This is a genomic window from Chryseobacterium sp. T20, from assembly GCF_047345655.1.
Classification (GTDB): domain Bacteria; phylum Bacteroidota; class Bacteroidia; order Flavobacteriales; family Weeksellaceae; genus Chryseobacterium.
In genome coordinates this window covers 1-57,671 of the sequence record NZ_JBLFDU010000010.1, presented here as the reverse complement: position 1 = coordinate 57,671, position 57,671 = coordinate 1, and the positions used below count along the sequence as shown (strand labels likewise).

Genomic DNA, 57,671 nt, shown 5'->3' with positions numbered 1-57,671 from the left:
TGCCTTCTAAAAACAGCATATACCTTCCGGGCTGAAATTCTCCATATGAAAACAGATAGATCACATCATCCTTTTTCAGATAATGAACTTCTAATCCCTCTTCAGATACAAATTTTTCTATAAAAGTATTTTTTACATTAAATTGACTTTCTCTGATGATGGTTTCAAAGCTTTCATCATCTATTTCTTTTTTTAAATCTCTTAACGGACTGTTGTAAAAATCAATCAATTTGATTTTCTGATTTTCAATTTCAAAAATTTCTTTTAGGCATTCTTGTTCATCGCCATCAAATAATTTTTGCCTGGTTATTTTGTTTTTTCTGATCATATTTTTTTAGTTTAGATTTAATATAATAATTTACTAAAGGATATGTTCTTTAAGCTTCAATTTAAAATTATTGTGCTTCTGAAATCAATTTTTCTATTAACTTCCAATCAACATTTTCATCAAAATGATCCCAATCTGAAATTTGGTTTGGTCTGTTTTCAGGGGTTAAAGGAGATACATAAAATATACATCGGTAAGCTGTTTCCCTAATATTAACTTCAGTATTTTTATTTTCGAGAATTGAATAAAGTGTTTTCATAACTGATGCTTTATTCTGGTTACGATATGTGTTTGCCCAACTTATCAGGGCATCTGATCGTACATCGTCATCTTTATCATAAGAAAACATTTCCCATGCTTTATCTCTAAATTCGTCCATTCCCCAATAAAAGCACAAAACTCTGATGGATGCACTACGTGCCTGTTCGTTGGGATCGTCACATATTTTTACAATAGTATTCTTTAATTGATTTTTTTCCTGAGGTGTCCAAGAATATTTTTTTCCGCAATCTATTAGCAAATCATATAATTCGTTTCCGTCTGATTCATTTTCCAGTAATTGCTGCATTTCTTTTACATTCATGATATTTGTAATTAATTTTTTATTGTTTTATTTATTTCTTCTTTTAATTTACTTAAATCTTTTAGTAAATCTTCAAATTCCTGATAGTTTAATGGATTTTTAGACATTTGGCTTTTTAAAGCTTTCGTAGCATTTATAATACTGTTCATTGCTTGTTCATTTTCAGCCAGATGATCATAAGGAGTTCCATTTGAATCTAAAATTTGCTCTCCTCTTTTCTCCTTAATTACAGCAGCTAAATCATCTGGTGTTAGATTTTTTTTAATACTGTTTCGAGCTTTCTCAAGCTTTCTCTTTAAATCCTGTAAATGATGAGAAAAATCCAAATCCCTCCATTTCTTTAAGAAATTATTTCTATAGTTCTGCCAATCAATTAATCTTTGTAGTTCTTCGGGAGTAAGCGGAGGCTTATTTTTTCCTGTTGAAGTCAATTGATCTTCTGGATATCCTGTGGTTTTTACTTTTTCAACCTGAACTACCTCTTCCTTGCTATTGATTGGTGTATTTTCTTCTCCTACGTCTTTAATTCCTGATGTATGTTCACCTTCTGTAATAACTTTTGACTCAGCTAAAGTAGTGTTTTTTGGTGCTTTACCAATAGGTTTTATATATCCTTCTTTTATTAAATCATTGATAGATACCGGAAGTTCATATTGAATACCTCCACCTTTTTCTCCAAACCAAGGAATGATTTCTCCTTCACTGACTAGAGGTATGTCTTTTAAAACTTTATACCTTGTATATGGTTTACTATCTGTCCCTTTAGATAAAGCTCTGTCTGTATAAGGAGTACCATCTTTTCCTGCAAAGGTTCCTTTATCCTGGAAAACTCCATTTTCATCGATCCATCCGCCGTATCTGTCAAAAATACTTCCTTCTTTTAAGGTAACTTCTATGGTGCTTGTTGCTCCACGGTTTGGAGGCCAGTTTCCATTGAGATTCTTATCCGTAAACAATTGTTCTAATTGTTTCCAGTTTTTATTTTTAAATAAATCATAAGCCTGTTTTGCGATTTCATCAGATGGGAAACCGGTTTCAACGGATTTTAGGAACTGGTTAAAATTGGGTTGTTTGTAAGTATTCTCCAGAGCGTGTACTGCTGGTTTATTGCTGGCTGTATTTTTAGGTGATTTTCCACCTGTTAAATTTTTAGGTGTATCAATAAATTCACTATGCTGCTCCGGATTATAAGATTTTTTGGAGGTTTGCTTCGATGTTTGTCTTTTTACCTTTGGCAGTTTCTCTAATTCTCCTCCTTTTAAGTTTTTACTGCTTAGCATTACCAATCCTGCAGTTAATGTCAACTGTCCTAAAATTTTAACTATAGCATCTATTTTTTCTGCAGTAGTTAAGTTTTTATTATCATGGATATCTTGTATGCTTTCTAAGCCATCAGCTGTAATCATCACTGCAGCAGTACCATTAAGGGCAAAATCAGTTAAAATGATATACTGCATTCCGGTTGATGAAATTTTTATAATAGAAGAAGCCTTAGCGATGCTGGATAATGAGCCTGCCATCCCTAAAAAGCTGGAAGCTATCATAATGACATCCAAAGCCAGGGTTTCGTTGGTTAATGTTCCTTTTTGTACTTTATCAATAATGCTGGCGGTTCCGGAAGTGGCACCTGTGGCACCTGCAGCTATAAATAAGTAAGGTGCAATAGGTGCTGCCGGCGTAAATGAGGCTACCAATCCTGCTACTGCGAAACCTAAAGAAGCCCAACCCGCTCCGGTGGAAAGCGATTCCATGAATGATGCTCCGTTAGTAGTGAAATTCCCTTTTAGAGTAGGATAACCTAATGTATTGGACGGAATTTCATAAGCCAGAATACCATCCGGATAGGTGTTTCTGCTGTCAAATTCTTCAAATAAATCTTTTAAATTATTTCCTTCATAAGTACGTTGGTGCTGTACGCCTGGAGTAAGATCTGTTAATACATAATTGCCTGGATTCTTTTTGCTTTTTCCTATAAACAAATTGAGTGACAAGGTTTCTGTTGTTTCCTCATTGATGGCTACGGCATTAATAGCTAATGCTGTTTGGGGAGCAATACTATTAAAGCTTCTGTCAATGTTTTTCTTATAGTCTCGGATGTTTTTTAGAGCCTGATAATCATCCTTTGGTAAGATAACCTGTCGGTAAGATGCTTCCTGACCTGTCAGATTATTATTTTTGTCTAATACCAGACAATGAATGGTATAAACTCCTGTTAGTGAGTTTACAAAAGTAGCTGTTGCCTGTGCCGAATTCATATTCCAGCCATCTTTACCGAAATATTCTCCTCTTTTATAACCGTAGACATCTGCATTTTTAGCATATTCTACTCCCATTTCTTTTGGAGTATTGATTTCAGCAAACCAGAAATAATGATGATCTTTAGGAATAGGTTGTCCTTTAATCGAATAATACAAACGTGGAACATGATTAGGAGAAACACTTCCAATTTCTTCAGGGTTTTTAGATTCGGATTTAATAAAGAAATTCGGATTGCTTTTCTGCTCTTCAGTTGCTCCTTTTGAAAGATTGAACTCAATAAAGGCTACCTGTTGTCTGAAATCTGAATAATTTTGAATTTTATTCTTTTTCAAATCACCAGCTGCTGCTGCTTCAAGGGTCTTAACCTGATATTCTTTGATATGAGCTCTGAATTCCTTTGTTAGAGTATTTTCTATGATGAAAACAAATGTAAAGTTCCCTGGTTGATGGGTATTAATGGAAAACTGGCTGATTACTGTTCCATCCTGTCTGAAAGTTTTAGTGTCCTTTCTAAAAGGGTATTCAAACAGATTGTACACTCTGCCATCATTCTGGATCAATACTTTTCGGACAACTTCAGGAACTTTAGGCTTGTTTCCTTCAGCATACATAACAGGGGTGTCATATTGATAGGTACAATCAAACTCTATAGGCTGTCCTTCTATGGCATACTTTGTCTTAGGCTTAATCCATGATCCTTTACCTGTGACAACCACTTCCTGCAACAGCTCACCTTCGGGGTTTGCCGGCTCTGGCTCCAGCTGTGGTTGTGGCTCTTCATAGTTTGCATATAATAACCGGATAGCCTTAAATAAATCTTTGTTGCCTAATTCTTCATATAAATCCTGTACTAACCCTACTTTTCTTTTAGGTTTGTATGTTGCGTCATAATATTGAATAAGCTCGTATCTTTCTTCATAGGAAAGTTTTTCTAAAGCCGTAAAAACTTTATCTTCATCAGTTCCTGCAAAAATCCCCAGTGTTCTGTGCTCAAAGGCTTCGTACAACATTTTTGCACGTTCAGAAACAGGAAGTCCAGCTTCTTTCCGACTGTTTAAGAAATTCAATGCTTCATTCATTTTCAGCAAGGTTTCCCTATTAAGAGTGCCCGAAGTATTGATATTATTCTTACGTTGAAAATTGATGATCCCGGTCTTTGTTTCGTTCCAGAAAAGATTCTTATTTTCAGGGGTTTTATGTCCTAATTTATTAAGGGCGTTATGAAGTGTTGAAACATGCTGCCCTTTGTCAAATAATTGAATGACAGACGCATTTTTTTCTACTTTATTGAATGCTCTGTTTTTTAAAGGTTCGTATGTTATTTGGGTAGATTCTGTCTTGGCGAGAGATATTTTGCTGTCCTGATCGGTGATTGGCTCATGCTTATCTTTATCCTCTTTACTATTGGTGTTTTGCTTCCCGGACCTGCCGGCCCTGGGTGCAAATGTTTTTTTGTGTCTGCTCATGTTATTGGTTATTAGATGAGTTTTTTATTCTTGTTTTTGTACAAATGGGCTGAGGCGGGATTGATTTTTTCCAAAAGCCTTTTCGTTTTCTATCATTAAATAAGTGCTTATTAACGAATAGGTAATGCTGGTTTCATTACGGTCATGCAATGCCATCGCTACATTTTTCATAATGTTTCGGATATTGGCTCCGGTATAGGTATATTCTTTGGTTAAATGTTGTAAAAGGTCATTACTTTCAAAAGTTATGTTTTTAGGCAAATAATGCTCCCAAAGGGCTTTTCTGGTAGTCTCTGTAGGACGTATTACATTGACGGAAACATCTATACGGCGCTTGAAAGCATCATCCATATTGTTTTCAAAATTGGAAGCCAGAATTGTTAGTCCGTCAAACTTTTCTATTCGTTGCAATAAATAGGAGACCTCCTGGTTGGCGTATCGGTCGTGGGCATCTTTTACATCAGAACGTTTCCCAAACAAAGCGTCAGCTTCGTCAAAAAACAACATACAGTTTTTACCCTGCAGCCTGTTGAATAACACTTCAAGATTTTTCTCCGTTTCACCAATGTATTTGCTTACTACCTGCGAGAGATCTACATGGTACATATCAATACCATAGGTGTTGGCAAGAATTCCGGCCAGCATTGTTTTTCCCGTTCCCGGTGCACCGTAGAATAAAGCAATGAAGCCTGGTTTGAAACTATGCTCATTGGTTTTGAAAAAGCCATTTTCCAATGCTTTGATATAATGTCCGATGGGTTTTATCTGATCTCTCACATTATCTTCCAAAATAATATCATCCATGGTGAGATCAGACTTGTAAAGCCTGCCGGGAAAGTAAGAACCATGATCCAGCTGTGGTTTCTGCCCTGATAAGAAATAATTGAGATAAGCGGTATCCAATTCAATTTTTCCATGAATAAATTCTGTTGAAGAACGATTGTAAATAATATCATTTTTCAATAGTACACTGCCATTGACGAGTTGTGCACCATACTGAGACCACAGTGATAAATCTTTACCTGCCAGTAAAAAAAGTGCGGTTTGAAATGTTGGTTTAAAGCTGCGGCTGATTCTATCATATTCACCACCTGCTTCAATAGCAAATGCATTGCTGCTTTCTTCTATCTGTACAAATGTTTTCAGGATAGACGGATAATGAGCCGAAGCAATGCCCAGCGCCAAGATGATTCTGTCCAGAACAGTAAGCTGGTGGGTATTTATTGTAACAGAATAGGGAGATTGATCATCTGATTCCGGAGTTTCAGGTATTTCATAGCCAATATTCAACGCTGTCTCATCTTCCAGAAATAATTCTTTGCATCGTTTTTCTATAAGCGATTGCAACCATTTCATTTCTTCATTTAAAGAGTTATGATTGACAGGATTGGCTTGAAATAAAGGATTGATTACTTCTGTTTTTTCATTAATATTTGTTTTTATTAATGGTGAGTGTTCATGGTTATTAGGAGATTTCATAATCTTATTTTGAATTAATAGGGTTGCAGTGAGGGTATTGCTGATGTAAAATCAGCAACTTCAGAGTATTTGGAAAGTTGTAGAGTATTAGAAAATGTAACCTGTTATCACCAGTTTACGAATATGAATTTTTTCTGCCAGGGGAGTTTTACGAGGCCAATTCCCCAGGAAAGTTTTTCAAGAAGAATATCCTGTGTCTTTCGTTCTACAATAAGGGTATTATCAGAGTCGGTGATGACTAATTTCCCCGGGCGCTGGAAAAACTCATTCTGTAGTAATGCTGCAGATGATTTTTTCATGGGAGCCCAGTTGTACTGTACACTTTCTATGACATTTTTAGCCTGCGATTTATGCTTTCGTGAAAGTTTAATATGCCTGTTAATGGTTTGATGCATCGGGATATTACACAGGAATTTTTCAAAAATCATGTCATATTCAGGAGCATTTGTTTTTCCGGTGGCGATATAATGCAGTAGGTGGGCACACAATTCAGGATCAAGGAGCTGCTGGGTTTTGGGATCCAGGAGTTCACAATGCTCAAACAGAGGTTTGATGAATGGATGGATCAAAATAAGCCCTGCATTTGGAATGTATTGTCCCTCATTCTGGTTTACCTCTTTCTGAATGATTGCATTTTTTTCCTGAATGGTTTCTATTGAATGACTTGTATTTTCAGGCTGATCTGCTGCATTTGTTCTGATGTTTTCAGAAATTTCATGTTCTGTAATAAAGGGGAATATCTTAACTATTGTTTTCCTGTTCTGATGATTGTTTTTTGTTGTTGATAAACCAATCTGTTCTATTGTTGAAATTGCTTGTAAAAGATATTCCCGGGGATGATTATTGGATGTATTCAGATACTCCGATATGACATTGAAGACCAAATGCCATACTGCATTTCTACCCGCATGACTCAGTTTCGATAAATGACGTATTGTACCAGACTCCAGGTTGATGACCAGTTTCTTATTTTTCAAAACTGCCAGGCATAATTGTGCAATTTGTTCATTGGAAAACTGATTGATAAGCCGGTTTCGGACATTTTCTTTTGATAAAGCAGCTATGATACTTTTTTGAAAGCCGGTGGCCAAAATAAGGTGATCAAAAACCGCTGGTTCCAGAATAGATATCGTATTGCTCTCCGAGCTCCACCAGGGCATAGTTCCTTTTTCTAAAAAATAGATCAATGCTTTGAGCATCTTTTCCTGATGATCTATCAGATAGGATTTAGGATCACTTTCTGTTTCCTGATGGGAAGGTTCAACGGGTTTAGTAATTTCTGACAATTCATCTTTAAAGAGTTCAGCTATTTGCCACTTTAACTCCGTATTTAATGTGCTGCTTTTTACTTCCACATTTAATTCTAAACGGGGAATCTGCAGGGTATGACCAGCCAACTTATATTCTAAAGCTTTGATATGCTTTTCTATTTCCGGGAAAACATCAATAGACAAAAAGCTATTAATATCATCTTTTATACGAAGTGCCTTTTCTTTGTTGTTGACGGTAATTTCAAGAAAAACTTTCTGAATGATATGATTTTGTTTCACATTAAATAGGTTTAAATGATACAATATTAAGAATCGTCAAACTGTTCTACTTTTTGTCGAATTCTCCACCCCAGAAACCTGCAGGACAAAGACTGAATCTTGATCTCTGCTTGGCACTCAATCTGCATCCGCAGCCTCTTACAAATCCATCTTTTGGACCATCTATCACTTCCAGAGTCTCTGGATTGAGCCATTTCATTGCGTTGCAATTGTTGCCGTTTTTTAAAGGACATGCATTACAGATTTCTTCCCTTAAAGAGAAAATAGCTTCTTCATTTTGATCTGCTACACCCAATTTTGAACGTAGTTCATTAAAATGACCGCCAATGATTTCATTGCGTTTACTGAAAAGATTTTTAATGTTCATATGATTAATGTTTTTAAAATTATTGGGTCAAAATTAGAAAGAAGAGATCCTATTTTTCGAATTATAAGGCCGCTCTATTCTGTCTTTGCAGTAAAAGACAAAATCATATCCTAAGGATTCAGATTTATATTTTCTCGAAATTACCGCATGCAGAAAAGTTGATCTTTTTCATCAGGAAAGCCTATGTTTTTTTGGAGAACTTGTACTTTAGGCAATCAATCATCCTATTCGATAATGTACCATTCAAAAAATGCAGGACCACTAAAAACAGCCGGGATAATCATAGGTTGAAATACAATGTTTTTTTTAAGCAGAATAAAGTTCAATTGGCAGACTGAAATTTGCCCATCATGGGAGGCGAAAAATCTTCAGGTTAAAATTTGATTTTTAAATATCGTTTTTAACACATTTATCTTCAGTGTATTAATGGTGTTGTTTTTAGTTTTCTTTGATAAGAATTAAAATCCTATTTACTGCAAAGACTGTATTGAGCGCCCAAAATATTTGTCTTTTGAGGGGGTGTGATTGTATGTTTGCACCATAATAATTAAGAACAGAAATTATGATTAATAAAGTATTAACAGTTTTAAAAAATCAGCTAAATGCTCCGGATGGTTTATGGGATCCTAACGTTCCTAGTGAGATTGAAATTGCTATCGTTGATGACATCGCAAAACATGATGAAAACACTGAAGGACTTAGTAACAAAGTGGTAATTAGTCTGCTCAATATTGAGGAAGAATCAACATTGAAAAACAGATCAAGATATCAGCCGGTTGTGGTGGAAAATAATCCGGTCCGATATGATAAGGAAAGTACTCCTGCTTACTTAAATCTATATGTAATGATCGCTGCCAATAGAAGTACGTACAGCAAATCTTTACTGAGTATTTCGAAAGTTATTGAAGTATTTCAGGCCAAGAATGTTCTGGAGTATGTTGATCTTGAGCCTGAAAATAATTTCAGCTTCAGAATTGAACTGCATTCCATTCCCTTTGAACAGCTAAGTTACGTCTGGGGTTTATTAGGCGGAAAAATAATGCCTTCTGCTTTATATAAAATCAGTGTGATAAAAATTGCAGCTAAGGAGGTAGTTCCTGTTAAATTAATTAATGACATTAATATACAGAGTATTAAAGTTGATTAATCATAAAAACAAAAACTAAAAAACTAAAAACTAATAACCCTTTAAACTTTTGAACATGTTAAATCCAGCAACACCAGGTGTTTCTGTTGAAGAAATTACGAAACTTCCATACTCAGTTGCCTACATAGAAACGGCTATGCCAGCATTTATCGGGTATACCGAATTACTCCCTGTTGGGTCTAATGAGCCCTTCATAATCCGTTCTCTTTTAGAATATGAGCAATATTTTGGAAAAGCAAAAGAAGAAAATATCCAGCTGCAGGATGTAGAAGGCAAAGGAGCAACTATTGTAGCACCTCATGCACAATTTTTAATGTATTATTCATTGCAAATGTATTTTGCCAATGGCGGTGGACCGTGTTATATCATTTCTGTAGGGGATTATACATCAGCACAAGTACAATTATCCTCATTGGAAGCGGGATTGGCTAAAATTGATCATAAAAAAATTAAAGAGCCCATTCTTATTATTTTCCCTGATGCTATTTCGCTCACCAATGAATCTGAGTTTTATAGTATTTACAATCAGGCTATTGATAAAGCTAAAGATGAGACTAAAAACAGGTTTGTTATACTGGATACTTATTACGGAAATTCTGTTATCCAATCAGACAATCTTACCACGATTGAATCTTTTAGAAATAAAGTAAACCCGACTAATCATGCGGCAGCTTACTTTCCTCACCTGAAAACCATTTTGAATTATACTTTTGATGAGACTAATACACCTATAGTACATACCGGTTTACAAAAAGCAGGACAAGAAAGTACTCTTTTTTATGCGGGGGAGGCTGCTGCTTTAGATGAATTAAAAAGTTTGGCGAGTGCCGAAATCTCAACCGGGTCTGCGGATGCTTACGTTCTTGCTGATTTATTAGGTCAGGCTATTGCGATAGCAGAAGAAGTAAATGAAAATGCTGATGCGGGTAATAAGAAAAATGCTTTAACCGTAGCAATTTCTGAGGCACAGATTGTATTAGAAGCCATTTATGACGGAACAATAGATGATTTTATGATCCCTGATGGCTCAGATGAAAATGCACCTGGTTTCACTGGAGAGTTTACTGATTTAAAAACGGCAATTCTCGGGGTACAAGACGAAAAAGGAGATGCAGACGGGATTACCCTTAAAAATCTGGAATCATCCAATTCGGCATTATACAATCAGGTGAAAAAAGAAATACAGTCATTAAAAGTTGTTTTACCGCCATCATCAGCAATAGCAGGCGCATACGGCAGAATAGACAGTACAAGAGGAGTGTGGAAAGCTCCGGCAAATATCAATATCAGCCATGTCATTATTCCGACAGAAAAAATTTCAGATCAGGAACAGGCTGCTTTAAATATAGATGATTTAGGGAAATCAATCAATGCGATCAGAACTTTTACAGGAAAAGGTACTTTAATCTGGGGAGCAAGAACTCTTGAAGGAAAAGATAAAAATGATGAAGGGAAAGATAACGAATGGAAGTATGTACATGTACGCCGCTATTATAATATGATCAGACAATCGGTGAACGATGCCCTCAACAAGTTTATGAATGAGCCTAATATCCCTCACACATGGTTACGTGCAAAAACAATGCTGGAAAATTTTCTTAACCAGCAATGGATGGAGGGTGCATTGGCAGGAAGTACTCCGAAAGAAGCTTATGAAGTAACAGTGAAAGGAGTAGAAGGAACTACTATCATGAATGTAGACCTTAAAATAGCATTAGTGCGCCCTGCAGAGTTTATTGTACTCAACTTCTCGCACAAATTGCAACAGTTCTAGAAAGTTAAAATCAATAAATCAATCACGAATAAATACCCGAAGTTCTACTTCGAGGAATAATTAATATTAACGTAAAATTTTTTAAAATGAATTACAAAACCCCTGGAGTTTACGTGGAGGAACAAGGAAAATTTCCCCCTTCCGTAGCGCAAGTTGAAACGGCTATCCCTGCTTTTATTGGGTATACAGCGGATGGACCGAAAAATAAACCAACAAGAATTGCTTCGATGTTGGAGTATGAAGAAATTTTTGGAAAAGCAAACCCGGAAATTTTCGCTGTAGCTTTCAAAGATGGTGCTGCAACAGCAATTCCAACTAAGGTAAGCGACTTTAAAATGTATTATGCCATGCAGATGTATTTTGCCAATGGTGGTGGTCCTTGTTATATTGTTTCTGTAGGAGATTATAAAAGTCCAGAGGCTGTAGGTGCCCCTGCGCCAGCAGAAGCTTTTTTATCCGGTCTTGAATTACTAAAAAAAGAAGATGAGCCTACTCTGATCGTTTTCCCGGATCTTCAAAGTTTAGCTCCTTCTGCTGCTGATATTACTGCTGCTCAGGCTGTTGTTACTAAAACGGTATATGCTAAAAATGTTGCTTCTGCCGCTAAAGGTATTGCTGGCGTTGTTGCAGATGCTGTTGCAGGTGCTAATGTAGACGCTGCAGTTGCTGCTGCAGTTGCTAAGGCAGCTGAGTTTAATGTTGCTAATCCTAACGATTTACAGATTGCTGGTGCTAAGGGTGGTCAGGCTGTTGTAGCCGCAGTTAAGGTGGCTGCAGCTGTTGCTAATGCTACGGTAGCTACGGTTAAGGCTGCTGCTCAGGCTGTTGCTACTGCTCTTGAAACAGATTTTACTACAGCTTCTACTATGGAGACTGATGCTCTTGCTGCGAGCAGTCTTGTAACTTCCAGAGCAGGTAATTCTGTTGCTATCGGCAAAATCTATGCTTTGTACAATAAGGCTTTAGATCAGGCAGAATTATTAAAAGACAGATTCGTCATTATGGATATTCTTCAAGACGCTGCTGCTTTTAGAGACAAAGTAACTTCTACAGGTCTTAAATATGGTGCGGCTTATTATCCAAAACTGAAGACTGTTTTAAGCTATGATTTCAAAGATGCTGATGTTTCAGTTACCGGTGCATCTGGTATCACAACTTTAGCAGAATTGAAGATTGCTAATTCTGAAATGTATAATCAGGCTAAACAAGCAATTCAGTCTGCGTCAGTAGTACTGGCACCGTCATCAGCAATTGCCGGAGTTTATGCCAAAGTAGACAGTACTTCCGGAGTATGGAAATCACCAGCTAATCTAGGGCTTAGCCTGGTAGATGTACCGGCAGTAAAAATCTCCAACAAAGAACAGGATCTGCTTAATGTAGATGCTACCTCAGGAAAATCAATCAACGCGATCAGAACTTTTGCAGGAAAAGGAACATTAGTCTGGGGTGCAAGAACATTAGATGGAAACAGTAACGAATGGAGATATGTCTCTGTACGTAGATTTTTCAACATGGTAGAAGAGTCCGTGAAGAAAGCGACAGAACGTTTCGTCTTTGAACCGAATACAGCCAATACATGGACTCGTGTACAGGCTATGATCGAGAATTTCCTTGATCAGCAGTGGAGAGACGGTGCATTAGCCGGAAGCAAGCCAGAAGAAGCTTATTACGTAAGTATTGGTCTGCACAAAACAATGTCGGCTCAGGATATTTTAGAAGGAAGAATGAACATCGAAATCGGTATGGCTGCAGTTCGTCCTGCTGAATTTATCGTACTCAATTTTTCACACAAATTACAGGAAGCATAAAATCAATTAAATAACAATTAAAATTAAAAATAAATTATGAGTACATATCCATTAGTAAAGTTTGCCTTTGAAGTAGATTGGGGCGGAACAAAAGTAGGTTTTCAGGAAGTCAGCGGTTTAAATGTTGAAGCAGCCTTAATTGAATACAGACATGGCGCAAGTCCTGATTTCAGTAAGATTAAAATGCCTGGAATGAAAACTTTCAGTAACATCACCTTAAAAAGAGGAACTTTCAAAACTGATAACGAATATTTCGATTGGTTCCAAAGCATTCAGCTAAGTACAGTAGAACGCAGATCTATCACGATTTCCCTTTTAGATGAAACAGGAGCTCCTGCAGTAACGTGGAAAGTGAAAAATGCATTCCCGCTTAAATTACAATCAACAGATCTGAAAGCTGAAGGTAACGAGGTGGCTATCGAAACCTTAGAAATTGCCCACGAAGGATTAACTATTGAAAATAACTAATATTAACTTTAAAATTTTTAACAAATGAATTACAAAACACCTGGAGTTTACGTAGAAGAAATTGCGAAATTCCCACCCTCTGTAGCACAAGTAGAAACAGCTATCCCTGCTTTTATCGGACATACGGATAAAGGACCAAGAAATGAACCGACAAGAATCTCTTCTATGTTGGAATACGAAACCATTTTTGGAGGAGCAAAAAATGAAAAAACAGCGATCTCTATTTCAATTGAAGATACTGTGGTAACAGCAAAAGTAGACAACGCCAAACTAAGTCCTTATAAAATGCATTATGCGATGCAAATGTACTTTGCTAATGGTGGAGGTCCATGTTATGTTGTTTCAGTGGCAGATTATGATAAAACTCCTGCCTTAGGAACCGAAACACTTGTCGGCGGTTTATGGTTTGGATTAAAATCCTTAGAAAAAGAAGACGAACCAACACTTATTGTTTTCCCGGATGCTGAAGTTCTAGGAGCAGATGCTTATAAACTATACAATAAAGCTTTGGATCAGGCAGAAGACTTGAAAGACAGATTCGTGATTATGGATGTTTTTGAAGATGCTGCTGCTTTTAGAGCTGGAGTAAACGCTACAGGATTAAAATATGGAGCTGCCTATTATCCGAAATTAGAAACAGTGTTAAGCTATAGCTTTGATGATAAAGATGTTAAAATCGATAGCTATAAAGAAATCAATGCTGCAGGAGCACTTGTAGACGTTACAATGCCTCAGAATGAAAATAATTTAGCATGGTTGAAATCAAAAAGCTCAGCATTATACAATCAGGCTCAGGCAGTCATTGCATCTAAAAGAGTGGTATTGGCTCCATCATCATCAATGGCTGGAATTTATGCTAAAGTAGACAGCACTTCCGGAGTATGGAAAGCACCTGCCAACTTAGCAATCAGCAATGTATTGGCACCTGTAGCGAAAATTTCTCATGAAGAGCAAGAAGGATTGAACGTAGATGCGGTAGCAGGAAAATCAATCAACGCGATCAGAACTTTTACAGGAAAAGGAACATTAGTCTGGGGAGCAAGAACATTAGACGGAAACAGTAACGAATGGAAATATGTACCTGTACGTAGATTCTTCAACATGGTAGAAGAGTCTGTGAAGAAAGCTACAGAACGTTTCGTTTTTGAACCGAATACTGCCAATACATGGGTTCGTGTACAGGCTATGATCGAGAATTTCCTTGATCAGCAATGGAGAGATGGTGCATTAGCAGGAAGCAAGCCTGAAGAAGCTTATTATGTAAGCGTTGGTCTGCACAAAACAATGTCGGCTCAGGATATTTTAGAAGGAAGAATGAACATCGAGATCGGTATGGCTGCAGTTCGTCCTGCTGAATTTATCGTGTTACGTTTCTCACACAAATTACAGGAAGCATAAAATCAATTAAATAACAATTAAATATAAAAATATTATGAGTACATATCCATTAGTAAAGTTTGCCTTTGAAGTAGATTGGGGAGGAACAAAAGTAGGATTTCAGGAAGTAAGCGGTTTAAATGTTGAAGCAGCCTTAATTGAATACAGACATGGCGCAAGCCCTGATTTCAGTAAGATTAAGATGCCTGGAATGAAAACTTTCAGTAACATCACCTTAAAAAGAGGAACTTTCAAAACTGATAACGAATATTTCGATTGGTTCCAAAGCATTCAGCTAAGTACAGTAGAACGCAGATCTATCACGATTTCCCTTTTAGATGAAACAGGAGCTCCTGCAGTAACGTGGAAAGTGAAAAATGCATTCCCGCTTAAATTGCAATCAACAGACCTGAAAGCTGAAGGTAATGAGGTGGCTATCGAAACCTTAGAAATTGCACACGAAGGATTAACTATTGAAAATAACTAATCATGGCAGTTTTATATCCTCCAACCAGTTTCTCTTTTATTGTTAATGGGATTTCAACAACAGAGGGTATTGACTCCAGATTTCAATCTATATCTGGTTTATCAACAGAAATTGGAACTGAAGAATATGCCGAAGGAGGCGAAAACAGGTTTACACACCAACTTCCTTTGAGACCCAAATATCCTAATTTAGTTCTTAAGCGTGGGTTAATCGTAAGTTCCGGATTGATAAGCTGGTGTAGAAATGCGATGGAAAACTTCCAGTTTGAACCCAGAGACCTGATCATAACTCTTTCAGGCGGGATTCAGTCTACAGCGCCCCTAATGGTTTGGAATGTAGTGGGAGCATACCCCGTAAGATGGGAAGTATCCGAATTCAACGCAGAAGAAAGCAAACTTGCTATTGAAACAATAGAACTGAAATATAGATATTTCACAATACCCTCATCGTTAGCAAGCTTAGGCTTGTAATTTCTAAATCAAATCTAAGCACTTGAACGTGTGTTAGTTTAAAGATAAATTTTACCCAAATCTTTTTTCATAAAAAAACAACAGATTGGTCTATAACAGAGACTGAACACACCCTTCATGTGCTTGGATTTTTTTTTAAATAAACATGTTAAATCATTGGTTATTAGTGTTTTGAATATTAATGATCATTAAAAAACAAACGAAATGCCAATAGAAATAAAAGAGCTTCACATTAAAATAAATGTGGACGAAAAAGCAGCAGCAACTACAACTGCCACATCAGTAGATGAAGCACAGCTTATGCGTGCCATCAGCGAAAGTGTAGAACAGGCAGCAAAGATAGAACACCGTAAAAAAGAAAGATAATGAGAGGAGCAATTCAAAAACTGACAATCGGAACCTACGAAAACTCTGATTATGATAAAAGAATTCAGAGCGGTGCTTTTAAAGCTTTTATCAATCCGACAGGTTTTTCCATGACCTATAAAACGAAATATAATAAAGACCAGGCAGATGGTAATTCTAAACCTAATTTAGGCTATACCTCATCAGCTTCACCTGATTTACAATTAGAATTCCTATTTGATGGGACAGGAGTTACGGAAGCAAATTCCGGTATTAAACTGATCAATAAAATTAAAGGAAAATCTTTTGCGAAAACAGCTGTAACAAAACAGATTGAAGATTTTTATAAGGCGACAGGTGAGCTCGAAGGCTCTATCCATAAGCCCTATAATGTTATCCTTAACTGGGGTAGTTTTGAATTTAAAGGAGTGCTTTCTGAATTAACGTTAGAATATAAGCTATTTGACAATGAAGGCCAGCCTTTAAGAGTTATAGGAAAGGCAACGTTCAGTGAATCAACAAGTCCGAAACTTGCCGGTAAAATTGAAAATCTGCAATCTCCGGATCTTACCCACAAAAGAACAGTACAAGCCGGCGATACACTGCCCTTAATGACCGAAAGAATTTACGGAGATTCCAAATACTATCTGGAGGTAGCTAAAGTAAATAACCTTGTCAATTTCAGACAGCTAAAACCAGGGCAGGAATTATTCTTTCCGCCATTAGAAAAAGTTTCATAACATGAATAATAGCGGATACATACAAACAGCAAAAAATCCAGATTTAGTTACCTATAAGGTGATGTCTGGAGGCACAGAACTGCCGGGGAAGTACGGAGTGAAAAACATTATCGTGGAAAAAGAATTCAACAGAATTCCTTATGCCCGCATTGTTATTTTAGACGGAAGTGTACCGGAGCAGGATTTCAAGCTCAGTAATGAAGATCTGTTAATTCCCGGAAAAGAAATTGAGATCACCGCTGGATACCATTCTGAAGAGGAAACCATTTTTAAAGGAGTTGTCGTAAAGCACAATATCCAAATCAGAAACGGTTCTTCTTATCTGATTGTAGAATGCAGAGATAAGGCTGTAAAAATGACCTTAGGAAGAAAAAGCAAATATTTCTACGAAAGCACAGACAGTGATGTTATTGAAGAATTGGTTGGTAATAATGGGCTTACTGCTGATGTTGAAACGACTTCGAATTCGCATAAGGAATTGGTTCAATACCAGGCTTCTGATTGGGATTTTATGCTCACCAGGGCACAGGCCAATGGTAAACTTTGTTCGGTGGAAGATGGAACCATCAAAATCGCTAGACCTGATTTTAGTGGTGAAGCGGTAGAAACAGTGGTTTACGGGTCATCTGTACATGAATTTGATGGAGAAATTGACGCCAGAGACCAGTTCAACAAGATTACAGCCAAAACATGGAGCTATACCGATCAGGAACTGACTGAAGTGGAAGCTCAGGATCCTGCCATCAACCTCAACGGAAACCTTTCATCAGGTGATTTAGCAGATGTTTTCGGAATCGAAGACCTGCAGCTTAAACATGGTGGAAATCTTACCCAAGGGGAACTACAGGAATGGGGCGATGCTAAAGCAACTTTCCAGCAATTAGCCAAAACAAGAGGAAGAGTAAAGTTCCAGGGAATTCCATCTGTAAAACCGGGAGTTACGTTGACCCTGCAAGGAGTTGGAAACCGATTCAACGGGAAAATATACATAACCGGTGTCCGTCATGAAATAGCTGAAGGAAATTGGCTGGTAGACGCTCAGTTCGGACTTTCTCCAACATGGTTCTCAGAAACCTATGATGTAAGTGAAATGCCGGGTTCAGGAATTATTCCTGCCATAAGCGGATTGCATGTAGGAGTAGTGTCACAATTGGAATCAGATCCGGACGGAGAAGATAGAATTTTAGTACAGATTCCTATCATCAATAACGAGGAAGAAGGGATTTGGGCAAGAATAGCCACCCTTGATGCCGGAGAAAACAGAGGATCATTCTTCAGACCGGAAATCGGAGACGAAGTCATTATCGGATTTATTAATGATGATCCCAATGATGCCGTGGTACTTGGAATGCTGAACAGCAGTGCAAAACCGGCTCCCATTGTAGCTTCTGATGATAACCATGAAAAAGGATTTGTGACCCGAAGCGAAATGAAAATGATCTTTAACGATGACAAAATTTCTTATACGCTTGAAACCCCAAAAGGTAAAAAAGTGATCGTAGATGAAGATGCAGATGTTATTAAAATCGAAGACGAACATTCTAATATTCTTACTCTTAACAAAGAGGGTATTAGTATGGAAAGCGGGAAAGACATCAAGATCAAAGCAAAGGGTGATATCAGTATGGAAGGGAAGAACATCAATGTAAAAGCAAGCGCTCAGTTCAAAGCAGAAGGAAGTTCTGGTTCGGAACTTAAATCAGGAGCAGTAACCGTAGTAAAAGGATCTCAAGTTAAAATTAATTAATAATCATGAAACCGGCAGCAAGAATTACAGATATGCATACCTGTCCTATGGTAACGGGAACAGTTCCCCATGTAGGAGGTCCTATCATTCCGGCAGGAGAACCCACGGTACTTATTGGCGGAATGCCTGCAGCAAGACAAGGAGACAAAGCAGTGTGTACAGGGCCACCGGACACCATTGCGTCAGGATCTTCAAGTGTTTTGATAGGCGGGAAACCTGCCGCTAGAATGGGAGATTCTACCGCTCATGGAGGAGTAATAACCGCAGGTGATGCTACTGTTTTAATAGGCGGATAATAGGGAAGGCAGCTTTGAATACCATCATAAGCTCCCATATCCATAGAATCTGACTCAACATAAAAATGTAAAACATCAATAATAAAACGGTTAGAATAACCAAAAACTCTATGCACAGATGCAAGATGTGAACATTCAATATAACAAATAACGTATGAAAATAAATACAGATTTTTTAGGAACAGGCTGGAGTTTTCCGCCTGAGTTTAACGAGACTGAAGGAAAACTGGTCATGACCACAGATGTAGAAGACATCAATAACAGCCTTAAGATTTTATTGTCAACACGCCCTGGTGAACGTGTCATGTTCCCAAACTACGGGTGTGACTTGCAGGAAATGCTCTTTAAACCTCTGGACTTAACACTGATTACCCAAATGAAAGGAATCGTGGAGCGTGCTATTTTATATCATGAGCCCAGAATCAATATTCTAAGTATTGAAATTGATACTCAGGAAGAGCTTCAGGGGGAAGTTTTAATACAAGTTGACTACGAAGTAAGAAATACTAATACAAGAAGCAATATGGTTTTCCCTTTTTACAAAGGAGAAGCTACCGAAATATAATGAATTACGGGATGTCTGTAGCCATTTTGAATACTACCAAACACTACAATAAGTATTGCATCTGACCATAGAAAGATAAATATAAACAAATGAAAAAAACAGATACATTTTCACATTATCGTGAAGGAAAATCACAAATGCAGCGCTTTTTAGCAGAACTAGATCCTGGGAATCTTGAGTTACACGATTTCGATTTGTTTGACTGGCTATTATTCGCAAACAATTTTGCTCAACGTGTAAACTATTTTGACAAAGATGATAATACAAAACCAAAAGGAAAGTGGGGAAACTTCTTCCTGGGTGATGATGCCGACGCTATCCCACGTAGAGAAAGCGTTGAGTATAAAAGTATGAAAAAACAGGTTACAGATCTTATGTCCCAGTTTGAACAGGATAGCAGCCTGACGCCTCACCTGACATTATTTGTTTGCTTTTTAAAATTATTGGATTTCTCAAAAAAAGCCTTCAATAATCTGACGAAAAGGCACTTGGATTTCTATTATAACGAAATTCTTCAAATTGAGAAAAATGATGCCAAATCAGACAAAGTCTATGTGATTTTTGAACTCGCCAAAAAAGCGATTCAGGAAAAAATTCCAGCCGGTACATTGCTGGATGGGAATAAAGATGCTAATGGCAAAAAACGAATCTACAAAACAGGTGATGAACTTGTAGCCAATCAGGCAAAAGTAGTTGAGATTAAAAGTTTCTTAAATGACGTTGAAAACAGAGAACTGAAAATGGCTCCCGTAGCCAACTCTGCTGACGGATTGGGTGATAAATTGCCGGAAAACAACAACTATTGGTGGCCGTTTGGATATAATTCTGATGAAACCGTTTCCAATAAATCGATTTATAAGGAACTTCCGAAAGCCAAACTGGGTTTTTCCATAGCATCCTCATTACTTGATTTAAAAGAAGGAGAACGTACCATTACTCTTAAGATCGATTTTAATAAGAACTCAACCCAGAAATTACAGAGCCTCTCAAAAACAGAGATTAAAAATAATATCAAAGTGCTTTGCAGCGGGGAAGAAGAATGGTTATCAGGTGCTGACTTAACATGTATTAAAAACGAAGAAGAAAGATTAGAACTTTCTATTACATTACAAAAAGAGTTCCCGGCTGTTGTAAAATATAATAAAGAAGTGCTGGCAGAAACATTTCAAACCAGCTTTCCTGTGGTAAGATTGATGATTGAAGGAGAAAAATACTATGATCTGTATGAAGCTCTCTCAGAAAAATCAATAAAGAATATAGAAATAGCGGTTGATGTAAAAGGAGTAAAATCTATTCAGCTAGAAAATGACAACGGGGCATTAAATTCAGAAAAGCCTTATTATCCTTTCACCGCACAACCTGTTAAAGGATCTAATTTCTATATCAAATGTCCTGAACTGTTTTCCAAAAAATGGCAGAATGCAGACATTACGATCAATTGGAAAAATGCTCCGGATTCTATAAAAGATTTATACAGTGGTTATGTTATTCAACCCAATCAAAATATAAGTTTAACCGATTTTGAGGCCTTAAAAAGCTCATCAATCGTAGGCTCTGATGGTTATTTCAAGGCAGATGTTGCTTTGCTGGATAAGGAAATCTGGTATGAAAAGGCTAATGATATTGATGTATTCACGAAAGTAAAAGACGCTTATAAAATCCAGTTTTCCGTAAATAATGCAAGTAATAAAGCAGGAACAAGTGAGACGATCAGAGTAACACTGAACCAGTCGTCATTACAGGATGTATATCCTAAACTGTATACATTGGCATTATCAAGTAATCCGACCTTTAAAAAACTTATTCCCAACGAACCATACATTCCTTTTGCTGAAGATATAGAGCTGAATTACAGCGCGAAAGAAAATGTGTATTCGTACCTGGAAAAAGAATCTGCCGGGGAAGCTTCAAAAAATAAAGAAGTACAGCTGTATCACGAAGACGTGTTCGGTCAATACGAAAAAGAAGTCGAAACCAACAGCATTGTACCGGTACACCAAAATGGAGGTGAATTGTACATCGGTCTGGAAGCAATGCCTCAGACTACCGTGTCGCTATTAATTCAAATGCTGGAAGGAAGTGAAAATCCTTTAGTGGATACTTTCCTGGAAAAAGAATTTATAGAATGGAATATCCTTTCAAACAATACATGGACAAGTTTGTCGGATTATATGCTGCAAAACGAGACCAGAAAGTTCCTGGAATCAGGGATTGTCAAGTTTAAAGTACCTAAAGATATTGATAAAAGCCATACAAGATTTACTGACGGATTAGTCTGGATCAGAGCCAGATCACAAAGAAGTTATGATGCCGTATGCAAAATCCAGGGAATCTATACTCAGGCTGTTTTAGCAACCTTCCAGAATCAGGATAATGACCTTTCTCATCTCAATAACGGACTGGAAGCGAAAACCATTACTAAGCTTATCACCAGAGTTCCTCAGGTAAAATCTGTCAGCCAGCCTTATAACTCGTTTGATGGTAAATACAAAGAAACAGATACGGAGTTTTACAGACGTGTCAGTGAACGATTAAGACATAAGCACAGAGCCATTACCCAATGGGATTACGAACATTTGGTATTACAGGAATTCCCAGAAGTCTTTAAAGTAAAATGTTTAAATCATACTTCCGAAGATTCATATATGGCACCAGGCCATGTAACCCTGATGGTGGTTCCGAATATTAAAAATAAAAATGCTTTTGATGTCTATCAGCCGAGAGTAAGCCGTGCTTCATTGAATAAAATTCAAAATTATGTAAATGAATTAAATACAATGCACGTGAAAGCTCAGGTCATTAATCCCAATTATAAAGAAGCAAAAGTAGAAACAAAGGTCAGGTTCTTTGAGCAGTATGATGAAACATTTTACATCAAACAGCTGGACGAAGATATTAAAAAATATATATCGCCATGGGCTTTTACAGACTCTGAAAATATTGATTTTAATGTAGAACTGAATATTAATCAGTTGGTTAATTATCTGGAGCAGTTGTATTATGTGGATTACATTGATGAGATTAAAATATTTGTGAATAATGTCCTGCAAAGACAATCTTTAATTGAAGTAGATCCAAAATCAATTCTGGTATCTGCCAAGCAGCACAATGTCACTATTACAGAACAGGTATGTATTTAATAATAAACAAGAAGAAACATAATCATGTCAGAAAATAAACATATTAGTATATCAAAAAATATAGAAACCGGGGATCAGACAGATTTTCATTTTCTACGCAAAACAGGAATTGAATACATAGAAAAGTTAGGAGGAAAACTCTGGACCGATTATAACTCTCATGATCCTGGTATCACCACTCTGGAAGTTTTAAGCTATGCCATAACGGATCTTGGGATGAGGATGAACCTGAACATGGAAGATATCCTGGCATCTGATGATGCCAATAAAGACATTCATACCCAGTTTTTAAAGGCTGCAGAAATTTTACCTTCAAGACCTTTAAACGAACTGGACTACAGAAAGTTGTTTATCGATATCAACACAGCTGGAAGTCTTAAAAGACCGATCCGTAACTGTTGGCTGGTTCCTAAAAATGAAAAATTATATGTCGACTGTAAAACCGGGGATTTAGACTTTAAACCCATCGGAGAAAAAACAAAAAGTTTTAACGTAAAAGGATTGTATGACCTTTATGTAGATTATGCCGAAGATATTGATGTGGATGGTATCGGATGCGAAAAATCTAATGTCAATATCAAAATATTAGACAGTTACCATGCTAATAGAGGACTTTGTGAAGACCTGGCAGAAATTAAAGAAGTTGAAATCCAGAAAGTTGCGGTATGTGCCCGTATCGGACTTGTCAGCAAAGCAGATGAAGAGCTGGTGCATGCTAAAGTCATCAGAACAATCAATAATTATCTGTCTCCGGAGGTTCATTTTTATTCACTGAAACAGATGCTGGACAAAGGTCTGACTACAGATCAGATTTTTGAAGGTCCGCTTCTTGAGAATGGCTTTATCGATACGGAAGAGCTTAAAAACAGCCAGTTAAGAACAGAAGTTCGTCTTTCCGATATCATCAGTGAAATCATGAAAATTGATGGGGTTAAAGAAATTCATGATGTGTCTATTGCAGGTTGCGACAGTGTGATCAAACAAAATAATGATTGGCTGATCTGCATTGAAAAAGGCAGAAAACCGGAACTGTGCGAGCTGAGTTCATTCAGTTACAGTAAAGGCTCTCTTCCGTTAAATATCAATGATAAAAAAGTTCAGGATTACTTAGAAACTCTTAAAAAAGAAGAGGAAGTACTGAGAGAAGATGCAAGACAGAATAAAGAATTGGTATTGCCACAAGGAACTTCATATGATATCGCCAACTATGCTACTATTCTGAATGAATTTCCGGATACCTATGGAGTAGGAGAATCTGGAATCATTGGAAATCCATCCCCGGAGAGAGAAGCACTGGCCAAACAAATGAAAGGGTATTTGTTATTTTTTGATCAGATCCTTGCCGGCTATTTCAAACATCTTGAAAAAGTAAAAGAAGTATTAAGCATTAATGGTAAGTTAAAAAGAACCTTTTTTACACAGGCTCTTAAGAATATTAAAGGCTTTGATGAACTGGTTTCTGAATATGATACTGAAAATGATGATCAACTTACAGATTCGTTATATGAAGAGCTGGATAACAGCGTGGAACGCCGAAACGAGGTTTTGGATCATCTGATCTCCCGTTTTGCTGAAACATTCAGCGACTATACCTTCTTAATGAAATCATTGTATGGGAAATCCACCGATGAAATTGTCTTGAACAACAAAGAAAAGTTCTTGAAAGAATATTCATCATTAAGTAAGGACAGAGGGTTGGGATATAATTATACCTTAATTGGAGATTCAGATCTTTGGAATACCAGTAATATTTCCGGTGTTCAGAAAAGAATCGCCCGCCTGCTGGGAATTAAAGATTATACCCAGAGAAACTTATCTCAAACGCCGGTATCCATCATTGAAACAACCGATAATACCGGTAAAAATACATATACCTGGAAAATAAAAGATGCCGGCAGCAATATCATCTTATCGTCTGTAAACAGCTATACGACTGAGCATATTGCTATAAAAAACCTGAATGATGCCATTTATCAAACCATTCAGATTGATGAGGAAGATCTTCAGAATGCATTAGACACCTTAGATGAGAAACACCCTGAAGTTACATTAGAAAAATTAAAAGCATGTGAACATGGGTACTGTTTCATTGGAAATATAAAAATCCGTGTTTCATTGGGCGGTAATTATTATTTGGAAATTGTAGATGATACCGATAAGCAAAATGTAATTGCTGTTCATAAAAAAACCAACCCTTATTCAGATTTGAAAGAATTGAAAGACGGAATTAAGGCAACGGTGAAGTATTTCAAGTATGAATTTACAGAAGAGGGTATTTTCCTTGTTGAGCATTTATTATTAAAGCCAACCACTAAAGATTATAAACTCATGGGAGGGATTGGCTGTATGTCTATCGGAGGTACTTTCAGAATCATGTATGACCTGGAGGATGAAAATCCTACAACAGATCCGATAGAATATTCGGAAGCCTTTATGTCTTCTTGTGAAGGTTGTGAAACAGATGTGGAGGTGTTTGATCCTTATTCTTACAGGGTAAGTGTTGTCCTTCCGGGGTTTGCTTACCGCTTCCAGGATCCGGATTTCAGACGTTATGCGGAAACCGTGATCAGACAGGAAATTCCTGCTCATGTTTTGGCAAAAATCTGCTGGGTGGGAGACCGTTTGAGTGAAAAACAAACCGCTCAGAACGATTTGGCAGAATTTGAAGTAGCATTTAAAAAATACCTCTCAGATAAATCGAGAAATAATATTACGAATCTTGGAAACAGCATTACGGATTTACTGACTGCTCTCAGCCATTTAAATAATATTTATCGACCAGGAAGGCTTTTAGACTGCGATGCTAATGATAACGACACTCTGGACGGAAAAATCATATTAGGACAATCGAACTTATCAAAAAAAATGAAAAATAATGAACACTAAATTAGACAATGTAACAACCCAATATAGAAAGTTCAACGACAATCAGGCGTTAACAGAAGGGCAATTAAACGAATTTATAGACTATTTCGAAGATCAGGACAGATTATCAAGAACCCGTCTGAGTGGCGTAGGAGTGGTGTGCGGTTTTAAATCGGAATACGTAGAGCTTGAAATCTCACCTACTTTAACAGAAAAAATGTCCAGACCCGGAGATATAGATATTGAGATTCCTCTTGATACTATTATGATTACACAGGGAGCCGGGGTTACTACTGATGGAGACTTGATAACACTGCGTCAGGCAGCAAGCAAAAAATCAGAGGCTGTTATAGACTTCGGTGCTAAAAATTACAGATACTATAGAAATTATGTTGATGTTCTGGGATATGAGCATTTTCGTATCGGAGGACAGCAAATTCCTCTTTTAGAATTGTTTACAACACAAGAGTATACACAGTTAGTGAACGAAGGAGCTAATGCTGCAGATTTTAAACAGGTAAGAGAGATCTATAATTCATTAAATGATAAAATTGTAATTCTGTATCTGGAAAGTTATTCTAATGATGAAACCCCATGTCAGGATGCAGATTGTGACAATAACGGAGCAGAGCAGGTTGCTAATCTTAAAGTGCTTCTGGCAGATTCAGCATCTGTTTCAGAGCTTATCACGAAAGGGGATGCAAAAGATGCGATCTATAAACAGCACAATACCTATGAAAAGCTTTTTGACAGTTTACCTCATATAGAGGCGAAAAGAGTTATTCTGGATGCTCTTGTAAAAACAGCGCCGCAACTAAAAACAAAATTTCACGGTGCCATCAGTACTGTTGCAGAATTAAGTGATGGCTTTACCTCTATTGCAGGAGCTTTTAATGTAAATATGAATCTGGGTGGGCAGACGCTTTTTGATAAACTGAATCCTTTGCTGACAAGCACTTCTCCAGGCTTAGAAGATTATCAATACCGATATGATTTATTAAAGGATCTGATTGATACCTACAATGAAATAAAAGGGCTGATCCTTCATCTGAATGCCGAATGCTGTCCGGATATTGCTTCATTCCCTAAACACCTTATGTTAGGACCAGTTGGAGCAAAGCAGGAATTAGGAAAATATATCCCTTTACGTCACAGTTTTTATAATTCACCCATTACTACCAATGATGACGAGAATTATGAAAGAGTTGTAATGCTTGCCAATCGTTTTGTACAGAAAGTAAATGGATTTCAAACCTATATCGGACGAATTAAAATTACACCTTCAAATATGAATGTAAGATTGGGTAATAAGGCCATACCGTATTACTATAATGTAGACAAATCCTTATTAGCCCAATGGAACTTTGAAAAAACAAAAACCGATAGGGAAGCTTACAACTTAAGCTATCATACAGCCAATTTAGCAGGAGAAGATTTTATTCAGAATCCACTGAATTATAACATTGACAATAATGATTTTTATAGAATTGAAGGTCACCTGGGAATGCCTTATAAAACGGCATTGCAAAACATCAATGATCTTAAAACACAATACGGATTAGCTTTTGATGTCATTGCACTGGTTTTGGAAAAAGGAGGAAAACCTGGTAGCGAGCCACCAATCCGGGAAAAAACAGTCTCTATTGATGAGCTCAGAAAGCAGTTGATATCCATTTCCAGTGATGTCAGCAACAGAACACTTAATTCACAGAATACTTTACTGAACATTTCTAAACTGGATGAACAGCTGAGATTGCTGAACCAGGCTGAATTCTCAAAAGAAGGATCTTCAGATGGCGTTACAGTAGTAAAGCAGGATCCTAAAAAAGACGATGTTGTAAGTGAGCTTTTAAGCGAATTCTTAGAAAGGAAATCAGGTCTGGAACATAAGGCGGGAGTAGAACCGGGCGGAACTTTCGCATTGATTTATTATTCAGAAGAGGAAAATCAGGTTCTTGCGGATTTTTCACTGCCTTATCTGTGTTGTTCTAAAAAGGATCCTGCATTCCTGTCGTTACCGGCAAACAAACTATGTCAGAAAGATGCTCCGGTGTTGATGACCATTGTTCCGTTAGACGGACAAGTAAAAGCATTTGTGAATGGTGCTCCGATTCCTGCAGTTACACAATCCGGAGGTCAAAGCTTCTTTGATCCTGGTCTGGTTAACGCAACTTATTTTGGACAAACGATTACGTTTACCGTTAATGATGATCCTGTTGAAGCACAAATGGTAGTGTACGCACAGCCAAACGTATCTGTTACTACAGGTACTGTGAGCTATGATGCTCCTACGATGGACGAAAATGCAAACAATCCGGATGCTACGGTTGAATTTAATGTTACCGGAGACTTTACAGGGGTTACATTTACCTGGAATTTTGATGATGGTACTCCAATTGTACATAATGAGGCACCAACTAATAAAAAAGTTCATGTGTACAAACTTGTTGCAGGACAGGAAAAAACTTTCAATCCAACACTTACAGTAACCAATGCTAACGGCTGTAGTACGGTCTATAAATTAGCTCCGCTAAAATTAAAAGGTCAATCCACTATTGCATGTTTAAGTGGGATGAGAGTGGTTATTCAGTATAGAGATGATGTAGACCAAGGTCACGTTTGTAATGATGCTACCTTCAACTTAAAAGGAAATGATATTGTAATAGGAGGGGTCAATCCATACCCTGGCTTTATTGGAAATATCCATTTAAGTAATACAGGAGGTAATCAGGATAGAGGTAACCATAAACCAGGTACTCCTGCATTGAGCAGATATAATGAAATTATCATTACTCAGGCTGAAGCCAAGCAAATGGCATCACAATCATCAGATGGTTTTGTAGAGTTTTCACTGGAATGTGCTTTACCAGTTAATAACAGACCACCTACTGGTTGCCACCAGGATGTTGCTTATACGGAAATTTACTTAGCAAACGCTACAGTTCCTATTTATAAAGGATATCCAAACGGGAATTTCCTAAAAATAAACCCTTGTACAGGAGTGACAAAATAATAGGCAGATAATAACTTCATAGGCAGTATCAATTGTCTATGAAGTTTATTAAAAGACCTTAATAAATCATTAAAAATGAACAATAATGAAGAATCAATTAAGTAATATAGCAGTCCAATACCGTAAATTCAGTAAAGGGCAGTATATAGAAGATCCTGATCAGTTCAATGAGTTCCTGGATTTTTTCGAAGATCAGGACCGTTTGTCCAGAGTATTGCTGCAGGGAGTGGGTATTGTATGCGGTCTCAAACCAAACCTTATTTATAAAAACAGGCTGCTCAGCAGTATACAGCTTTCTCAGGGAGTAGCACTTACCACCGATGGAGATTTATTAACCCTGAACAATACGAGTAAGAAGAGTGAAGATCTGTACATGAGTGATCTGAAGACGGTTGATCTGGCAAATAAAGACTTCACCCATTTTAAAGCATATGATAATTTTAAAATAAAATACCCGTCATTTTACGAGGGAAGCGAGCAGATTGAATTATGGGAATTGGCAACAGCTCAGGAAGCAATATCAGATTTTCAACCTATTAATAGTCTTACAAATCTAGAAGACAAATACCTGCTGCTGTATTTGGAAGACTATGAAAAAGAAATTAAACCTTGTAGAGGAGTTGATTGTGATAACCATGGAATACAACAAATCAGAAACCTTAAAGTATTAGTTACTACTGCAAGTGGGATCAATCATATTCTTGGAGAAGATGGTTTTACGCTACCTGACCCTATAACAGGTGAGGTTCAACTGAAAAGAAAAGATCGTCTTCAGCCTCATCCTTTGTTTATCGAAGATATCATGGAGCCGGTGAAACAAAACCGGGTTATTTTAGAACAGTTTGTTTCAGAAAAAAAGTTGAGCGCTTCTGATTTAAAAAATATATATATCAAAGCTCTGGATAAAACGAATTTTGGGAAGATGGTTTTTGATAGAATGGATGCAATCGGTAAAATAGTAGGAATTTCAACCGCCAACCATGATACATTTAAAGCATCATTTACCAGAATTTTTAATCAGGACTCAGGTTTTCAGTACGCTTACGATGTTGTAAAAGACTTAATGGATACCTATTCTGAAATTATAGAATTGCTTCCTAAAGCATTCACCAAATGTCTTCCGGATTTTGTTTCTTTTCCTAAACACATCATGCTTGGGAAATTACTATCAGATATCCAATTGGATTTCTCAAGACATAGGTTTTATAATTCGCCTGCTTTGGATGATGATAAAGCAACCCAAAAAGTTAAAACCCTGATTAGTCGCTTTAATCAGCAAGTGGGATATTTTAACCCTGATAATATTGTTAAAAATAAAGAAAAAGTTAAAATTACTCCATCACAAAAATTAAATCCTCTGAGTAATAAAGCAATTCCTTTTTATTACACGGTTACAGAAGATTTCTTAAAAGCGTGGAATTTTGATAAAACAAGCAATAGGTCATCTAACAGCAATCTAACATTTGATACGGATTGGGTGTTAATAGGAAAATCCGAACAGGAAAGTCCTTTACATCTCAACATAGATAACTATCCATTTTATAATATAGAAGGTCATCAGGGAATGGATTATCAGCTTGCTTTTGAACAGATAAAAGAAATCAAGGATAAGCTGCAGCTGGGATTTGATATTATGCTCTTGTCTTTAGAAGAATTAAAAGGAAATAAAGATCTGTCAAAAGCCTATTTCAATGAATATGTAGAAAAGAACTCGGGATTGGAACATAAGCGGGGAGTAAAAAGTGGAGGTACTTTTATCCTGGTTTATGATTCCATAAAAAATCCAAAAGTTATTGCAGACTTTTCACTTCCATACATCTGCTGTACTCCAAAAGCGATTGTCAAATTAAGTTTGCCAACTTCTGTTATCTGTGCTGAATCCAATCCTGTACCTTTTACAATATCCCCTATGAATGGAGTTGTAAAAGCAAATATCAGTAATGGTGTGAAATTTATCAATGGACAATATGTCTTTGATCCGAAGGCTGTGGAAGAACAGTTCTATGGTCAGGAAATTACCTTTACTGTCAATGGAAAACCTACTGATTGCAGCATTAAAGTGATTTCGGAACCGGATATCAAAGTAGAAGTCGTTCAACCTGTCATTTATCCTGGAGGAGATTCAACAGCAACGATAGTAAACTTTAAAGTTTCCGGAGCAAACTTTGCCACCTATGCGTATAGCTGGGATTTCCTGGGGACTGATGTTTGGACTCCTGTCAATCCGGATGAAAATGGATATCTGAGTTATAAGTATTACAATCTGGATCCTTCAAGGATTCCAACTGTAAGAGTGAAGGTGATTGGTAATGGCTGTACCCAGGAGGTAGCTGTAAATTTACCATTGACCAAAGAGTGTCCTGTGGTTTCAAATATTAAATATTCCGTTGTTGATAATGGTGATGGTACCCAGACATTCACATTTGATTGGGATTTACCTAAAGACCTCACTGGAGTAACAGGCCTGAATATTTATGATTCAAATGATCCTGCAAATGGCTGGCATTATGAATCCGGATCATATAGTCCGCGAAGATCAATCAAATTGCCTTTAGGTAAATACGATATCAGATTCGGATTGGTGGGTTCATGTAGAGAAGCAGGAAATACTGTGGATCTTCCGGGGTTTGATGATATTGGAATTGAAAAAGATCAGAATAATCACCCACCTACTGCGTTGATCAGATGGAAGGATAATTCAGGAATTGAGGACAGACTATGCAGGCAGTCGGTTTGTAGTTTTACCATTGACGTTTACGCTACGGATCAGGATGAAGATATTGCAACTATTCAGATTTTTAAAAGTACTGATAATGGAGCTACATGGAGTTTGTTTATTGGTAATCTTACGGGAACTTCATTTACTGATACCATAAACAGAGCTGGTACACAGTTATATAAAGCAATTGTTACAGATAGAAAAAACAATGCAACAACTTCAAATATTCTGTCTTATAAAAAAGAAAATAACCCACCTGTTGTATCAATCAAATGGACTGATACAGGCGGAATTGAAGACAGGGTATGTACACAGTCTGCTTGTAGTTACACAGTTGGTGTCTATGCAAGCGACCCTGACGGTGATATTACCAATGTTCAGATTCATAAAAGTACTAATAACGGGGCTACATGGAATGTGTTTATTAGCAATCTTACGGGGACTACATTTACAGATTCTATAAACGGAGTGGGTATAAATCTATATAAAGCGGTTGTAGTAGATGGAGAAAATAATACCGTGACTTCAAACATTCTTTCCTATAAAAATGAATATCGTCCAACGGTTGTCATCAATAGCATTAGCTTTCCTAATAAAAATTGCTGTACTGTTGAGCTGCGCACTATTTTAGCTGGTGCCGGTGGTAGTCAGAACATTCTTTTATCTAATTTACGTTTTAGGCAATTGGGATTAAAAGGATGGGGAAGTGGAGCAGATGTACTTCTGTATTTCTGGAGCAAATTAGAAGGTCCGGATGTAATCCTTGAGAATGTTAACGAACCGACTCTTATCATCAAAGATTTACAGGTTGGGAAATATAAATTCCAGCTTTTGGTCAGGGATGCTAATAGTGATGCATTTGAAATTGATGTAGCAGAGATAAGAGTGGATTAAGGAACATATTCTTTGTGCTATATCTGATATAAAGGGGTGTTTTTTATTTTTTGGAATAATTACAACATCCCTTACATACTAGAAAAATAAATAACAACAATAAACATACTATAATGGAAAAATGTGATGTTTCATTTAAAATACAATATCAATCTTCCGAGACAATAACAGAGGCTTCTGTGAAATACAATTATCCACCGGGATCCGCAAATGTAGAGACCGTTGATATAAGGAATGCAGTGCTTCAGGATAGTAATTCAATAAAACTGCCTGGTATTCAGGAGGTGGGTACGTACAATCTGGACGTTGAGCTGGGAGTAAATGGAGTTGTGGCTACAAGCAATGCTACATTGAACGTTGGAGGGTGCAGCTCTTCCTGTGAAACTCCGAAGGTCCTTGATGTAAAAGTACTGGAGGATGGGCAGCTGGTAATGAACTATGTGGTTTTTAATACCAGCAATCTTGCGGCATTGGAATACCAGATAGCGAAAGATCCTGCTTTTAAAGATGAAGATATTATTTATTCAAAGGTGGGCTTTAGTGATGTAAATTATACCCAATTTGAAAATATTGACATGAGAAATGGAAATATTCCAGATAAAACTCCTTTATACATAAGAATAAGAAAATATTGCAGACCCAATGGAATTTCGGAATGGTCGGATTTCGCAAAATTTGACTCAGGAATATGGGGAGTAGAAGCTTACTGCTTGTCCGGTGTAGATGATCGTAACAAGGATTCTCTTTGTTTCGGAACATCTCCTGCCTGGAAAATGAAAGTAACTTTAAGCCCCTTTAGACCAGGTATAGGAAGCTTGATCTGCCTGACTAATGGTATGCCTGCAATACCGGATAATATAAGAGAGTTTGAGCAAAATGCACCTGAGAATTTCAAAAAAAGTGGAATAAGATGGATACGATTCCTAAGGTCTGATTCAGAATTTAACCCAGGTTTAATTTATTGGGTAGATCCGCAATCAGCTGAAATACAGAGAATCGATGAAGAACAGTGTTATTAGAATATCTTACACTATAATAATCTGAAATGCCCCAATAAAATCCTCAAGAAATTGAGGATTTTATTTCCCTGGGCAGTTATCTTCTGTTGTTTTTACGTCTTGTACTTATAATATTGAAAAGTTTCGCAACATCTTTCAAATGGATTTCGAAATCTTCATAGTATTCATTCAGAGAATGAAGGGTAATAATCCCTCTCTCCACATCATGGTTGATGATTCGCTTTACCAAAATTCCTTTCTCTTTGTGAACGATGACAAAATCCCACTTATCATAATGGAGTTTACTCATCCAGTAATCCTGTCTGATGTTTCTGCATAAGATAATATCACCTTCCAGATAACTTTCGTATGATCCGTTATCCATACTGTCTCCTTTCACTTCAAAACACATGTATTCACCTCTGTGCTCTACATCGTCCGTAAAAGGAATAGTGGGTAAGCTTTCTATATATTCTTCATCAGCAAAATTACTCAGGTAACCAGCTTGTGCGTATTGATTCGCCAATGGAACGTGCATGATCTTTAAATCTGAAAAAACAACCGGAGACGCACTGTCATCATTGAGTTCCTGTTGTTTTAACAGTAAATTGGTAACAAAGTAAGCCGTCGTTTCCGGTATTTTTCGTTCGCCTTTTTCCCAATATTGTACGGCTCTGGTGCCTACTCCTATAGATTTTGCTATATCAGCCTGCTTCATGTTTAGTTTCTTTCTGATTTCTTTGAATTCTAAATAGTTCATTTTGATATGTTTATAGTTATTTGTAAAAAAAAATGAATAATTTGTTCGTTTTTTATTTTGAAAAACGAACAATGTTCGTATATTTGTTTCGTCGTTAAGATGGAACAGTACAAATGTACAAAATTATATTTAAAATTTAATATTTTTTTAATATTTTGAAATATTGGTTTTGTTCGTAATTATGTGTAATTAAGTAAGTTGAAAAATTATTTTTTACATTTTGTACTTAATGGATAGATATTTTTCTTTTTTACTTTATCCGGAGCAAGTAGGAATAGAGAAAGTTTTAAATAATACATAAAATGTAAAAAGTGCGTTTTTTATATTGTTTTATTTGTGTTTTGTTCGTTTTTAAATTGTTTCGCTAATGATAAAAATGCGTTTATTTTTGATAGATATCTGAATAAAGCAATCATTTTGCTCTTTGTTTTTTTCTGAAAATAAAAAACAAGCCCAACATGTAGAATAATACGACTGCTCAACATATAAAATATCGATTAATTATAGTTGTCAGTAAAGTTGCTAATACATCCTGAGAGGGCAAATGAAATTTAAAATAAAGAAGTCAGGGTAAGATTTTTATTGAGAAATACCTGGTACCGGCTTCTAAAAAAAACAAAATTAATTGAATTAGACATCTTTTTAGAAGGCGGAATATTCGTCTTTAGGGGATTCTTATGACTTAATGAAACGGTCAACAGGCAAGAGAAGGAAGCCTGTCTGATTCAAAAAAAACTTTTTAACCAAAAAAACTTTTAACCATAGAATATGAAACGCAGTAAAGAATTAGTCGAAAAAAGAAAAGATTTTGTCATTGATTATGTAAAACGTAATCAGGATAAACAGATGAAAGTGATTGTCAACGAGCTGATGGAAATGTTGTTCCTGTCTGAAAGAACAATATATAATATCATTCTTCAGCCATAGTATACAGTCACGGAAGAAAGCTCAATCCTTACCATTTAATATAACGTTGTAATGTGAATATCAGTAAGATAATGTTTGTAGATAGTGTGTATTCATAATTCATTTCTTGAAATTATTCATTCTAAAAAGATAAAAAAGGATTCAAAGCTATTGCTAAATCCTCAACAGCCTCATACATCAGATTAAAAGGCTGCTCTGATATCTTTCTCAAATTTAAATTATAGGTAAAATATTAAGGTGAAAAACGGTTTTTGCTTTGTCGTTCTGTTGTTTTTAATGAAACATGAATTGTAAAAGTAAACCGTTTGGCCTTAGTGTATGGGAAGAGAAATCAATTTAAAAAAACTAAAAAAGCAATTATTCATTTAACAAAATTCTAGTAACCATGAAAAAAAAAGAAAAGAAAAAAAAGAAAAAAGATAAAGAAAAACTGAAGAAGCCAGGTAGAGATATCAGTGATATTATTGAAGAGTTAGCGTATGCGGATGAGAGCGAAAATATCATGAAAATCAGAAAGTTTTTAGATGATATGTATATCCTGTCTCAGGAATAATTAAACATCTGAAAATGGTTTGAAAATTAAACATTTTAATAAATAATAGAGAAGAAAAGAATGAATTTGGATAGTATAAAAGCCCTTTTAATCGGCACTGCAATAGCATTTTCAGGAGGATTACTGAGGGTACTGGTCTCCATACAGAATAAAGAGAAAAAACAACCATGGGAACATTTTATCACCTTGGTAATCGTAGTCATCGTAGGCTTTACAATGAGCTATTTAATGAACAGAGCTGAGCTGCATGACAAATGGTATTCAACAGGGATATTATTTGTGCTTGGCTACGGTTATGATAAATTCCTGAAAATGATCACTACAAACCTCCCAAACTGGATTGATAAAGCAGTGAATCTTTTTATTGAAAACCGATATGGAGTGAAGACAGACAGACAGTTTGATGAGGAAGAAGAAAAGAAAGATGATATGAAATAATAAAAAGATTCTGAAACAGCCTTTACCGTAATGACAGAATCACCCACTCTAAAGGAGATATTATCCCGGAAAAGAGTGTATTTAAAACTTAAAAAACCTGAAAATTTAAAAGCAAGAGAACAAACAAGGAAATGGTTCAGTGTTGCCTGTTTCTCAAAGTCAAATACCATTTCTATTTACTTACATTCTTAAAGGATCAACTTTCAAGGTATGATTTTTTCCAACCCGGCAGGCACCCTATAAGGCACAATATCTTAGTTGTGCCTATAGGTCTTTTAAAATAATATGAAATAAAAAAACTAAGTCAATGAAAGCAGCAAAACCTGTAGAAAAAGACAATAAGGCCCATAAAAACCAGAGCAAAAAGCAAAAGCCGAAAAATCCGGTAGTCGTACCTCTGTCTGAGGTAGATGGGGTCAGTATACAGACACAAAAATCCGGAAATAGAGGCGTTACTGCCGGATCAGGAAGTCCTAATGACAGCCTGCTCAACCTCAATGGTACTATTGCGGGGGTTCATGATTCACGAAACATTTATGGGAAGGGATCAGAAAAAAATTATGGAAAACTCCAGGAGAGTCTGGCGAAAACCGGAGATATCAACCATCCTGATACCAGGAAAATTGAAAAAGGCTATATGTCTACTTTGAATGACAATCAAATACAAGATTACCATAAACTCAAATCGGGAACCTATCTGCCTAAAACAGTACAGGAACAAGCTGTAGTTTATCAGGAAAGCAAGAGCAATCAGGAAGCAAAAGCGGATACAAAGACGGTAGCGGCAGGAAAAGCAGTTTCCAGGAAATCAGAAGTTGCTGCTGTAGAAAAAACTCAGTCAGCCCCTGCAGATAAAGCGGTAGAGGCTGATATTGAAACTAAAACTTCTGCAAATGCCGCAGACAATCCCGGATTTATAGAATTGAGCGGACGGATCAGTACCACAGCTAAGCTGCAGAAGCAACACGAACCATCAACCAAAGCGACAAATGATGCACAAGCTGCAGCACCATCACCTGCCAACGAACGTCAGAGTATGGCGCAAGCCAGCCAGGTGAACACCATGGATGAACAAAAACCAGGGCTGTTCAAGAAAGAAGATTTTAAAGCTTTGTTGAGTGAAAAAATACATAACATCAAGCTTCCTAAAAATGAAGAGCAGGCAGATGAGTTTGAGAAACACAACAATATACAGGAAGTCAATCAAAAGGCAGTAGGCGATGTTAAAAAAGAAAAGAATCTGGCATCTAATGATATTGCTTCTGCAACAGCTGCACAACCTGATACCGCTGCACAGCCTGTTCGTGCCGTTGCAAAAATGCCAACACAACATATAGGTGTTGCTCCGGGAACACCCAATGTAGCGAAAGCGATGCCAGTGAAAAGAAATGCAGAAAGCGTAGAACAGCCTATTAAGGAGCAAACAGCAAGCATCGACAGTGAAATGAAAGCCAATGGGGTCACCGATACGATGTTGGCAAAATCTAATGAGCCTACGTTTACAGATGCTTTGGTACAAAAGAATAAAGCCAAAACCCAAAGCGCTGCAGCAACTCAACAGTTCAGAACCAACGAAAATAAAGAGCTGTCTAAAACCCGTAATGAAGCCCAAACACAAGCGGCACATCACATTAGTGGCATGCATGGTGCAAGAAAAGGCGGATTAGGTAATGTACATGGTGAACAAAAGCAAACCTCAGGCAAAGACAGTCAAAAACGAAAAGAAATTGCCGATCACATTAATGCTATTTATCATACTTCTAAAACCGATGTGGATGGTATTTTAAATAATCTGGACAAGTCGGTGGCAGAAAAATTCGATAATGGCAGCAGAGAAGCTAAAAAAGCATTTGAAGCCCATGTCGATAAAGAAATGAAAGCTTATAAAAAGAAGCGTTATGGGGATGCCTATGCAAAATACGGAGCTTTAGTTGCAGCAGGGAAATGGTTATGGGACAAAGCTACAGGGCTGCCTAAAGAGGTCAATAAATTTTTTGACAGTGGTAAGGACTTGTACATTAAAGTCATGGATAAATTTATTGACCAAATTGCAACCCATGTTACCACTCAGCTTAATGCAGCCAAAACCAGAATTGCTAAAGGTAAAAAAGAGGTACAGACTTATGTCAACAGTTTATCGCCAAGTTTAAGAAAAATTGGAAAAGATGCTATTGCAGAGATCCAAAGCAAATTCAATGCGCTGGAAGACAGCGTAAATAGCAAAAAGGATGCATTAATTGATGTATTGGCTAAAAAATACGCAGACAATATAACCAGTATTGATGCCAGAATTTCAGACTTAAAAACACAAAATAGCGGATGGGTTAATCAGGCTCTTGAGGTACTTAAAACCAGTGTGTTTGCTATTATTATTGAAATTAAAAATACGCTTACCAATTTATTATCCGGTGTTATCAGTGCCATTCAGGCGATCATCATGGATCCGATAGGGTTTTTCAAAAATCTTATTGCCGGAGTTTCGCAAGGGTTTACCAATTTCGGGAACAACATCTGGACTCACCTTAAAACCGGTTTCTTCGGATGGCTGACCGGAGCAATGAAAGGTATTTCTATTACGATGCCGGAAGATGTATTCTCATTAAAAGGAATTTTCTCCATTACCACACAGGTGCTTGGTTTAACATGGAGTGGCATTAGAGCCATCGGTTCTAAAGTGATAGGAGAACCTGTAATGAAAGTTCTTGAAACAAGTTTTGAAATGGTACAGATAGTTCGTAAAGAAGGTGTTGCGGGACTTTGGGAGCATTTGAAAGATCAGTTTGCGGACCTTAAAGCTACGGTAATGGATGCTATTATGGACATTATCCAGACACAGGTGATTCAAGCGGGTATTAAATGGGTAATGGGATTATTGACTCCGGTAGGAGCATTTATAAAAGCGGCAATGGCGATTATAGATGTTGTGAAATTCTTTATCCAGCGTGCAGCACAAATCATGGAGCTGGTAAAAGCCTTTACCGATAGTATAAAAGCAATTGCCAGCGGAAATGTAGGAGCAGTGGCCAAATCGATAGAAAATGCATTGGGTAAAGCTGTCCCTGTACTGATAGGTTTCTTAGCTTCATTACTGGGAATTGGCGGTTTAGCAGATAAAGTTGTTGGGGTAATACGTAAAATACGTGAGCGTATTGTAAAAGCAATTACTAAGTTCTGGACTTTTGTGAAAATAAAAGGTGGTAAACTACTAAACAAACTGGGCATTAGTAAGAAAGGAAAAGATGATGGAAAGGATAAAAAAGGAATGACCAAAAATGATAAAAAGCTTGAAGATAATGAAGTTGGAGAAACCATTTATTTTTCTGCTGAGGGAGAGAATCATAGACTCTGGATTAGTACAAAAGGTAATAATGTTGAAGTAATGGTAGCGAGTACGCCTATGAGTGTAGGTGACAGACTAAAAAAATGGGAGGATGAGCTTCATAATTTACCAAAAGAAGAACAAGTAAAAGCTAAAACTCTATTGTCTCAGGCTAAAGGTCAATATCTTGAAACCCATAAAGGTGCAAAAGAAACAGATAAAGCATTGGATAAAGCTAAAATACAAGGCGCATCAAGCGATGAAATTAAAAGAGCAGAAAAATTAGATAATAATGTAGAGAATAAAGAAGAGCAACTTTCTAATACGCTACAGCAATTATTTAATATATTTGGAGAAGGCAATGCACTGAATTATAGCATACAAAAAGTTGCTTTTATCAAAAACGAAGAGTTCGTGAAAAATGAAGAGGCAAACTTAAAAGAAGGCAAATATCCGGAAAGAGTAAGAGAACAAATGCTAGAGTTTATTAAGCATATACCAGGGTTAAGAAAAGGTGGAAATACTAAATTAAGAAGAGAGATGGTATCTAGTGAGTCAACAGCAATTCGTAAATGGGAGATCGCACAAGGAGCAATATATTCTCCATTTGTAGAAGAATACCATGAGGCATTACAAGAGATGCGAAAAGAGCTAGATGGACAAGAATATATTATAACTACAGAAACAGGTGGGTCCTTTTTGGGAGATGCTGTAACTAAAGGTACATCTATCAAAAATGAAAAAATAGAAAAAATGCCAAGAGATAGAGTAACAGGTAAAACTCATAATACTCAGCAACCTGAAGATATAGTAAAGTATGTAAAAGAAGTGATGCAAGGAAGAGAAAATCAATCTGTTATATTTACTATTGTAGAACCAGTATTTTCCGGTAGTGCTTTAGGCTCATTAATAAGAAAAGCTACAGGGGAATTATTATCTACTTATCCTAATGTTTATTTTAAATTTGTAACCATGCAAGAAACTTTAGGATTTGATAAAGATGAGGCACATAAAAAGATAGAAGCAAGTAAAGGAAAAATGAGAAGGGCAGCTAAAATTACAGAAGCACAAGCTAATAGAGTACAAGTACATTATGCGCAAACTACTTACGTATTAGGAGAAGATGTACCTACACACACCGATTATAGAGCTAAAGATCCTGTAATCGTTTTTAATGCTACTGATAAAGTAATGACAGTATATCAAATAAAGCCATCTGATCACACTACTACTAGAGACATTGTAATTGCTATAGGGAATGGTGAATTTAAAGGCAAACTCAAAGATGTTTTATAAGAATATAGTATATTGAACTTAACAATTTTAACAATAAAAATAATAATATGGCAATAGGTATAATACAAGTAGATTTACATAATCCTAGATCAGGATCTTATTATGATGAAATACAAGAATTAGTTAATAAATATTTGTCGGGAGATCATTCTTTAGAAACAGTTAATGCATTGATCGTAGAACTTATAGACGATGAACTTATGTTTTTTGCAGAAGAAGAGTTTCCTTATGCAGAATTATCTAGATGTAAATATAGTGTAATTTCTCAAGATACTTTTATTAAGTTGCAACAAAACAAAATGTTACCTTCTAAGTTAGAATACTCTTCAGATATGTATGGGAATTTTAAATATGAAAATAATGAGTTTATACATCCAGAAGGAGAAAAGAATTATTTATATTTAAATATGCCATGTATGGTTTTTTTTCAAAATAACATAGTTACATTTTTTATTCTTTATGAATATGGAGATAAATTTGTTTCTTATTCTTTAAGTTATGATGATTTAAAATAAGAAAATCTTGATAAAAAAGGTATTTGAAATGGACAATATACCTAGTAAATAAAAGTATTAATATCAAAGACTTCGCATATATATCCTAGTTTTGCGGAGTCTTTTTAATTTAGCAAAGTTTATACTGTGATAAAAATCAATGCTTTATGATGGGGATTGTAATTATATGTGGAATGTAAAAGCTTATTTTTATTGTAGCTTTTTATAATTTTTCAGGGAAATTCAATTTCATTATATTTTTATCTAAGTGAATTGGAAAACTTGGTATCTTGTAAAAAAATATAAAAGCTTGGATTATATGTAATCCCCCGCTACCGCACGAATATTTCGTGCGGTTTTATTTTCAATCATTTATCTACAAGTTTTTATCTTTATAAAAGAATAATCAATACTTTTGAATACATCAAATAATCAAAGTTAACAACTCATTAAAATATTGAATATGAAAAAAACACTATTCTTTTGTTCCCTTCTCTTCGGTCTTTCTGTAGGCGCCCAAACTATAGAATCCGGAAGCCACAGCACCACTGGTTATATAAAAAGTGATGGGACCATAGAAAACAGCAGTCATTCCACGGTGGGATACATTAAAAATGATGGGACTATCGAAAATAAAAGTCGAAGCACTATTGGGTACATCAAAAGTGACGGAACTATTGAAAATAAGAGCCGTTCTACGGTAGGTTATGTAAAAAAAGATGGGACTGTAGAAAACAGCAGTCATTCCACCATTGGCTACATCAAAGATGATGGAACGGTTGAAAACAGTAGCCGTAGCACTATCGGGTATGCAAAAGGAATCAAAAAAGAGTGGGCGGCGGTAGTATATTTCTTCTTTAAGCTGAATTAATCATCACTCTTCGAAAAAAATTAACGTTAAGCATAGAAGCAAAAAGGCTCGGATTATAAGATCCGGGCCTTTTTTATTCCTGAAAAGTAGAGGGTACTGCAACTACAGAATAGCGGGGCCAAAAAACTTTCACAGGAACAAAAAAAGTATGAATTTTGGGCAATGAAACGTAAGAAGTCATCATCCTGCTTCTTATAACTAAACGGTGCTGCAACTACAGCATAACGAGACTAAAACCCTTTTCCAGGGATAAAAAAAGGATGAGTTCAGAACTTTAAAACATAACATAAATTATCATTGAAACCAAAGTGTAATGATGCCCAGAAGCATAAATTATAAAGAAGTATTATGGAGGAAAATAAACTAACAACCAGAGACCAGTTAAAAAACTATTTTGAAACAGGAAAATATCCCACACAAAGCCAGTTTGAAGATCTGATAGATTCTTTAAGGCTTAGAGAAGATGTTCTTACCAAAAGAGAACTGGCCATTTTTGCCAATAGTTTGGCAGCTATTGACAACTCATTCGTTAATTTTTCAACAAATAATGTCGGAAATCTAAAATTTTCAATCGTAGTAAGCACAAATGATGAACCGGATCAGGTGATCTCATCTGCTGATTTCAAAAGCTTTTTAGATAAACGTTATTTTGTAGGGAGTGCACCTTATACGATAAAAGTAAAAGAAATATTTGAAGGTGATTTGAAAGAAACGGAATATTATAGTTTGGCGTATCAATTAGATCAAACCTATACTGTTTATAGATTGTTCGGGAATAATCTGAAGACAATTCCCGTTGGATTTGACTTTGGAGAGCTGGAAGGTATTGGGTTACCTATACAACTTTCGAAAGGAGAATTTGGAAGAAAAATAAACATTTTAAACACCAATGTTAAGTTCGTTAATAAAACTGAAGTGCCCATCAAGTATAGAATAGAAAGCGCGGGATGGAATGATCGATATAGAGCTGAAGATACAGTTACGGATCATTATGACCTGGAAGATTCTTTGAGCTTCTATTATAGAGCAGACCTTACGAAAGCCAGTCAATCCATTAAATGTGAAGTCTATAATGCTGAAAATGATAACCTTTTGACGACCGGTTATTTACCAGCAGGACAAAACCAGGTTTCTTTGAATGGCGGCCAGGTTAATGGAATCAGAAATATAAGAATCGAATGCAGCTATTCTGAAAATGTAAAATAGTGAAATCTAAAAAGGTGAGTTTTTGAACTCCAGACTGAGAATATGTAGAAAAGAAAACCAAAGAACAATAAAATATAATGGAAGAAAATAAATTGACCTCAAGAGAAGAATTAAAAACCTATTTTAAAACCGGTGAATATCCCACACAAAATCAATTTTCTGATTTGATAGATTCATACTGGCATAAAGATGAAGTGATGGATTTGGAAGCTATAAAAGGCTTACAAGCTTCTTTAGATAATAAATTGGATAAAGAAGTAGAACAAATTCTTTTAAAAGCTGTAAATGATGCAGTAGCCAGTACAAAATCAATTGTTAAAGGAGAAGCATTTCCAAACAGTTCACCAACGGTTTGGATGCCGGGTGATCCGAATCTTTACGAAAAATGGGAAGCCAGGACAGTAGGTACTTATATTAATTTTAAAAATATTTCCGGTGTACCTATTGAAGTTACAACTGCAGATCTCGATGAACAGTTAGTATTTCTGAATGTTAGTAATGGAGTGACGAAAAAAGACTTTGTGGCTGTTCCGGGAGTAAATGTAGCATTAGAGTTTGATTCTGATAATAATACTGACGCTCAGGGAGGCAAACAAATCAATAGTTGGCTGGTCAATAAAGTAAAAGGTGGAGAATCTGATGAGGTAAGAAAATCAGTAGAAGAAGTAGGTAGTTTTTATAAAAAAATAGGAGTTGAATTGGCAGGGACTTCTCCTGATGGGATACAAGCTGGTTTATACAATATTAAATCAAATACAACAGCAGTTTCAGATTCAAATAAATTTTTAACAAAAGCAAATATAAGACTTGCAGTAGCAGGTAATTTAAAGTTTTGTATCGGACGCTATGATGGTACAAAATTTATTATGCGTTGGGAAAGTGAAGAGCAATCAGGGGTTGCCGGTTGGAACAATTTTGATTTTACAAGCCAGAAAATTAAAATTAATACCGGAGAAATGGCTGCTGTTGTCTGTTTACCAACTACATCAGCTCAAATATTTTATGGAGATCCGGGTGCTGCAGGAAATAGATTTGTTCAATATAGCACCACTTCAGGAGGAGTACAGGCAGGTGTAGGAAGTTATTATGCTCTCTGGTTTGAGCTTTCGGATATTAATGAAACTACTCTGCAAAGTGAATCCGTTTTCAATCTTTCCAAATCAGTTAGTAAAATTGTAGAAAATTATTCTCAGAATGGCTATACAGGTGTTGAGGTTGGAAAAGGAGAATCTGGTGTTTCTGCAGATTCTGATGGTATAGAAGGATACGCAATTAATAAATTAGAGCTTGAAAATTCTCATATATTAGAAAAAATTGAAATCAGAACAGTTACTGCAGGGGCTTATCAAATAGTAACAGGATTTTTGGACCAGGCCGGGAAGTTTATTGAAACAAATGTAATAAGGAAAACTTTAAATGCCGGGTTAAATGTTATTACAATTGATCCGATAATACTTGCGAAAGGAGAGTATGTGGGGCTAAAATTCCCTTCAAAATTTCCTGTCAATAATACACCTGCAATAGCAAATCTGTGGGCTGCTGACAATTACACCGGAGTGCTGACGCAAGTGTCAGGGAAATCACTTCCAATGAAGTTATACCTTAAAGAATATATTGAAAGCCATATATCTACAAAATCAGATCTATCTTCTATCAATTCATCAATTGCAGGATTACAACAGAATTTTACTTTTAACGGGAAAAAAGTATCCTTATTATTTAATCCGGATGGCTCTGTGACATGGGATTATATAGTAGGCTATTCAAATATACTTCATTTAGGAAATTCAATCGCCAGGCATCCTGTTCTTTCTTATTGGTGGGGAAGCTGGGGAATGGCTGCATCTGAGAAAAGTAAGGATTATGTACATCGTTTTTTAGAAAAAATGAAGGTTTTTAAACCTGCTGCAACCACTGATGTATTAAATATTGCCGGATGGGAAACTTCTCCATCTACCTGGGATAAATCTCAATTAGATACTTATTTGTCCGGAAAAGATTTGATTTGTATAAGACTGGGTGAGAACGCCATTTTTTCTGGAACATTTAAATCAGAATATGCAGCATTGATTAATTATATAAAAATAAAAAATCCAACAGCTAAAATCATTATTGGAGGTGTATTCTGGGCAGATGTTAATAAAGATTCAGCAATGTCTCAGGTAGCCACAGAGAATAACTTAACCTTTGTTAAAATATCTCATCTTGATATTCCTGCAAACAGATCTTATATGGGAGCGCAGGTTAAAGGTGATGATGGTCAGTGGCATACTGTCAATAATTCAGGGGTAGCAATTCATCCCGGTGATTTGGGAATGGAGGCTATTGCATCCGAAATGTTCAACGCTCTGGGTTTTTAAAAAATAACACTTACTGCAACTACAGAACAGAGAGCTCAAAAAACTTTCCCGGAAACAGAAAAAAGATGAACTTCGGCTTTGAAATCAAGTAAGCCATCATCTGATTATTAAAACCAAGCGGTACTGCAGAATAGAGAAACTTAAAAATTTTTGAAGGAATTAAAAAGACTGAATCCCGAATTTTAAAAACATAACAAAAATAATCATTGAGCCCAAAGGCAATTCAATTGTAAAGAATAATAAAATATAATGGAAGAAAATAAATTAACCCCAAGAGAAGAATTAAAAACCTATTTCGAAACAGGTAAACATCCAACGCAAGGTCAGTTTTCAGAATTGATAGATTCTTTAAGGCATAAGAAAGATGTCCTGACCAATAAAGAAATGGCAATCCTTGCCAACAGTCTGGCACTTATTGATAATGCATTCATTTACTATTCTACAAACGATGTTGGAAATTTAAAATTCCGGATTGGTATTAGCTCACAGGATGAAGAAGATCAGGTGGTCACTGTAAGACAAACTGACAATGCTGTGGAAAAACAATTCTTATTAGGCAGCGCACCTTATACCTTTAAAGTAAAAGAAATATCGGAAGAAACATTAAAAGAAACTGAATATTATCTTTTGAGATATGAAATAAGCCAGAGCTATACGATTTTTAAACTGTTTGGAAATGGCCTGAATACAATTCCTGAAGGTTTTGATTTAGGATCACTGGAGGGTAAAAGGTTACCCGTATTTATTTATAAACAAAATTTTGGAAGAAAGATAAACGTTCTGAATACAAATATTAAGTTTGTTAATAAAACAGAAGTGCCTATACAGTACAGAGTAAGTGCAAGTAGCTGGAGTGACAGATTCAGAGCTGAAAATAGTGTTACTGATCATTATGATATAGGTGATCATTTAAGCTTTAATTATAAAGCAGACCTTACGGGATTGAGTCAATCTGTACGATGCGAGATCTTTGATGAGGATACGAATAATCTTTTAGCGACAGGCTTTTTATATGCCGGACAAAGTCAGGATGCCTGGTATGGCGGTGATATATATGAAATCAGAAATGTAAGAATCGAATGTAGTTATTCCATCAATGAAAAATAGTCTGACTGGAATTTCTTAGCAACAATCAGTAGTGCAAAATATTCATATTTCTGAAGTAACAGTACGGGTATAAACCATCATTTGATTCTGAAAAATTAAGAGTTACTGCAACTACAGTACAGATTGGATAAAAAACTTTTATAAGAACAAAAAAGAGATTAATTTTGAACTGTACACAACAACATAGTAATTGTTATTATGTAACACAACAAGCCGCATCCTATCCCTATAAAAGATCTTGAGATCACAAAGCGGCAGAGAAGTAATCCATTACATTCTCATTACTAAAAATACTACCTCAATCGGAGAGACTCTCATTGGCAGGACACCTTTTAGCACCTGAAGTCCCGGAATTTTCTGATGTATAAGCATTAGAATCTCCTCCTGGAAGCAGAATGGCTGGTCTTCAGATCTACTATTCTCTTTCAAACGCAGATTGATTCTTTAAAAATAAGGACTCCAATGAAGGAGCTACTTTCCAAAAACAGCTGCTCTGTCGGCTGTGGAGAGATACTCGAATGCGAGCAACTTTCCGGTTGAGGTTTCTTGAAATCAACGACAAGATAAGTGTGAATGTATCCTAAAAATGAAAAGGATGCAGTACACCACATCTTAAAAAAGATAAAAACCAATGGAGTCAGAACAATTACAAAAATTATTTACTCATTTAGAAAAGGTTATTACATGGCGTATCAACAATCCTTCAGAGGATTTTAATGTAGGAGCCCCTGAATTTAATACCAGTAACCATGAGAATTTTCAATTAGGAGATTATATTTCAGAGAAAGAGCTTGCCCATCAGGAAGTTGTGATTCTTTTAATGGCTTTATTGCCACGATTAGATCCATCATTACTGAAACGCATTTATCTGGAGCATCCGGGGAGTGCGCTGTTTGACTTCTGTTCAACCAACGATAGTGGCAGGCTCTTTTACCCTACAATTCAGGCTGTTCAATACGTTTTGGGAGGAGATAGTATTTCAGAAAGATTAAAATCACTGGATTATTTCGGACCGAATTCGGTTCTGAGTCAGGAAGAACTCATTGTTTTTTCAGGTTCAGCCCATGAACATGCATCAATGAACAGTCAGATCAATATTCATGAAGAAGCTTTTAACAAGATCATGTTTGGTCTGGAATTATTACCGAAAATGAGCAATGATTTTCCGGCAGAACAAATACTTACCCATCGATCATGGACGGATTTGATTCTTCCTCAAACGACGTTACAGGAGCTTAAAAGTATTGAAGCCTGGTACAATAGCAGTCAGATTTTGATGGAAGATTGGAATATGCAGACCAAACTTAAACCAGGATTCAGAGTGTTGTTCCATGGAGAGCCGGGAACAGGAAAAACTCTTGCGGCCAGCCTTTTAGGGAAATACACCCAGCGTCCTGTTTTCAGAGTGGATGTTTCTATGCTGGTCTCAAAGTACATCGGAGAAACAGAAAAGCAATTAGCTAAACTGTTCAACAAAGCAGAAAATAAAAACTGGATTTTATTCTTTGATGAAGCAGATGCTATTTTCGGAAAACGAACCTCTGTAAAAGATGCCCATGACAAATATGCCAATCAGGAAGTTTCTTATTTGCTGCAACGCATAGAGACATTTTCAGGGCTTATTATTCTGGCCTCCAACTTTAAAAATAATATGGATAAAGCCTTTACGCGACGCTTTCATAGCTGCATACAATTCAATAATCCAAAGCATGAAGAGCGTCTGCGTATCTGGCAGCAAAATTTACCCGAACAATTACAACTTGAAGATATTGATCTGGAACAAATTGCTCAACGATATGAATTAACAGGTTCTAATATTATGAATATCATACAGGATGTAAGTTTAAAAACAATTGCATTAAAAGAATCTGGTTTCAAAGTAAGCTTAGACATGTTGCTGGATAGCATCAAAAAAGAATACGTAAAAGAAGATAAAATCTTTATGTAAGAATTTGAATACCATTTGGATTTCCTGGAATTGAAGAATTCAAGATAAGCCTTTTCAATTTTTAAAACTAAAACTCATGAAAACAAAAATTCTGTTATTGCTCATCTTGAGCAGTCTCATGTTGGGCTGCCGGAGTAAACACAAAATTACAACCACTTATAAAGAAAATACAACAAAGACAGAAGAAATAAAAGCTGATTCTTTAACCCTTCAAACCTCACAATCAACTCAAAGTCTATCAGATGAGGTGTCAGTGAAGGAAGAGAGAAATGAAATATCCGGTGAGCTCTTGATTAAAGGAAAATCGGATGCATCTAATCCCTTTGTTTTCCATAATGTGGTGGGACGTGATACCCTTCAGCGTATTTCCATCGTGGGAAATGCAGAATATTCTATCAGCAGCTATTATGCAAAGGGCAACCATGAAAAATCAGAGGTTAAAAAAGAAGAAGCTACCCATATTATTCAGGATTTAACCCAGAAAACAAGTTCAAAAGAAACGGTCAAAGAAGTGGCTTCAAAAGTCTCTGAAGAAACCAGGAAAATTCAAACAGATGGATTTGAAATTCTGGCCTGGATTTTCATTACGATTATTGGAATCACTTTAATACTCATCTTTTTCACCTACAAATATTTTAAGACATGAAAACATCACAAAAGGGAATCAATCTGATTGTATCATTTGAAGGTTTCAGTTCAAAGCCTTATCTGGATTCTGCGGGAATTCCGACAATAGGATATGGCAACACGTACTATCCCGGAGGAAAAAAAGTAACCATGAAAGATCCTGCCATCATTAAAGAAAAAGGAATAGAGCTATTTTCATCTGTTTTACCAACTTATGAAAAAATCGTCAACAGTAAAATTAAACTGAATCTTACTCAGAATCAATTTGATGCTCTTGTCTCCCACACTTACAATACCGGAGGATCAGATGGACTATTTTCTTTGATTAATAAAAAAGCAGAAGAGCAGGCCATCAGAAATTGGTTTACCACGAAATACATTACGGCTGCCGGAAAAACATTAAACGGACTCATCCGAAGAAGAAAGGCAGAAGCTGATCTGTTCTTTTCTAAATAAACAATTTCCACCTAATACTGGGAACTTTAAACCATCTGTTATCCTTGGAAATAAATCTCCAAAGTCAGGTGTAGACTACTTTGTTCCGGCTTCAAACTGCTCATACAGTTCAAATTTCAGGCAAAGATGTTATAGCATCATTGTAATATTTTGAGATCGCAAAAGTGGAATCAGCTTCATTGATTCTTTCTAAGTGAATGCATAGTTGTATAGCTTCATCTGCAAGTATATGGACTTCTTCGCTCCTTTAAACTGTCACGCGATAGAAATAATCTTCAAGCCTTTCCCAATTATCAATTTTATCAAAACTAATTATCAATTATCAAATGAGTACACCATTACATACAATATTTAGTTGGTTTGAAACTGGAGATTTTCCAACAGAAACCCAGTTTAAAGACACGTTTTTATCTTTTTATCACAAAGATGACTTAATCCCTATGAAAGGGATTGAAGGATTTGAAGAGATCTTTCAATTATTTGCCAGTGCGGAAGCATTTCAGGAACACTTACAAGACCCAAAGGCTCATTCGGAATATCTGGCTTTATTAAATGCCGGTAATCTGACCTCGGCTCATGTTGACAGCTGGAAAAGCAAACTTGGAATAAGCAATGTTGCTACAGTGGACAGTTCTGATCAATTGGGGAATGTGTATACTAAAATACAGGTAAATAGCTTTGTGGATGCATTGAAAGATGCTGATAAAGACTTAGCCCTGAAGATAGAAAATATCAGAAAGATACTATTGTCTAATGATCTGTCTTTAGATGAACTTCAGGAAATAGTAAACTTCATTAAAAAAAACCGTGATGATATTGAAGCTTTAAAAGCTCTTCCCATAGGAGAATCAAGCGAAGATAAAGTAAAGCTGTTATTGAACTACGATTGGCTAAGCAGCCCAAAAAATCAACAGGAATTTAATAAGCAGATCTATGATAAGGTTTTGTTGATCTCACAGACCGCTGGAAGTGCAGTAGTGCAGATTACCGGAAGTGCAGTATTTCCCAATACCCTTGAAACGGAAAATGTGATCATTCAGGCCCGGGATAGTGTTACCGGAAAAAAAATAAATATTGACGATTATGCAACCAACCAAACCATCGAGATTAAGATGTTGGGCGACCTTGCTAATCCGATTAACATTCTCATTTTAAAAGTTAAACCATAAAAAAATAAAAAACTATGAATAACAACGCAGTAATCAGTAATAATGCAAATCAGGATAATTTTTTTGGGGAACTACAACGTACCCGTTTTCAACAATTTACTTCATTTCCCAGTACGGATAATGTTCCTGCAGGTTGGGTAATTGATTATAATGGTCAGTTGCATCAATGGAACGGAACTGAATGGATTAATTTGGCCGAAAATTATGTACATCCAGAGTATCCGCTGACTAATAATCCATTTCAGACCAATCAGACAAGCGGGCTTCTATTGCTAAGTCAGATACTGACCAATAGTTCAGGGCATGTTATTAAAGTAGCAGGCCGAAATCTTACCAATGCAGATATTGTTTCTATTGTTGTGAATGACGCGATTCAGTCAGGTACCTTTACATGGTCATCCTATAAGATTAAAACTTATGTTGAAAACTTCATAGGACAAAGCCTTACAGGAGCACTGATCTATCAGCCGGGAGGTTATATTCCTTCTACTGTTGAAGGTTCAATGACGATGCCGTCACCTGCTACAGCAGCTGTCATTAAAACAGGAATGGTATGGGTGATTACAGCCAATGGATGGGTGGGTAATGAACCTGTCTCTGTTGGTGACCATCTTATTGCCAATACCGATGATGCTTATAATATCCCTAAAAATTATCAGATTATAGAAAAAGGTATTCCTGATATTGTAGACGCTACAGATTCGGTAAAAGGTCTGATCCAGATCGCGACAGATGTTGAAGCTATTGAAGGAGTCAATATTACTAAAGCAATGACTCCAAAATCTACGAAAGCTGTTTTGGATGCAAAAATTAAATCCCAAACATGGCACATCGGAGATGGATCGTCCGTTGCTTTCGCCATCACCCATGGCTGGAATACCCTGAATGTTGATTATATCTGTTATCGTAATACTGATAATAGAAAAATAAATGTAAGCTGTACGGTTATATCAGAAAATGACGTACAAATAGATGTTTTGGCACCGCTTACTCCGAATGAATATAGAATTACTTTAACTGCTAGATTAGACTAATGATTGCTCCTGAATATTTTAACAATCATATCGCTGTAGAAGGCGAAATAATTGTGAAAAGTGTTCCAAACGATGCAGGTTCTGTAATGGTTTGGAATTCTGTAACGAAAAAAATTAGTACAAGAACCCATGCGGAAATCGTTGCTGATTTAGATATAATGACTTTAAGTACAAATCAATTTGTAAATGGTCAGAAATATTTCATAAGCTCTGGAATATCTGATGAATATTCCAATAGATTGTGGGTAAGAAGTGATGATGGCTCAGAACCAGGGATCACATTTTCGAAAATTGGAAATATTTCATCTACACTTACTTTGAGAAATGATGGATTTCATTTTGGAGTAGCTTCTAAGAACCATTATGATTATGTAAAAGCAGAAGGATATAGGAAAAATGGTTCTTCTGATAACTACTTTTTAACAGGGGGAGGAAATGACTATGATAATAGAAGAAAAGAAGACTCCTGGTATCATTCCGGAAGAAACTTCCCACAGGGTACATTAATTGAAACGGATGTAGATTATTCAGTAGATTATGGAGATCAGTTTCTTTTAGAGATTAAAGGTAATATGTACGGAACTGATCAGCCTTTAGATTGTAAGATCCAGGGGTATATCTATAACGGTACTATTATTTCTCATAGCGGCTATTCTACATTATATTACTGGAATGGAATTACTGCCTTAAACTTAAATGGTAAACTTTGTTTTTGGTTTACTCAATTATCTTACTGGCAGGGATTTGATGTAAAAGTAACGGTTGGATATGGAGGTTTAGACCAGGGAAATAACAGGGTTACTTCAGTGTCGGATCATCCGGATCCGGGAGGCACAAAAAGGGTTCAGATAAATCTTAAACATTTACTTACTAAAGAAGAGTTAGTTGCTGGTAATACATTTTGGGAGAAGAAAGATACAGGTGGCTATTGGGTATTAGATTCAGATAGACCTATAGCGGGTTTAAACGGTAATAATTCTCAAGTTATTTTATCTGGTGGTTTGTTGGCTTCTTCTGCTTATTCTGATTCCCAGTTTATTCCTCCTCATGGAATCCATTCAAGAGGTTTTGTGCAAACGGATGAAGGTTTTCAAAACAGGTTTTACAAAGTAGATGAAAGAAATAGAATCTGGTCATTTGCTAATGCAGATTCTTATGGACTTTCTTATTATCAGGGAAGTGCCAATAGCTTGAATGAAGGTATTGGTTTCCATTTTGGAGATCCAGATCATCCTACCCATTTTCTGGGAAGATCAGGTCAGATTTATTCTAGCGTAGGTATTTATTCCAATTCATTTACTACAGGTAATAAACAGGTTTTAAATTATAGTGGTCCCTCAACATTATATGTAGGAAACCCTACGATTAATACTATTATAGAATCTAATGGCAATGACATAATACATTATAAAAATGGAGTCAATGGAGTGGTCTGGGATGCTCATAATTTGGATCCGTCAGCTTTTGTTAATACCTCAGTTTTAAATAACTATGTTCCTTATACTGGTGCATCACAGGATATTAATCTTGGGACAAAGGATTTAGAATTTGAAGATGGAGGATCTATTAATAAAAGCCAGAATAAAGTAAGAATATTTAATAAAGTTTATCAGGGCTATTATGATGTTGGAGGACACACAGGTATTTTAGCGATTAAAATGCCACAAGCTTCATCAGAGCATGCAATGTTTAGTATTGATATCAATATTTATGGATATGAAAGTCAGTACTTAGGTAAAGTGAATGTTGCTTTCTATAAATATGTATCAGGAACTCTGGTTACTAATGGTTCAAAAGCGATATGGGAAGTAACAGATAATTTTCCTACAACCACCGCAAGAATTGGGATTGGAACTGATGGATATGTCAGTATTTTATTAGGAGAATCAGAGACTTTTTGGAATGGGTATTTCTCATTTGAAGTAGCTAGAGTGGAAGTTAAATACGGAAACTATTATCAGGATTGGAATCTGGGATGGTCTCATGCATTAGAACCTAACCTTGATTTATATCCTACCCATATCATTACTTTACCTTCTGATGTAGTTGCTACAAGAAGTTGGTTAACTAATTTTGCAGACAGCAGCTATATCCCCAAAGCAGTTCAGCTTAATGATAACTTCAATAGTCTTGGAGGGTATTCAAGTTCCGGAGTTTACAGAGCAAACAATAACGCAGGAGGAGTTCAGCATTTATATAGTCCTATGCTGCACATGGGTGCTCAGGATACTACAGCACAGTTACAGGTAAAATATAATGATACTAATGCAGACGCAGGAGAATTAGTCTATAGAAGTGGGTATAATGGTAATTGGACACCATGGAGAAGAGCCTGGGATAATGTGAATTTCAAACCGAGCGATTACCAGACGAGAAATACGGATGAAATTATATCGGCAGCAAAATCCTATTATAACAGAATACCTTTCAAACTAAAAAACAGTTCATATAAATCCTGGTCAATTCAGAAACCTACCAATAACAATTTAATATTGGCCCCTTCTGTTACCAATAATGCGGAAGATTGGGATTTAAATAATGGTATAACATTCACTGATGCCGGTCAGGTTTCATCAAAAGGTTTCAATAAAGTTGGGTATAATGATAACTATATCTTAACAGCAGGTGGTGGTCAGAGATTAGCCTCAGATTTTGTGTCATCTTCAGACTTAGGGAACTATCTCAGAAAAGATGGCGGTACTATGACAGGTGCTTTCAATATAGAGACTCCGGCTATGTTAGGGAGATGGAAAAGTACTGCACAAACAGGAAATTATCTGACCTGGCAAAAATATGACGGATCTAAAGATATAGCTTATATTGGAGCTGATGGAGATTCTGCTATAGGAGGTGGCGCAGGTGATAGTTTTGCCATGAGAGCTGTAAATGGAGGTGACTTATTATTAAGTTCAGATAGCGGTGTTGTTAAAATTCAAGGAGGTATTCCGTGGACTACGAACAACTTTAATCCTGGAGAATACCTGGCGAAAAGAGGAAACCATCAGGATGCAACTGCAGTAAAAACCGATTATCCTTTAAGCGTTACAGATTGGGCGACAGGTAATGGATTCCCATCTACTTATGGTAACTCTTTACACATAGCAGGAAATAATACATGGTACCATAGAATAGATTTTCCTTTATTCAGCAATCATCTAGAGTATTGGCAGGCGATAAATACAACAACCATGACGAAAAAAGGGAATATTCCTTTATTGTCAGATGGAGAATCGCTTTGGACGAATAATAATTTCAACCCTGATGCTAAAGTTAATTCTGCAGAAAATGCTCAGACACTAGGATTCTCAAGTGGTTTGTCAGCAGGTGCACCTTACATCTATCATAGAACAGATGGTTATGTATTTCTGGCTACTCAATCTTGGGTGTCATCTAATTTTACGAGCCAGACTCTGTCAATTCAACCTGAAGAGGAAGGTGGTCAATGGATAAATCTTACTAATTCAAACGGAGTCTTTGCTACAAATTACTTTGTTACTTCAAGAGATGGTTCAAGAAACCCGGATACAGTTGTTGCACCTAATGGTAATAGTCGTAGAGTTAGATTTGATTTTATTCAGGCCGGACATGTTGGAGGAACTGGAAATTATGCAGGTGTAATGACTTATGCTCCTTGGGATGGTACCTCTGCATCCACCGGGGATTCATCTTACCAATTAGCTTTTGCCAATCAAACTGAGATTAATGGAGCCGGAATACCTATGCTTAAAATAAGAAAGGGTATTGATGATAAATGGTCCAGTAAGTGGTTTAAATTGTGGAGTGACGCAGATTTCTCCCAAGGTAATATCAATAGCTGGAATTATATGTCTAGTAACGGTGTTATTGTAAACCAGCAATTTACCAATCAAACAGGTAATGGATTGATGGTTGTTGATAATTATAATGGTGGAGAATCCGGTATATATAATGAAAAAGATAACTTCTATTTAGCTGTATTAAAAGATGAATATTATAAATATTCAAGCAGTTATAAGGGCTGGGAAGGTATCAATTTCAATAGAGGAAACAAAAATATTGGTATAGGTACACCGGCTAATGATTCACATAAAGTAAATATTGCTGGTTCAGTATATGTTGAGGGCTCGGTAAAAGCTACTGAAAACTTTAAATCAAAAGATGAACAGCCTAATACTTTATTTATTCCGGATGGAAGTCTTTCCTATCTTGATGATGAGATTATCAATGAAGACTCTAGAATGAGATTGTCTCATGGAATGATTGAGCAGCAGCCAGGAGTTCAATATTATGATTCTGATAATAGAATGCTGGTCATCAGATGTATGTATGGTGAGCAATTTACATTAGGAAAAGTTTTCAAAGGTCAGAGGATACTCGTATTAAATGCCAGTGATAGTTATGGGCAGGGATTCGATATAAAAAGCGCAGGGTATTCATATAAAATACCACCATATAGCTCTATCCAATTATTTGTCTGGGATGAAAAGACCGTATATAAATATGCAGAAAATAAGATGTATTAAAACTTGAAAATTCCAAAATAAGGAATATATAACTCATATAAAATGGCGTCACTTGTTGTAAAGTGGCGCCATTTTTATATTATTCTTTGTTGGAATCTAGTAATTTCTTGGATGAAAAAGTAGAAGTATATAACTTTGAAGTAGAAGTCTACTATTAGGCATACTATAGAACTAATCTTGAAAGATATTATTAATCACGACCAAGGTTACTGGTTAAATTTATGTTTATATTTTATTATTAAAATGGAATGTTTGAACAGTAATATGATACAGCTTTTGAGTACAACTCAAAATAATAAAAAATTTAGTCAAGAATTAAGGCATAAAATAAGAAAAGCTATACTTATTAATAATTAACTAAGATTGGAATAAAAATTAACGCTATTAGGTTGAATATCTGTGAACTATATGGTGGTAATATTCAATCAATGATGAAAAAACTTTGGTAATGTCATATATTGTTATTAGATTTATAATGAATTCTGAATTCTGAATTCCGAATGACAATATTATTACACCTCACTAAATTTATTAATCATGAAAAAGCAAATCTTTATCGTTGCGCTGTCTCTGGGAGCAATCGCCTTAGGAACCAACCAGGTTATGGCACAAAATTCAGAGCAGGTGAGTACATCAGTAAATATTATTTTATCGGACGTTATTGCAATGGACGTTGGCTCTGTTGCTTCAGAAGGTAGTGTAGATTTTAATTATGGGAGCACAAAAGACTATAATTCTTCAAAAAATGTGACCGTTCCCAACAGTTTAGTCATTATTTCCTCTAAAAATTTTGATGTAAAAGTAAAATCTGAAGGGGCACACTTTGTAAGTGGCGCAAACGTAATTCCCGTAGATATATTACAGGTAAAAGCAATACCGGGCGGAAGTTTGGTGGGAACCCTGAATGAGGTCACTTTATCTACAACTGATCAGGTGCTGGTGAGCAATGCAAGTTTAGGTACCAAACAGTCTTTAAATATTGCCTATTCCATTTCGGCGGAAAATGCATCCAAGGTCCTTCTGGGAAAACCACAGGGAACTTACACCCAAAAAATAACTTATACTGCCACTGCATTGTAAGTAAATAGCAATTTTTAAATAGGAAAGCCCTCAGTACTGTCAAAGTATTGAGGGCTTTCCTATTTAAACCCAATGAGTAAGCCTGTAGTGATTTTACTACGTGAACTTCCTTTTTCCACTACAAGGAAACTTTTAGCATCACTATAAATTTGCAGTATACAAAAGATAACAATTAAGTAAAAAATAACAATAAAATATTACCATCATGAAAAAACAAATCGTAATCACAGCCTTAACTTTTGGAGCGATCATATTTGGAACTAACAATGTTCAAGCTCAAAATACTACAGCTACCACAACGGTAAACATTACTCTGAACGATGTAATTTCCATCGACGCAGGAAGTACTGCCATTGGTAATACAGTAGATTTTAACTATGTTACTGCAGCAGACTACAACTCTGATCAGACCATTACCAAAGCCAACTCTTTGAAAGTTACTTCCACAAAGAATTTTAATGTTAAAGTAAAAGCAGGAGGTGCTAATTTCATGAATGGAACGAACTTAATCCCAGTCAATGTTTTGACCATTAAAGCAGCAACAGCTGCCGGAACAATGGGTGGGACAAAAAATACTGTAGTTTTATCTGCAACGGATCAGAATTTAGTTACCAATGCTCCTCTTGGAAGTGCCTTAAC

General features: G+C 36.2%; 42 protein-coding genes (1 of these 42 running past the window's edge). 34 read left to right on the top strand and 8 right to left on the bottom strand.

Annotation, left to right across the window (positions count from 1 at the left end; translation table 11 throughout):
- The 6 genes from ACMA47_RS19425 to ACMA47_RS19400 form a co-directional block, all read right to left on the bottom strand.
- A protein-coding gene (locus ACMA47_RS19425; RefSeq protein ID WP_413931100.1) for a hypothetical protein crosses the window boundary here: on the bottom strand, positions 1-328 show its 5' portion. 11 nt of this gene lie to the left of the window's left edge; only the first 328 of its 339 coding nucleotides appear in the window; the start codon lies at positions 326-328; its stop codon lies beyond the left edge, outside the window.
- 67 nt (positions 329-395) lie between these two features.
- Complete coding sequence (locus tag ACMA47_RS19420; protein ID WP_413931099.1) at positions 396-911, bottom strand: hypothetical protein; 516 nt, start codon at positions 909-911, stop codon at positions 396-398.
- 11 nt (positions 912-922) lie between these two features.
- Positions 923-4,636: a glycohydrolase toxin TNT-related protein gene (locus tag ACMA47_RS19415; protein ID WP_413931098.1), complete on the bottom strand. Its 3,714-nt coding sequence runs from the start codon at positions 4,634-4,636 to the stop codon at positions 923-925.
- A 24-nt stretch (positions 4,637-4,660) separates the two neighbouring features.
- On the bottom strand, positions 4,661-6,115 hold the full coding sequence (locus ACMA47_RS19410; protein WP_413931097.1) for an ATP-binding protein: 1,455 nt from the start codon (positions 6,113-6,115) through the stop codon (positions 4,661-4,663).
- 107 nt (positions 6,116-6,222) lie between these two features.
- The gene (locus ACMA47_RS19405; RefSeq protein WP_413931096.1) at positions 6,223-7,665 is read right to left on the bottom strand and encodes a contractile injection system tape measure protein; all 1,443 of its coding nucleotides are present in this window, start codon (positions 7,663-7,665) and stop codon (positions 6,223-6,225) included.
- 46 nt (positions 7,666-7,711) lie between these two features.
- Positions 7,712-8,032, bottom strand: a complete 321-nt coding sequence (locus tag ACMA47_RS19400; protein ID WP_034699477.1) for a hypothetical protein — start codon at positions 8,030-8,032, stop codon at positions 7,712-7,714.
- A 562-nt stretch (positions 8,033-8,594) separates the two neighbouring features.
- Between ACMA47_RS19400 and ACMA47_RS19395 the strand changes: the two genes are divergently transcribed.
- From ACMA47_RS19395 to ACMA47_RS19315, 17 genes are all read left to right on the top strand, one after another.
- Positions 8,595-9,179 carry a DUF4255 domain-containing protein gene (locus ACMA47_RS19395; protein ID WP_051934615.1) on the top strand — a complete coding sequence of 195 codons (585 nt, stop codon included), beginning with the start codon at positions 8,595-8,597 and terminating at the stop codon, positions 9,177-9,179.
- A 55-nt stretch (positions 9,180-9,234) separates the two neighbouring features.
- The gene (locus ACMA47_RS19390; RefSeq protein WP_413931095.1) at positions 9,235-10,953 is read left to right on the top strand and encodes a phage tail sheath family protein; all 1,719 of its coding nucleotides are present in this window, start codon (positions 9,235-9,237) and stop codon (positions 10,951-10,953) included.
- An 86-nt stretch (positions 10,954-11,039) separates the two neighbouring features.
- Complete coding sequence (locus ACMA47_RS19385) at positions 11,040-12,761, top strand: phage tail sheath family protein (RefSeq protein ID WP_413931094.1); 1,722 nt, start codon at positions 11,040-11,042, stop codon at positions 12,759-12,761.
- 36 nt (positions 12,762-12,797) lie between these two features.
- Positions 12,798-13,229, top strand: coding sequence for a phage tail protein (locus ACMA47_RS19380; RefSeq protein ID WP_034699490.1), 432 nt, complete (start codon positions 12,798-12,800; stop codon positions 13,227-13,229).
- Between the two features lie 24 nt (positions 13,230-13,253).
- Entirely contained in the window at positions 13,254-14,627 is a 1,374-nt protein-coding gene (locus ACMA47_RS19375) for a phage tail sheath family protein (RefSeq protein WP_413931093.1), read from the top strand.
- A gap of 34 nt (positions 14,628-14,661) precedes the next feature.
- Positions 14,662-15,093, top strand: a complete 432-nt coding sequence (locus ACMA47_RS19370; RefSeq protein WP_034699490.1) for a phage tail protein — start codon at positions 14,662-14,664, stop codon at positions 15,091-15,093.
- 2 nt (positions 15,094-15,095) lie between these two features.
- On the top strand, positions 15,096-15,563 hold the full coding sequence (locus ACMA47_RS19365) for a phage tail protein (RefSeq protein ID WP_047388278.1): 468 nt from the start codon (positions 15,096-15,098) through the stop codon (positions 15,561-15,563).
- Between the two features lie 204 nt (positions 15,564-15,767).
- A complete protein-coding gene (locus ACMA47_RS19360) occupies positions 15,768-15,929 on the top strand; it encodes a DUF5908 family protein (RefSeq protein ID WP_413931092.1) in 162 nt (53 codons plus the stop codon).
- A complete protein-coding gene (locus tag ACMA47_RS19355) occupies positions 15,929-16,648 on the top strand; it encodes a CIS tube protein (protein ID WP_413931091.1) in 720 nt (239 codons plus the stop codon). Before ACMA47_RS19360 ends, ACMA47_RS19355 begins: the two co-directional genes overlap by 1 nt.
- 1 nt (position 16,649) lies before the next feature.
- On the top strand, positions 16,650-18,395 hold the full coding sequence (gene vgrG / locus ACMA47_RS19350; RefSeq protein WP_413931090.1) for a type VI secretion system tip protein VgrG: 1,746 nt from the start codon (positions 16,650-16,652) through the stop codon (positions 18,393-18,395).
- Positions 18,396-18,400: 5 nt separating this feature from the next.
- Positions 18,401-18,691 (top strand): PAAR domain-containing protein, encoded by a 291-nt coding sequence (locus tag ACMA47_RS19345; protein ID WP_034699500.1) that lies wholly within the window; start codon positions 18,401-18,403, stop codon positions 18,689-18,691.
- A gap of 154 nt (positions 18,692-18,845) precedes the next feature.
- The gene (locus tag ACMA47_RS19340) at positions 18,846-19,256 is read left to right on the top strand and encodes a GPW/gp25 family protein (protein ID WP_034699502.1); all 411 of its coding nucleotides are present in this window, start codon (positions 18,846-18,848) and stop codon (positions 19,254-19,256) included.
- 89 nt (positions 19,257-19,345) lie between these two features.
- A complete protein-coding gene (locus ACMA47_RS19335) occupies positions 19,346-22,396 on the top strand; it encodes a baseplate J/gp47 family protein (protein ID WP_413931089.1) in 3,051 nt (1,016 codons plus the stop codon).
- A gap of 24 nt (positions 22,397-22,420) precedes the next feature.
- Complete coding sequence (locus ACMA47_RS19330) at positions 22,421-25,282, top strand: hypothetical protein (RefSeq protein ID WP_413931088.1); 2,862 nt, start codon at positions 22,421-22,423, stop codon at positions 25,280-25,282.
- Positions 25,272-28,274 (top strand): PKD domain-containing protein, encoded by a 3,003-nt coding sequence (locus ACMA47_RS19325; RefSeq protein ID WP_413931087.1) that lies wholly within the window; start codon positions 25,272-25,274, stop codon positions 28,272-28,274. The genes ACMA47_RS19330 and ACMA47_RS19325 overlap by 11 nt, the downstream gene beginning before the upstream one ends.
- An 85-nt stretch (positions 28,275-28,359) precedes the next feature.
- Positions 28,360-31,887, top strand: a complete 3,528-nt coding sequence (locus ACMA47_RS19320) for a hypothetical protein (protein WP_413931086.1) — start codon at positions 28,360-28,362, stop codon at positions 31,885-31,887.
- Positions 31,888-32,000: 113 nt separating this feature from the next.
- Complete coding sequence (locus ACMA47_RS19315) at positions 32,001-32,906, top strand: hypothetical protein (RefSeq protein WP_413931085.1); 906 nt, start codon at positions 32,001-32,003, stop codon at positions 32,904-32,906.
- A gap of 76 nt (positions 32,907-32,982) precedes the next feature.
- Here the strand turns inward: ACMA47_RS19315 and ACMA47_RS19310 are convergent, their stop codons facing one another.
- Positions 32,983-33,645, bottom strand: a complete 663-nt coding sequence (locus ACMA47_RS19310; RefSeq protein WP_047378128.1) for a S24 family peptidase — start codon at positions 33,643-33,645, stop codon at positions 32,983-32,985.
- A gap of 768 nt (positions 33,646-34,413) precedes the next feature.
- Between ACMA47_RS19310 and ACMA47_RS19305 the strand changes: the two genes are divergently transcribed.
- From ACMA47_RS19305 to ACMA47_RS19265, 9 genes are all read left to right on the top strand, one after another.
- On the top strand, positions 34,414-34,572 hold the full coding sequence (locus tag ACMA47_RS19305; protein WP_156106583.1) for a hypothetical protein: 159 nt from the start codon (positions 34,414-34,416) through the stop codon (positions 34,570-34,572).
- A gap of 385 nt (positions 34,573-34,957) precedes the next feature.
- A complete protein-coding gene (locus ACMA47_RS19300; RefSeq protein WP_413931084.1) occupies positions 34,958-35,125 on the top strand; it encodes a hypothetical protein in 168 nt (55 codons plus the stop codon).
- 60 nt (positions 35,126-35,185) lie between these two features.
- The gene (locus tag ACMA47_RS19295) at positions 35,186-35,563 is read left to right on the top strand and encodes a hypothetical protein (RefSeq protein WP_079242287.1); all 378 of its coding nucleotides are present in this window, start codon (positions 35,186-35,188) and stop codon (positions 35,561-35,563) included.
- Positions 35,564-35,870: 307 nt separating this feature from the next.
- On the top strand, positions 35,871-40,178 hold the full coding sequence (locus ACMA47_RS19290; protein ID WP_413931083.1) for a phage tail protein: 4,308 nt from the start codon (positions 35,871-35,873) through the stop codon (positions 40,176-40,178).
- A 47-nt stretch (positions 40,179-40,225) separates the two neighbouring features.
- Positions 40,226-40,693 carry a hypothetical protein gene (locus ACMA47_RS19285; RefSeq protein WP_120231693.1) on the top strand — a complete coding sequence of 156 codons (468 nt, stop codon included), beginning with the start codon at positions 40,226-40,228 and terminating at the stop codon, positions 40,691-40,693.
- Positions 40,694-41,135: 442 nt separating this feature from the next.
- Positions 41,136-41,543: a 5-fold beta-flower protein gene (locus ACMA47_RS19280; RefSeq protein WP_413931082.1), complete on the top strand. Its 408-nt coding sequence runs from the start codon at positions 41,136-41,138 to the stop codon at positions 41,541-41,543.
- A gap of 348 nt (positions 41,544-41,891) precedes the next feature.
- A complete protein-coding gene (locus tag ACMA47_RS19275) occupies positions 41,892-42,749 on the top strand; it encodes a hypothetical protein (RefSeq protein WP_413931081.1) in 858 nt (285 codons plus the stop codon).
- A 77-nt stretch (positions 42,750-42,826) separates the two neighbouring features.
- Positions 42,827-45,109 (top strand): hypothetical protein, encoded by a 2,283-nt coding sequence (locus ACMA47_RS19270; protein ID WP_413931080.1) that lies wholly within the window; start codon positions 42,827-42,829, stop codon positions 45,107-45,109.
- Positions 45,110-45,358: 249 nt separating this feature from the next.
- On the top strand, positions 45,359-46,216 hold the full coding sequence (locus ACMA47_RS19265; RefSeq protein WP_413931079.1) for a hypothetical protein: 858 nt from the start codon (positions 45,359-45,361) through the stop codon (positions 46,214-46,216).
- A gap of 270 nt (positions 46,217-46,486) precedes the next feature.
- Here ACMA47_RS19265 and ACMA47_RS19260 read toward each other — a convergent pair whose 3' ends face one another.
- Positions 46,487-46,645 (bottom strand): hypothetical protein, encoded by a 159-nt coding sequence (locus tag ACMA47_RS19260; RefSeq protein WP_413931078.1) that lies wholly within the window; start codon positions 46,643-46,645, stop codon positions 46,487-46,489.
- Between the two features lie 202 nt (positions 46,646-46,847).
- Between ACMA47_RS19260 and ACMA47_RS19255 the strand changes: the two genes are divergently transcribed.
- From ACMA47_RS19255 to ACMA47_RS19220, 8 genes are all read left to right on the top strand, one after another.
- On the top strand, positions 46,848-48,164 hold the full coding sequence (locus ACMA47_RS19255) for an ATP-binding protein (RefSeq protein ID WP_413931077.1): 1,317 nt from the start codon (positions 46,848-46,850) through the stop codon (positions 48,162-48,164).
- Positions 48,165-48,240: 76 nt separating this feature from the next.
- A complete protein-coding gene (locus tag ACMA47_RS19250) occupies positions 48,241-48,810 on the top strand; it encodes a hypothetical protein (protein WP_413931076.1) in 570 nt (189 codons plus the stop codon).
- On the top strand, positions 48,807-49,247 hold the full coding sequence (locus ACMA47_RS19245) for a lysozyme (RefSeq protein ID WP_413931075.1): 441 nt from the start codon (positions 48,807-48,809) through the stop codon (positions 49,245-49,247). Before ACMA47_RS19250 ends, ACMA47_RS19245 begins: the two co-directional genes overlap by 4 nt.
- A 326-nt stretch (positions 49,248-49,573) precedes the next feature.
- Positions 49,574-50,416 (top strand): hypothetical protein, encoded by an 843-nt coding sequence (locus ACMA47_RS19240; protein WP_413931074.1) that lies wholly within the window; start codon positions 49,574-49,576, stop codon positions 50,414-50,416.
- A 14-nt stretch (positions 50,417-50,430) separates the two neighbouring features.
- Positions 50,431-51,450 (top strand): hypothetical protein, encoded by a 1,020-nt coding sequence (locus tag ACMA47_RS19235; RefSeq protein ID WP_413931073.1) that lies wholly within the window; start codon positions 50,431-50,433, stop codon positions 51,448-51,450.
- Positions 51,450-55,952: a hypothetical protein gene (locus tag ACMA47_RS19230; protein ID WP_413931072.1), complete on the top strand. Its 4,503-nt coding sequence runs from the start codon at positions 51,450-51,452 to the stop codon at positions 55,950-55,952. The genes ACMA47_RS19235 and ACMA47_RS19230 overlap by 1 nt, the downstream gene beginning before the upstream one ends.
- Positions 55,953-56,489: 537 nt before the next feature.
- Complete coding sequence (locus tag ACMA47_RS19225) at positions 56,490-57,032, top strand: peptidoglycan-binding protein LysM (RefSeq protein WP_413931071.1); 543 nt, start codon at positions 56,490-56,492, stop codon at positions 57,030-57,032.
- A gap of 205 nt (positions 57,033-57,237) precedes the next feature.
- The coding region (locus tag ACMA47_RS19220; RefSeq protein ID WP_413931070.1) for a peptidoglycan-binding protein LysM at positions 57,238-57,671 on the top strand (434 nt) is incomplete at its 3' end.

Coding starts and splice junctions, on each gene's coding strand:
- ACMA47_RS19420 (WP_413931099.1), bottom strand. CDS start 911: ATGAATGTAAAAGAAATGCAGCAATTACTGGAAAATGAATCAGACGGA.
- ACMA47_RS19415 (WP_413931098.1), bottom strand. CDS start 4,636: ATGAGCAGACACAAAAAAACATTTGCACCCAGGGCCGGCAGGTCCGGG.
- ACMA47_RS19410 (WP_413931097.1), bottom strand. CDS start 6,115: ATGAAATCTCCTAATAACCATGAACACTCACCATTAATAAAAACAAAT.
- ACMA47_RS19400 (WP_034699477.1), bottom strand. CDS start 8,032: ATGAACATTAAAAATCTTTTCAGTAAACGCAATGAAATCATTGGCGGT.
- ACMA47_RS19395 (WP_051934615.1), top strand. CDS start 8,595: ATGATTAATAAAGTATTAACAGTTTTAAAAAATCAGCTAAATGCTCCG.
- ACMA47_RS19390 (WP_413931095.1), top strand. CDS start 9,235: ATGTTAAATCCAGCAACACCAGGTGTTTCTGTTGAAGAAATTACGAAA.
- ACMA47_RS19385 (WP_413931094.1), top strand. CDS start 11,040: ATGAATTACAAAACCCCTGGAGTTTACGTGGAGGAACAAGGAAAATTT.
- ACMA47_RS19380 (WP_034699490.1), top strand. CDS start 12,798: ATGAGTACATATCCATTAGTAAAGTTTGCCTTTGAAGTAGATTGGGGC.
- ACMA47_RS19375 (WP_413931093.1), top strand. CDS start 13,254: ATGAATTACAAAACACCTGGAGTTTACGTAGAAGAAATTGCGAAATTC.
- ACMA47_RS19370 (WP_034699490.1), top strand. CDS start 14,662: ATGAGTACATATCCATTAGTAAAGTTTGCCTTTGAAGTAGATTGGGGA.
- ACMA47_RS19365 (WP_047388278.1), top strand. CDS start 15,096: ATGGCAGTTTTATATCCTCCAACCAGTTTCTCTTTTATTGTTAATGGG.
- ACMA47_RS19360 (WP_413931092.1), top strand. CDS start 15,768: ATGCCAATAGAAATAAAAGAGCTTCACATTAAAATAAATGTGGACGAA.
- ACMA47_RS19355 (WP_413931091.1), top strand. CDS start 15,929: ATGAGAGGAGCAATTCAAAAACTGACAATCGGAACCTACGAAAACTCT.
- vgrG (WP_413931090.1), top strand. CDS start 16,650: ATGAATAATAGCGGATACATACAAACAGCAAAAAATCCAGATTTAGTT.
- ACMA47_RS19345 (WP_034699500.1), top strand. CDS start 18,401: ATGAAACCGGCAGCAAGAATTACAGATATGCATACCTGTCCTATGGTA.
- ACMA47_RS19340 (WP_034699502.1), top strand. CDS start 18,846: ATGAAAATAAATACAGATTTTTTAGGAACAGGCTGGAGTTTTCCGCCT.
- ACMA47_RS19335 (WP_413931089.1), top strand. CDS start 19,346: ATGAAAAAAACAGATACATTTTCACATTATCGTGAAGGAAAATCACAA.
- ACMA47_RS19330 (WP_413931088.1), top strand. CDS start 22,421: ATGTCAGAAAATAAACATATTAGTATATCAAAAAATATAGAAACCGGG.
- ACMA47_RS19325 (WP_413931087.1), top strand. CDS start 25,272: ATGAACACTAAATTAGACAATGTAACAACCCAATATAGAAAGTTCAAC.
- ACMA47_RS19320 (WP_413931086.1), top strand. CDS start 28,360: ATGAAGAATCAATTAAGTAATATAGCAGTCCAATACCGTAAATTCAGT.
- ACMA47_RS19315 (WP_413931085.1), top strand. CDS start 32,001: ATGGAAAAATGTGATGTTTCATTTAAAATACAATATCAATCTTCCGAG.
- ACMA47_RS19310 (WP_047378128.1), bottom strand. CDS start 33,645: ATGAACTATTTAGAATTCAAAGAAATCAGAAAGAAACTAAACATGAAG.
- ACMA47_RS19305 (WP_156106583.1), top strand. CDS start 34,414: ATGAAACGCAGTAAAGAATTAGTCGAAAAAAGAAAAGATTTTGTCATT.
- ACMA47_RS19300 (WP_413931084.1), top strand. CDS start 34,958: ATGAAAAAAAAAGAAAAGAAAAAAAAGAAAAAAGATAAAGAAAAACTG.
- ACMA47_RS19295 (WP_079242287.1), top strand. CDS start 35,186: ATGAATTTGGATAGTATAAAAGCCCTTTTAATCGGCACTGCAATAGCA.
- ACMA47_RS19290 (WP_413931083.1), top strand. CDS start 35,871: ATGAAAGCAGCAAAACCTGTAGAAAAAGACAATAAGGCCCATAAAAAC.
- ACMA47_RS19285 (WP_120231693.1), top strand. CDS start 40,226: ATGGCAATAGGTATAATACAAGTAGATTTACATAATCCTAGATCAGGA.
- ACMA47_RS19280 (WP_413931082.1), top strand. CDS start 41,136: ATGAAAAAAACACTATTCTTTTGTTCCCTTCTCTTCGGTCTTTCTGTA.
- ACMA47_RS19275 (WP_413931081.1), top strand. CDS start 41,892: ATGGAGGAAAATAAACTAACAACCAGAGACCAGTTAAAAAACTATTTT.
- ACMA47_RS19270 (WP_413931080.1), top strand. CDS start 42,827: ATGGAAGAAAATAAATTGACCTCAAGAGAAGAATTAAAAACCTATTTT.
- ACMA47_RS19265 (WP_413931079.1), top strand. CDS start 45,359: ATGGAAGAAAATAAATTAACCCCAAGAGAAGAATTAAAAACCTATTTC.
- ACMA47_RS19255 (WP_413931077.1), top strand. CDS start 46,848: ATGGAGTCAGAACAATTACAAAAATTATTTACTCATTTAGAAAAGGTT.
- ACMA47_RS19250 (WP_413931076.1), top strand. CDS start 48,241: ATGAAAACAAAAATTCTGTTATTGCTCATCTTGAGCAGTCTCATGTTG.
- ACMA47_RS19245 (WP_413931075.1), top strand. CDS start 48,807: ATGAAAACATCACAAAAGGGAATCAATCTGATTGTATCATTTGAAGGT.
- ACMA47_RS19240 (WP_413931074.1), top strand. CDS start 49,574: ATGAGTACACCATTACATACAATATTTAGTTGGTTTGAAACTGGAGAT.
- ACMA47_RS19235 (WP_413931073.1), top strand. CDS start 50,431: ATGAATAACAACGCAGTAATCAGTAATAATGCAAATCAGGATAATTTT.
- ACMA47_RS19230 (WP_413931072.1), top strand. CDS start 51,450: ATGATTGCTCCTGAATATTTTAACAATCATATCGCTGTAGAAGGCGAA.
- ACMA47_RS19225 (WP_413931071.1), top strand. CDS start 56,490: ATGAAAAAGCAAATCTTTATCGTTGCGCTGTCTCTGGGAGCAATCGCC.